54 protein-coding genes and 1 riboswitch (2 of these 55 cut by a window edge) are annotated in these 56,576 nt (G+C 72.7%); of the genes, 17 read left to right on the top strand and 37 right to left on the bottom strand.

The features are described from left to right. From ACFY3N_RS12310 to ACFY3N_RS12290, 5 genes are all read right to left on the bottom strand, one after another. Positions 1-945: the 5' portion of a Na+/H+ antiporter gene (locus ACFY3N_RS12310; protein ID WP_390816571.1), read on the bottom strand. Its footprint begins 642 nt before the window's first position; 945 of the gene's 1,587 nt are visible here — the first part of the coding sequence; it begins with the start codon at positions 943-945; its stop codon lies off the left edge, out of view. An 86-nt stretch (positions 946-1,031) separates the two neighbouring features. Further along, on the bottom strand, positions 1,032-1,499 hold the full coding sequence (locus tag ACFY3N_RS12305) for a GNAT family N-acetyltransferase (RefSeq protein WP_390816570.1): 468 nt from the start codon (positions 1,497-1,499) through the stop codon (positions 1,032-1,034). Beyond that, complete coding sequence (locus tag ACFY3N_RS12300; RefSeq protein WP_390816569.1) at positions 1,496-2,440, bottom strand: RluA family pseudouridine synthase; 945 nt, start codon at positions 2,438-2,440, stop codon at positions 1,496-1,498. Before ACFY3N_RS12300 ends, ACFY3N_RS12305 begins: the two co-directional genes overlap by 4 nt. A 43-nt stretch (positions 2,441-2,483) precedes the next feature. Continuing rightward, positions 2,484-3,080: a signal peptidase II gene (gene lspA / locus ACFY3N_RS12295; protein ID WP_390816568.1), complete on the bottom strand. Its 597-nt coding sequence runs from the start codon at positions 3,078-3,080 to the stop codon at positions 2,484-2,486. Between the two features lie 66 nt (positions 3,081-3,146). Continuing rightward, positions 3,147-3,692: a TraR/DksA family transcriptional regulator gene (locus ACFY3N_RS12290; RefSeq protein ID WP_390816567.1), complete on the bottom strand. Its 546-nt coding sequence runs from the start codon at positions 3,690-3,692 to the stop codon at positions 3,147-3,149. Positions 3,693-3,699: 7 nt separating this feature from the next. Here ACFY3N_RS12290 and ACFY3N_RS12285 point away from each other — a divergent pair, with 7 nt between their 5' ends. Together ACFY3N_RS12285 and ileS are read left to right on the top strand one after the other, a co-directional pair. Continuing rightward, positions 3,700-4,209: a hypothetical protein gene (locus tag ACFY3N_RS12285; protein ID WP_390816566.1), complete on the top strand. Its 510-nt coding sequence runs from the start codon at positions 3,700-3,702 to the stop codon at positions 4,207-4,209. Between the two features lie 639 nt (positions 4,210-4,848). Next, positions 4,849-7,995, top strand: a complete 3,147-nt coding sequence (gene ileS, locus ACFY3N_RS12280; protein WP_390816565.1) for an isoleucine--tRNA ligase — start codon at positions 4,849-4,851, stop codon at positions 7,993-7,995. Between the two features lie 296 nt (positions 7,996-8,291). On the opposite strand, the gene ACFY3N_RS12275 is transcribed toward ileS, so the two are convergent. The 16 genes from ACFY3N_RS12275 to rsmH all read right to left on the bottom strand — a co-directional run bounded on the left by ACFY3N_RS12275 (position 8,292) and on the right by rsmH (position 26,093). Next, positions 8,292-9,524, bottom strand: coding sequence for a DivIVA domain-containing protein (locus ACFY3N_RS12275; protein ID WP_390816564.1), 1,233 nt, complete (start codon positions 9,522-9,524; stop codon positions 8,292-8,294). Positions 9,525-9,576: 52 nt separating this feature from the next. Then, positions 9,577-9,867, bottom strand: a complete 291-nt coding sequence (locus ACFY3N_RS12270) for a YggT family protein (RefSeq protein WP_004932337.1) — start codon at positions 9,865-9,867, stop codon at positions 9,577-9,579. A gap of 49 nt (positions 9,868-9,916) precedes the next feature. Beyond that, positions 9,917-10,558: a cell division protein SepF gene (locus tag ACFY3N_RS12265; RefSeq protein ID WP_073936563.1), complete on the bottom strand. Its 642-nt coding sequence runs from the start codon at positions 10,556-10,558 to the stop codon at positions 9,917-9,919. A 129-nt stretch (positions 10,559-10,687) separates the two neighbouring features. Beyond that, positions 10,688-11,407, bottom strand: a complete 720-nt coding sequence (locus ACFY3N_RS12260; RefSeq protein ID WP_390816563.1) for a YggS family pyridoxal phosphate-dependent enzyme — start codon at positions 11,405-11,407, stop codon at positions 10,688-10,690. A gap of 6 nt (positions 11,408-11,413) precedes the next feature. Then, entirely contained in the window at positions 11,414-12,142 is a 729-nt protein-coding gene (pgeF, locus tag ACFY3N_RS12255; RefSeq protein ID WP_390816562.1) for a peptidoglycan editing factor PgeF, read from the bottom strand. After that, positions 12,139-13,332, bottom strand: a complete 1,194-nt coding sequence (gene ftsZ, locus ACFY3N_RS12250) for a cell division protein FtsZ (protein ID WP_390816561.1) — start codon at positions 13,330-13,332, stop codon at positions 12,139-12,141. Before ftsZ ends, pgeF begins: the two co-directional genes overlap by 4 nt. A gap of 288 nt (positions 13,333-13,620) precedes the next feature. Beyond that, positions 13,621-14,418, bottom strand: coding sequence for a cell division protein FtsQ/DivIB (locus tag ACFY3N_RS12245; protein WP_390816560.1), 798 nt, complete (start codon positions 14,416-14,418; stop codon positions 13,621-13,623). Positions 14,419-14,443: 25 nt separating this feature from the next. Further along, on the bottom strand, positions 14,444-15,538 hold the full coding sequence (gene murG, locus ACFY3N_RS12240; RefSeq protein ID WP_390816559.1) for an undecaprenyldiphospho-muramoylpentapeptide beta-N-acetylglucosaminyltransferase: 1,095 nt from the start codon (positions 15,536-15,538) through the stop codon (positions 14,444-14,446). A gap of 6 nt (positions 15,539-15,544) precedes the next feature. Beyond that, positions 15,545-16,897, bottom strand: coding sequence for a putative lipid II flippase FtsW (gene ftsW, locus ACFY3N_RS12235; protein WP_390816558.1), 1,353 nt, complete (start codon positions 16,895-16,897; stop codon positions 15,545-15,547). A gap of 73 nt (positions 16,898-16,970) precedes the next feature. Beyond that, positions 16,971-18,389 (bottom strand): UDP-N-acetylmuramoyl-L-alanine--D-glutamate ligase, encoded by a 1,419-nt coding sequence (gene murD, locus ACFY3N_RS12230; RefSeq protein WP_390816557.1) that lies wholly within the window; start codon positions 18,387-18,389, stop codon positions 16,971-16,973. After that, positions 18,371-19,444, bottom strand: coding sequence for a phospho-N-acetylmuramoyl-pentapeptide-transferase (gene mraY, locus ACFY3N_RS12225; RefSeq protein ID WP_390816556.1), 1,074 nt, complete (start codon positions 19,442-19,444; stop codon positions 18,371-18,373). Before mraY ends, murD begins: the two co-directional genes overlap by 19 nt. Next, positions 19,441-20,856 carry a UDP-N-acetylmuramoyl-tripeptide--D-alanyl-D-alanine ligase gene (gene murF / locus ACFY3N_RS12220; protein ID WP_390816555.1) on the bottom strand — a complete coding sequence of 472 codons (1,416 nt, stop codon included), beginning with the start codon at positions 20,854-20,856 and terminating at the stop codon, positions 19,441-19,443. The genes mraY and murF overlap by 4 nt, the downstream gene beginning before the upstream one ends. A gap of 4 nt (positions 20,857-20,860) precedes the next feature. Further along, positions 20,861-22,381 carry a UDP-N-acetylmuramoyl-L-alanyl-D-glutamate--2,6-diaminopimelate ligase gene (locus tag ACFY3N_RS12215; RefSeq protein ID WP_390816861.1) on the bottom strand — a complete coding sequence of 507 codons (1,521 nt, stop codon included), beginning with the start codon at positions 22,379-22,381 and terminating at the stop codon, positions 20,861-20,863. Between the two features lie 224 nt (positions 22,382-22,605). Then, positions 22,606-24,564 (bottom strand): peptidoglycan D,D-transpeptidase FtsI family protein, encoded by a 1,959-nt coding sequence (locus tag ACFY3N_RS12210; RefSeq protein ID WP_390816554.1) that lies wholly within the window; start codon positions 24,562-24,564, stop codon positions 22,606-22,608. Between the two features lie 5 nt (positions 24,565-24,569). Next, the gene (locus ACFY3N_RS12205; protein ID WP_390816553.1) at positions 24,570-25,061 is read right to left on the bottom strand and encodes a septum formation initiator family protein; all 492 of its coding nucleotides are present in this window, start codon (positions 25,059-25,061) and stop codon (positions 24,570-24,572) included. Positions 25,062-25,136: 75 nt separating this feature from the next. After that, positions 25,137-26,093 carry a 16S rRNA (cytosine(1402)-N(4))-methyltransferase RsmH gene (gene rsmH, locus ACFY3N_RS12200; protein WP_390816552.1) on the bottom strand — a complete coding sequence of 319 codons (957 nt, stop codon included), beginning with the start codon at positions 26,091-26,093 and terminating at the stop codon, positions 25,137-25,139. A 416-nt stretch (positions 26,094-26,509) separates the two neighbouring features. On the opposite strand from rsmH, the gene ACFY3N_RS12195 reads away from it, so the two are divergent. The 4 genes from ACFY3N_RS12195 to ACFY3N_RS12180 all read left to right on the top strand — a co-directional run bounded on the left by ACFY3N_RS12195 (position 26,510) and on the right by ACFY3N_RS12180 (position 32,114). Then, entirely contained in the window at positions 26,510-27,058 is a 549-nt protein-coding gene (locus ACFY3N_RS12195; protein WP_390816551.1) for a beta-class carbonic anhydrase, read from the top strand. A 261-nt stretch (positions 27,059-27,319) separates the two neighbouring features. Further along, a complete protein-coding gene (locus ACFY3N_RS12190) occupies positions 27,320-28,357 on the top strand; it encodes an AAA family ATPase (protein ID WP_390816550.1) in 1,038 nt (345 codons plus the stop codon). Next, positions 28,357-29,730: a DUF58 domain-containing protein gene (locus ACFY3N_RS12185; RefSeq protein ID WP_390816549.1), complete on the top strand. Its 1,374-nt coding sequence runs from the start codon at positions 28,357-28,359 to the stop codon at positions 29,728-29,730. Before ACFY3N_RS12190 ends, ACFY3N_RS12185 begins: the two co-directional genes overlap by 1 nt. 47 nt (positions 29,731-29,777) lie before the next feature. After that, on the top strand, positions 29,778-32,114 hold the full coding sequence (locus ACFY3N_RS12180; RefSeq protein ID WP_390816860.1) for a DUF3488 and DUF4129 domain-containing transglutaminase family protein: 2,337 nt from the start codon (positions 29,778-29,780) through the stop codon (positions 32,112-32,114). Between the two features lie 306 nt (positions 32,115-32,420). Here the strand turns inward: ACFY3N_RS12180 and ACFY3N_RS12175 are convergent, their stop codons facing one another. From ACFY3N_RS12175 to ACFY3N_RS12165, 3 genes are all read right to left on the bottom strand, one after another. Next, entirely contained in the window at positions 32,421-32,822 is a 402-nt protein-coding gene (locus tag ACFY3N_RS12175; RefSeq protein ID WP_390816548.1) for a DUF3040 domain-containing protein, read from the bottom strand. 287 nt (positions 32,823-33,109) lie between these two features. Next, on the bottom strand, positions 33,110-33,880 hold the full coding sequence (locus tag ACFY3N_RS12170) for a methyltransferase (RefSeq protein ID WP_390816547.1): 771 nt from the start codon (positions 33,878-33,880) through the stop codon (positions 33,110-33,112). Between the two features lie 271 nt (positions 33,881-34,151). Further along, positions 34,152-34,691, bottom strand: a complete 540-nt coding sequence (locus ACFY3N_RS12165) for an SAV_6107 family HEPN domain-containing protein (protein WP_390816546.1) — start codon at positions 34,689-34,691, stop codon at positions 34,152-34,154. A 160-nt stretch (positions 34,692-34,851) separates the two neighbouring features. Between ACFY3N_RS12165 and ACFY3N_RS12160 the strand changes: the two genes are divergently transcribed. From ACFY3N_RS12160 to ACFY3N_RS12150, 3 genes are all read left to right on the top strand, one after another. Continuing rightward, positions 34,852-35,025, top strand: coding sequence for a hypothetical protein (locus ACFY3N_RS12160; protein ID WP_390816873.1), 174 nt, complete (start codon positions 34,852-34,854; stop codon positions 35,023-35,025). 46 nt (positions 35,026-35,071) lie between these two features. Then, positions 35,072-35,701: a TetR/AcrR family transcriptional regulator gene (locus ACFY3N_RS12155; RefSeq protein WP_390816545.1), complete on the top strand. Its 630-nt coding sequence runs from the start codon at positions 35,072-35,074 to the stop codon at positions 35,699-35,701. A 403-nt stretch (positions 35,702-36,104) separates the two neighbouring features. Continuing rightward, the gene (locus tag ACFY3N_RS12150; RefSeq protein WP_390816544.1) at positions 36,105-37,601 is read left to right on the top strand and encodes a phytoene desaturase family protein; all 1,497 of its coding nucleotides are present in this window, start codon (positions 36,105-36,107) and stop codon (positions 37,599-37,601) included. 6 nt (positions 37,602-37,607) lie between these two features. Here the strand turns inward: ACFY3N_RS12150 and ACFY3N_RS12145 are convergent, their stop codons facing one another. The 6 genes from ACFY3N_RS12145 to ACFY3N_RS12120 all read right to left on the bottom strand — a co-directional run bounded on the left by ACFY3N_RS12145 (position 37,608) and on the right by ACFY3N_RS12120 (position 42,605). Beyond that, the gene (locus ACFY3N_RS12145; RefSeq protein WP_390816543.1) at positions 37,608-38,549 is read right to left on the bottom strand and encodes a hypothetical protein; all 942 of its coding nucleotides are present in this window, start codon (positions 38,547-38,549) and stop codon (positions 37,608-37,610) included. Between the two features lie 56 nt (positions 38,550-38,605). Next, positions 38,606-39,529, bottom strand: coding sequence for a methylenetetrahydrofolate reductase [NAD(P)H] (metF, locus tag ACFY3N_RS12140; RefSeq protein ID WP_390816542.1), 924 nt, complete (start codon positions 39,527-39,529; stop codon positions 38,606-38,608). A gap of 107 nt (positions 39,530-39,636) precedes the next feature. Continuing rightward, complete coding sequence (thiE, locus tag ACFY3N_RS12135; RefSeq protein WP_390816541.1) at positions 39,637-40,302, bottom strand: thiamine phosphate synthase; 666 nt, start codon at positions 40,300-40,302, stop codon at positions 39,637-39,639. 195 nt (positions 40,303-40,497) lie between these two features. Then, the gene (locus tag ACFY3N_RS12130) at positions 40,498-40,863 is read right to left on the bottom strand and encodes an Rv2175c family DNA-binding protein (RefSeq protein WP_390816540.1); all 366 of its coding nucleotides are present in this window, start codon (positions 40,861-40,863) and stop codon (positions 40,498-40,500) included. Positions 40,864-40,939: 76 nt separating this feature from the next. Further along, the gene (locus ACFY3N_RS12125) at positions 40,940-42,181 is read right to left on the bottom strand and encodes an NAD(P)/FAD-dependent oxidoreductase (RefSeq protein WP_390816539.1); all 1,242 of its coding nucleotides are present in this window, start codon (positions 42,179-42,181) and stop codon (positions 40,940-40,942) included. A gap of 28 nt (positions 42,182-42,209) precedes the next feature. Continuing rightward, a complete protein-coding gene (locus ACFY3N_RS12120) occupies positions 42,210-42,605 on the bottom strand; it encodes a hypothetical protein (protein WP_390816538.1) in 396 nt (131 codons plus the stop codon). Positions 42,606-42,656: 51 nt separating this feature from the next. Beyond that, a riboswitch (TPP riboswitch) is annotated at positions 42,657-42,768 on the top strand. Between ACFY3N_RS12120 and thiO the strand changes: the two genes are divergently transcribed. The 5 genes from thiO (at position 42,766) to ACFY3N_RS12095 (ending at position 48,087) form a co-directional block, all read left to right on the top strand. Next, positions 42,766-43,932 carry a glycine oxidase ThiO gene (gene thiO, locus ACFY3N_RS12115; RefSeq protein ID WP_390816537.1) on the top strand — a complete coding sequence of 389 codons (1,167 nt, stop codon included), beginning with the start codon at positions 42,766-42,768 and terminating at the stop codon, positions 43,930-43,932. Its footprint overlaps the riboswitch before it by 3 nt. Beyond that, positions 43,929-44,129, top strand: a complete 201-nt coding sequence (gene thiS / locus ACFY3N_RS12110; RefSeq protein ID WP_390816536.1) for a sulfur carrier protein ThiS — start codon at positions 43,929-43,931, stop codon at positions 44,127-44,129. The genes thiO and thiS overlap by 4 nt, the downstream gene beginning before the upstream one ends. A 2-nt stretch (positions 44,130-44,131) precedes the next feature. After that, entirely contained in the window at positions 44,132-44,926 is a 795-nt protein-coding gene (locus ACFY3N_RS12105; RefSeq protein WP_390816535.1) for a thiazole synthase, read from the top strand. A gap of 286 nt (positions 44,927-45,212) precedes the next feature. Beyond that, a complete protein-coding gene (pknB, locus tag ACFY3N_RS12100; RefSeq protein WP_390816534.1) occupies positions 45,213-47,174 on the top strand; it encodes a Stk1 family PASTA domain-containing Ser/Thr kinase in 1,962 nt (653 codons plus the stop codon). A 34-nt stretch (positions 47,175-47,208) separates the two neighbouring features. Next, on the top strand, positions 47,209-48,087 hold the full coding sequence (locus ACFY3N_RS12095; RefSeq protein ID WP_390816533.1) for a deoxyribonuclease IV: 879 nt from the start codon (positions 47,209-47,211) through the stop codon (positions 48,085-48,087). Positions 48,088-48,100: 13 nt separating this feature from the next. On the opposite strand, the gene ACFY3N_RS12090 is transcribed toward ACFY3N_RS12095, so the two are convergent. Continuing rightward, a complete protein-coding gene (locus ACFY3N_RS12090; protein ID WP_390816532.1) occupies positions 48,101-48,748 on the bottom strand; it encodes a sulfite oxidase-like oxidoreductase in 648 nt (215 codons plus the stop codon). 186 nt (positions 48,749-48,934) lie between these two features. Between ACFY3N_RS12090 and bfr the strand changes: the two genes are divergently transcribed. After that, positions 48,935-49,453 carry a bacterioferritin gene (gene bfr / locus ACFY3N_RS12085; RefSeq protein WP_390816531.1) on the top strand — a complete coding sequence of 173 codons (519 nt, stop codon included), beginning with the start codon at positions 48,935-48,937 and terminating at the stop codon, positions 49,451-49,453. Between the two features lie 6 nt (positions 49,454-49,459). Here bfr and ACFY3N_RS12080 read toward each other — a convergent pair whose 3' ends face one another. Together ACFY3N_RS12080 and ACFY3N_RS12075 are read right to left on the bottom strand one after the other, a co-directional pair. Continuing rightward, a complete protein-coding gene (locus tag ACFY3N_RS12080; RefSeq protein WP_390816530.1) occupies positions 49,460-49,696 on the bottom strand; it encodes a bacterioferritin-associated ferredoxin in 237 nt (78 codons plus the stop codon). Between the two features lie 142 nt (positions 49,697-49,838). Next, on the bottom strand, positions 49,839-51,191 hold the full coding sequence (locus ACFY3N_RS12075) for a class II 3-deoxy-7-phosphoheptulonate synthase (protein ID WP_390816529.1): 1,353 nt from the start codon (positions 51,189-51,191) through the stop codon (positions 49,839-49,841). A gap of 96 nt (positions 51,192-51,287) precedes the next feature. Here ACFY3N_RS12075 and ACFY3N_RS12070 point away from each other — a divergent pair, with 96 nt between their 5' ends. Together ACFY3N_RS12070 and ACFY3N_RS12065 are read left to right on the top strand one after the other, a co-directional pair. Continuing rightward, on the top strand, positions 51,288-51,344 hold the full coding sequence (locus ACFY3N_RS12070; protein ID WP_390816859.1) for a trp operon leader peptide: 57 nt from the start codon (positions 51,288-51,290) through the stop codon (positions 51,342-51,344). 105 nt (positions 51,345-51,449) lie between these two features. Beyond that, positions 51,450-53,330, top strand: a complete 1,881-nt coding sequence (locus ACFY3N_RS12065) for an anthranilate synthase family protein (protein WP_390816528.1) — start codon at positions 51,450-51,452, stop codon at positions 53,328-53,330. On the opposite strand, the gene ACFY3N_RS12060 is transcribed toward ACFY3N_RS12065, so the two are convergent. From ACFY3N_RS12060 to ACFY3N_RS12045, 4 genes are all read right to left on the bottom strand, one after another. Then, positions 53,282-54,277 (bottom strand): 2-hydroxyacid dehydrogenase, encoded by a 996-nt coding sequence (locus tag ACFY3N_RS12060; protein ID WP_390816527.1) that lies wholly within the window; start codon positions 54,275-54,277, stop codon positions 53,282-53,284. The genes ACFY3N_RS12065 and ACFY3N_RS12060 overlap by 49 nt on opposite strands. A 79-nt stretch (positions 54,278-54,356) precedes the next feature. After that, positions 54,357-55,007, bottom strand: coding sequence for a response regulator (locus ACFY3N_RS12055; RefSeq protein WP_390816526.1), 651 nt, complete (start codon positions 55,005-55,007; stop codon positions 54,357-54,359). 74 nt (positions 55,008-55,081) lie between these two features. Beyond that, positions 55,082-56,320, bottom strand: coding sequence for a MacS family sensor histidine kinase (gene macS, locus ACFY3N_RS12050; RefSeq protein WP_390816525.1), 1,239 nt, complete (start codon positions 56,318-56,320; stop codon positions 55,082-55,084). Positions 56,321-56,355: 35 nt separating this feature from the next. Beyond that, positions 56,356-56,576, bottom strand: the final stretch of a protein-coding gene (locus ACFY3N_RS12045; protein WP_390816858.1) for a lysophospholipid acyltransferase family protein. Its footprint extends 571 nt past the window's final position; 221 of the gene's 792 nt are visible here — the last part of the coding sequence; its start codon lies beyond the right edge, outside the window; the stop codon is at positions 56,356-56,358.

Genomic DNA, 56,576 nt, shown 5'->3' with positions numbered 1-56,576 from the left:
CAGCCGCACCAGGACGACCACGCCCACGATCACCGCCGCCCAGGTGAGCAGTTCGCCCCAGTGACCGGCCGCGGTCCGCACCGCGTTGTGCAGTTCCAGGCCGACCAGCCCGAACGCGACCCCGGTGACGAGGGTGTCGACGATGTCCCAGAAGGCGCGCCCGGCGAGCCGGGTCATGACGTCGTCGGCGTCGGTGGCGTACTCGACGAGGAACAGCGCGGTGGTGAGCACGGCGAGCACGCCCGAGCCGTGCAGCTCCTCGGCCAGGACGTAGGAGGCGTACGGCACGAGCAGGCTCAGCCCGATCTGCAGGGTCGCGTCCCCGAGCAGGTCCATCAGCCTGTTGGCGCCCCAGCCCAGCGCGAGCCCGACCGCCACCGCCACCACGGCCGACAGCACCAGGTCGAGCCCGGCCCTCCAGGCCGAGAAGCTGCCGCTCACGGCGGCGGCGATCGCCACGTTGTAGAGGACGATCGCCGTGACGTCGTTGAAGAGCCCCTCGCCCTCCAGGATCGACACCAGCCGGCGCGGCAGCCCCAGCTTCCCGGCGACGGCGGTCGCCGCGACCGGGTCGGGCGGCGCGACCAGCGCGCCGAGGGCCAGGGCGGCGGCGAGCGGCAGCCCCGGCACGATCGCGTGGGCGACGACGGCCACGCACAGCATGGTGACGAGGACCAGCGCCACCGCGAGCAGCAGGATCGGTCTGACGTTCGCCGCGAACTGCCGCCAGGAGGTCCGTCGCACGGCGGCGTAGAGCAGGGGCGGCAGCAGCAGCGGGAGGATCAGGTCGGGCGGGACGTCGACGTTCGGCACGAACTCCAGCAGGGCCAGTACCGCCCCGAGGACCGTCATCAGCACCGGCGCCGGCAGCCCCAGCCGCTCCCCGACCGGGACGCTCACCACGGCCCCGAGCAGCAGGGCGAACAGCAGGGTCAACTGGTCCACGGTCACGGCTCCGGACGGATCGACGATCGGCGGGCGGATCTCCACCCTGCCACGCCGACGCCCTCACCGGCCGTTCGCGGCCTCCGCTACAGGACGCGCCGCATGGACCGGTGCGGGATCCCCGCGTCCGGGAACTCGGGTCCGTAGGCCTCGTAGCCCAGCCGCTCGTAGAAACCGAGGGCGTGCGTCTGTGCGTGCAGGTCGACGGCGGTGAGGCCCCGCGCGCGGGCCGCCTCCTCGATGGCCCGCACCAGCGCCGCGCCGACCCCGAGGCCCCGTGCCCGGCGCGTCACCGCGAGCCGGCCGAGCGACCCGACCGCCGGGTCGCCGCCGTTCTTCGCCGCGGCGGCCTCGCCGTGCAGCAGCCGTCCGGTGCCGAGCGGTATGCCGTCCTCCCCCACCGCCAGCACATGGACGGCGCCGGCGTCGTAGGCGTCGTACTCGATGTCCTCGGGGACGCCCTGCTCGGCGACGAAGACCTCCTTGCGGACCGCGAAGCACGCCTCGCGGTCGGCGGCCCCCTCCGCCACGCGGACCACGTGGGCGGCGCTCATGCGTAGGTCTCCTCACGGACCTGGTCCAGCGCCCGCTGCAGGTCCTCGGGGTAGTCGCAGGAGAACTCCGCCCACTGCCCGTCGCCCGGGTGCTCGAAGCCGAGCCGCACGGCGTGCAGCCACTGGCGGGTCAGCCGGAGCCGCTTGGCGAGCGTGGGGTCGGCGCCGTAGGTCAGGTCGCCGACGCAGGGGTGCCGGTGGGCGGCCATGTGGACGCGGATCTGGTGGGTGCGGCCGGTCTCCAGCTTGACGTCGAGGAGGGAGGCGGCGCGGAAGGCCTCGATGAGGTCGTAGTGCGTGACGGACGGCTTGCCGTCGGCGGTGACCGCCCACTTGTAGTCGTGCTGCGGGTGGCGGCCGATGGGGGCGTCGATGGTGCCGCTGGTCGGGTCGGGGTGGCCCTGGACGAGCGTGTGGTAGCGCTTGTCGACCGTGCGCTCCTTGAACTGGCGCTTCAGCGACGTGTACGCGTACTCCGACTTGGCGACGACCATCAGGCCGGAGGTGCCGACGTCGAGGCGGTGCACGATGCCCTGGCGCTCGGCGGCGCCGGAGGTCGAGATGCGGTACCCGGCGGCGGCGAGACCGCCGATCACCGTCGGGCCGGTCCAGCCCGGCGAGGGGTGGGCGGCGACGCCGACGGGCTTGACGATCACGACCACGTCGTCGTCGTCGTGCACGATCTCCATGCCCTCGACCGGCTCGGCGACCACCCGCACCGGCGCGGGCGCCTGCGGCATCTCCACCTCGAGCCAGGCGCCGCCGCTGACCCGCTCGGACTTGCCGACCACCGATCCGTCGACCGTGACCTTCCCCGCGGCGGCGAGCTCGGCCGCCTTGGTGCGGGAGAAGCCGAACATGCGGGAGATGGCGGCGTCGACGCGCTCGCCCTCCAGGCCGTCGGGCACGGGCAGGGTACGGATCTCGGGAATCGTGCTCACCCGTCGAGTATGCCGGACGGGGCCGGCGACCCCGTACGCGCGTTCAGTCCTTGTGGACGGTGCCGTCCGGGTCGAGGCCGCGGAACGACAGCAGCACGATCAGGATGCCGCCGCACACGATCGCCGAGTCCGCCAGGTTGAACACGGCGAAGTGCTTGGGCGCGATGAAGTCGACCACCGCGCCCTCGAAGACGCCCGGCGAGCGGAAGATCCGGTCGGTGAGGTTGCCGAGGGCGCCGCCGAGCAGCAGGCCCAGCGCGATCGCCCACGGCAGGCTGTAGAGCTTGCGGGCGAGGCGGATGATCACCACGATCACGGCCGCGGCGATCACCGTGAAGATCACGGTGAAGGCCTCGCCGAAGCCGAAGGCCGCGCCCGCGTTGCGGATCGCCTCGAACCGCAGCCAGTCCCCGATGATCTCGATGGGCTCGTGGTGCTCCAGCTTGGCGACCACGATCATCTTGCTGATCAGATCGAGGGCGTAGGCGAACACGGCGACGGCGAACAGCACGGCGATCCGCCGCTTGCCGCGGGGCGCTCCGGCCTCCGCCGCCGTCCCCTCGGCGCCGGCCCCTTCCCGCTCCTCCCGGTCCGCGTCCGGGGTGTCCGGCGTACCGATGATGCGCTCCGCCTCTGCCACGTGAGTCCCTCAACCTAGGTACCTGACTGAAGGACGAGGGTACGGCACGCCCCGCACGCCCGCCGATCAGTACCGTCGTTCCTGCTTCTGCTTGCACTCGACGCACAGGGTGGCCCGGGGAAAGGCCTGCATGCGGGCCTTTCCGATGGGGTTGCCGCAGTTCTCGCAGAGGCCGTAGGTGCCGGCGTCGAGGCGCTGGAGGGCGCGTTCGAACTGGGTGAGCATCTCGCGCGCGTTCGCGGCGAGCGCGAGCTCGTGCTCGCGCGTGATGTTCTTGGTGCCGGTGTCGGCGTCGTCGTCGCCCGCGCCGTCGCCGGAGTCCCGCATCAGACCGGCCAGCGACTGCTCGGAGGAGGTGATCTCCTCGCGCAGCCGCAGCACCTCGGACGTCAGCTCGGCCCGCGCCTCCTCGGCCTCCTCCGGAGTCCAGGGCTCCTCGCCCTGACGCACCGCGAGGTCGCCCGGCTCCGCCGCGCCGACCCGGGCCTTGGGTACGGCGCTCTTCGCCGCCGTGGCCGTGCCAGGAGTCTTCTTCGCACCCACCGTCGTCACTCCCGTCTGCGCCGCGGCATCCACCGCGCCCGCGTCATCGGCCGTGCTGTGCCCGGCCACATCCTGAGTGGACCCACCGGTCCCGGCGGCACCGCCGCCCGGGAGGCCGGCCTCCCGGGACCCCGCGGAAACCGACCGCGGGGCGCCCCCCTCCACCGCCACCTTCTTCCCCGCCCCGCCCCCGTCAGGCCCGGCCGTCCCGCCGGCCGCCTTCCCGGCGGGAGCCTTCCGCGCGGGGGCCTTCCTCGCCGCGGACGTCTCCCCGGCGGGAGTCTTCCTCGCGGGGGCCTTCCTCGCCGCGGACGTCTCCCCGGCGGGAGCCTTCCTCGCGGGCGCCTTCCCGGCCGCGGCCCTCTTGGCCGACGCCTTCTTCGCGGGTGTCCCGGGAGGCGGCTCCGTCGCCGCCGTCCCGTCGCCGTGCGCCGCGCGCGCCGGCGGCTGCTCCTCGGCGTCCGCCGCCTTCTTCGCCGCCTTCCCGGCGGGCGTCCTGCCCGCCGCCCGCTTCCCGGTGTGCGGCTTCGCCGCCGTCGTCCGCGTCGCCGCGGCTCCGTCCGTTCCCCCGGCCCCGCCGTCATGAGCGGGCCCGGGCATGCCGGACGGCGCCGACTGCTGTACGGCGGTCTTCTTCGCCACCATGGCCGCGGCCCCTTCACATATTGTGATCTTGCGCGCGTATCGTGCTGGGACGATAAATCGACTCGAGTCCCGCGGCAACGGGGCACACCGCCCGATTCCCTCGCCCCGCGGACGCCGCGCGGCGGACCTGCATGCGTTGTGCCCAGCTCCCCGCCGGGTATGCCGCCGACGCGGACCTCCCGGGATCCGGACGGGCGCACCTCGCCATTCGGGGGAGGCCGGGTCGCACGGCGGACGGGAATCCGGTCGGCCGCCGTCCCCGCCGCGCCGTACACTGGGCGGAGCGAAAAGCGTGGATGGGGACGAGTAGCGGCGTACGCAGCCCAGAGCGACCCGGGGACGGTGTGAGCCCGGGGGCGAGCGCGACGTGAAGATCACCCCGGAGCCGCCGGAAGAAACCCCTGCACGGGGCGGTAGAACCGGCATCGCGACCCCAATGAGGGGGCTCACCGGAGCGTACGTCGCACCGGGGGGCCAAGGAGGGTGGTACCGCGGGAGCGCGCCGACGGCGGCGCAGGGATCGACACAGCTCTCGTCCCTCCGGACGGAAGGCAGCAAGTCCGCCGGAGGAAACCCGCTGATGACAACGCCGACGTACCGCCAGGTACCCGCCCAGGTCGACCTGCCCGCCCTCGAGCACGCGGTGCTCGACTTCTGGCGCGAGCAGAAGATCTTCGCCAAGAGCCTGGAGCAGTCCGAGGGCCGCCCCGAATGGGTGTTCTACGAGGGTCCGCCCACCGCCAACGGCATGCCCGGCGCCCACCACATCGAGGCCCGCGTCTTCAAGGACGTCTTCCCCCGCTTCCGCACCATGCGCGGCTACCACGTGGCCCGCAAGGCCGGCTGGGACTGCCACGGCCTCCCCGTGGAGCTGGCGGTCGAGAAGGAGCTCGGCTTCTCCGGCAAGCAGGACATCGAGGCGTACGGCATCGCCGAGTTCAACGCCAGGTGCCGCGAGTCGGTGACCCGGCACACCGACGCCTTCACCGAGCTGACGACCCGCATGGGCTACTGGGTCGACCTCGACGACGCCTACCGCACCATGGACCCGGAGTACGTCGAGTCCGTCTGGTGGTCGCTGAAGGAGATCTTCAACAAGGGCCTGCTGGTCCAGGACCACCGCGTCGCCCCCTGGTGCCCCCGCTGCGGCACCGGCCTGTCCGACCACGAGCTGGCGCAGGGTTACGAGACGGTCGTCGACCCGTCCGTCTACGTCCGTTTCCCGCTCACCTCGGGACCGCTGGCCGGCGAGGCCTCGCTGGTCGTCTGGACGACGACCCCGTGGACCCTGGTCTCCAACACCGCCGTCGCCGCCCACCCCGAGGTCACCTACGTCGTCGCGACGAAGGGCCCCGAGGGCACCGAGAAGCTGGTCGTCGCCGAGCCGCTGCTCACCAAGGCCCTCGGCGAGGGCTGGGAGGCCACCGGCCAGTCCTTCACCGGCGCCGAGATGGAGCGCTGGACGTACCGGCGCCCGTTCGAGCTGGTGGACTTCCCCGCCGAGGCCCACTACGTGGTGAACGCCGAGTACGTCACCACCGAGGACGGTACGGGTCTGGTCCACCAGTCCCCCGCCTTCGGTGAGGACGACCTCAAGGTCTGCCGCTCCTACGGCCTGCCCGTGGTGAACCCGGTCCGCCCCGACGGCACCTTCGAGGAGGACGTCCCCCTGGTCGGCGGCGTCTTCTTCAAGAAGGCCGACGAGAAGCTCACCGCCGACCTCGACGAGCGCGGCCTGCTCTTCAAGCACGTCCCCTACGAGCACAGCTACCCGCACTGCTGGCGCTGCCACACCGCGCTGCTCTACTACGCGCAGCCGTCCTGGTACATCCGCACCACCGCCATCAAGGACCGCCTGCTCCAGGAGAACGAGAACACCAACTGGTTCCCGGACACGGTCAAGAACGGTCGCTACGGCGACTGGCTGAACAACAACATCGACTGGGCGCTGTCCCGCAACCGCTACTGGGGCACCCCGCTGCCGATCTGGCGCTGCGAGGACGACCACCTCACGGTCGTCGGCTCCCGCGCGGAGCTGACCGGGCTGACCGGAACCGACCAGTCGGACCTCGACCCGCACCGCCCGTACATCGACGACGTCACCTTCCCGTGCCCCGAGTGCCGGAAGACGGCCACGCGCGTGCCGGAGGTCATCGACGCCTGGTACGACTCGGGCTCCATGCCGTTCGCGCAGTGGGGCTACCCGTACAAGAACAAGGAGCTGTTCGAGGCCCGCTACCCGGCGCAGTTCATCAGCGAGGCCATCGACCAGACCCGCGGCTGGTTCTACACGCTGATGGCGATCGGCACCCTGGTCTTCGACAAGTCGTCCTACGAGAACGTCGTCTGCCTCGGTCACATCCTCGCCGAGGACGGCCGCAAGATGTCCAAGCACCTGGGCAACATCCTCCAGCCGATCCCGTTGATGGACCAGCACGGCGCCGACGCGGTCCGCTGGTTCATGGCGGCCGGCGGTTCCCCGTGGGCGGCCCGCCGGGTGGGCCACGGCACCATCCAGGAGGTCGTCCGCAAGACGCTGCTGACGTACTGGAACACGGTCGCCTTCCAGGCCCTCTACGCCCGTACGTCGAACTGGGCGCCGTCGGCGGCCGACCCGGCCCCGGCCGACCGCCCGGTCCTCGACCGCTGGCTGCTCTCCGAACTGCACGCGCTCACCGACCAGGTGACCCAGGCGCTGGAGGGGTACGACACCCAGCGCGCCGGCAAGCTGCTGTCCGCGTTCGTCGACGACCTGTCGAACTGGTACGTCCGCCGCTCCCGGCGCCGCTTCTGGCAGGGCGACAGGGCCGCGCTGCGCACGCTGCACGAGGTCGTGGAGACGGTCACCAGGCTGATGGCCCCGCTGACCCCCTTCATCACCGAGCGGGTCTGGCAGGACCTGGTCGTTCCGGTCACCCCGGGCGCCCCGGAGTCGGTGCACCTGTCCTCGTGGCCGGAGGCGGACCTGTCCGCGATCGACCCGGAGCTGTCGAAGCAGATGGTGCTGGTGCGCCGGCTCGTGGAGCTGGGCCGTGCCACGCGCGCGGAGTCGGGCGTGAAGACCCGTCAGCCGCTGAAGCGCGCGCTGATCGCGGCGGGCGGCTTCGCCGGCCTCGACCCCGAGCTGCACGCGCAGATCACGGAGGAGCTGAACGTCGAGTCGCTGGCGTCCCTGTCCGAGGTGGGCGGCTCGCTGGTGGACACCACGGCGAAGGCCAACTTCCGCGCGCTGGGCAAGCGGTTCGGCAAGCGGGTCCAGGACGTGGCCAAGGCGGTGGCGAACGCGGACGCCGCGGCGCTGTCCCTGGCGCTGCGCGAGGGCACGGCCTCGGTGGAGGTCGACGGCGAGACGATCACCCTGGCCCCGGACGAGGTGATCATCACGGAGACCCCGCGCGAGGGCTGGTCGGTGGCGTCCGACGCCGGTGCCACGGTCGCCCTCGACCTGGAGATCACCGAGGAGCTGCGCCGCGCGGGCCTCGCCCGTGACGCGATCCGGCTGATCCAGGAGGCCCGCAAGAACAGCGGCCTCGACGTGGCCGACCGCATCGCCCTGCGCTGGACGGCCACGGAGCCCGCGACGGTAGCGGCCCTGACCGGCCACTCCGCCCTGATCGCGGACGAGGTCCTCGCCACGGACTTCGCCCAGGGGGAGGCGGACGACACGTACGGAGACGTCTTCACGGACGAAGGCCTGTCGCTGGCCTTCCGCCTCCGCAAGGCGTAACACCCCGGATGAGCCCCGCGCCCCCGGGGGCGCGGGGCCGTGCCGGCCCACTGCTCCGGACGGCCGGTCCCGCCGGACGGGAAGGCACAGCACACACCGAAGGCCCGGGACGGCCAGGAAGAACCTGGCCGTCCCGGGCCTTCGGCATTGCGTGCGCAGGACACCGCACGCAAGCCCGAACAAACACCGCAAACCCCGTGAACGCGCGTAGCACGAGGGCGGGGCCCGGGTTCATGAACCCGGGCCCCGCCCTGAACGCTGCCGACCGCTACGCCGTACTCATGGCCGAAGGACCGTCAGTTGTCGTCCTCGTCGATCAGGAAACCGCGCATCGGCGAGGGGGCCTGACCCATCGGCGACGGGCCCTGCGGACGCACCGGCGCCATCGGCTGGGTCATCGCCGGCTGCATCTGCTGCTGACCGCCGCCGTAGGACGGGCCACCGGGGCCGCCGCCCATCGTCTGGTTGCCGCCGTAGGACGGCGCACCGGCACCGGCCGGAGCCATCGAGGGCGCCGGGGACGGCGGCAGCGACGGAGCGGCGCTCGCGGGCTGGCGCGGCGGGGCGAGCGAGTCGTCCGCCTGGGTCTCCAACTGGCGCAGCTGCGACTCCAGGTAGGACTTCAGCCGCGTGCGGTACTCGCGCTCGAAGCCGCGCAGGTCCTCGACCTTGCGCTCCAGCGTGGCGCGGGCGGACTCCAGGGAGCCCATCGCGACGCGGTGCTTCTCCTGCGCGTCCCGCTCCAGGGCGTCGGCCTTGGCACGGGCGTCGCGCTCGAGACCCTCGGCACGCGAACGCGCCTCGCCCACGATCTTGTTGGCCTCGGAACGGGCCTCCGCGATCGCCTGGTCGGCGGTCTGCTGGGCCAGCGACAGGACGCGCGCGGCGCTGTCGCCACCGGGACCACCCTGGCCGGGCATGCCGGGACCACCCTGACCGGGCATGCCGGGGGCGCCCATGGGGCCGCCCATCGGGCCGCCGGGGCCCATCTGCCCCTGCATCGGGCCGCCCTGGCCCATCGGCCCGGGACCCTGACCCATGGGACCGGGACCCTGGCCCATCGGGCCCGGACCCTGCGGGCCGCCCTGTCCGCCGGGGCCGGCGGGCAGCTGGGGAGCACCGCTCGGCAGCTGGGGCGGACCACCCATGGGGCCACCCATCTGCTGCTGCGGCGGGCCCGATATGCCGGCGGGCACCGGGGCGCCGGGACCTCGCATGCCCTGCTGGGGCATCCCCTGCGGAGGCATCCCCTGCTGGGGCATTCCCTGCTGGGGCATGCCCTGGGGCGGCCCCTGCTGTTGCTGCTGGTCCTGCGGCTCGGGAGGCTTGCGCATGTTCTGCTGGTTCTGGGCGGCGGCACGCGTGGCCGCGGCCAGCTTGGCGCGCAGGTCCTCGTTCTCGCGGAGCAGGCGCGTCAGTTCGGCTTCGACCTCGTCGAGGAAGGCATCGACCTCGTCCTCGTCATAGCCTTCTCGGAGGCGGACGGTCGTGAACTGCTTGTTCCGCACGTCCTCGGGGGTCAACGGCATCTCTTCACCTCAACGTAGTCATCGGCAGTCGGCAAGACCGTATCGTCCACAGTCACCTCGCGAGATTGCCCACGATCGAGATCAGGATGTAGACGATGATCATCAGTACGAAGAAGGACAGGTCTAGCGCCACGCCCCCGAGACGCAGCGGCGGGATGAACCGCCGCAGAAGCTTCAGCGGTGGATCGGTGACAGTGTAGGTGGCCTCCAGGACGACCACCATCGCCTTGCCGGGTTGCCACGAGCGGGCGAACTGGAACACGTAATCCATGACCAAACGGAAGATCAGCACGATGAGGAACACCATCAGCGCGATGTAGATCACCTGCGCGAACACGCTCATGGCCTGTTTTTCCCTCTCCCCTGTACCGCTCTTGATCCGGTCCTGCGTCTCAGCTCTGGTTGAAGAACCCGCCCTCTGCGATGCGGGCCTTGTCCTCCGCCGTGACATCGACGTTAGCAGGAGACAGCAGGAACACCTTCTGCGTCACCCGCTCGATACTGCCGTGAAGACCGAACACCAAACCGGCCGCGAAGTCGACAAGTCGCTTCGCGTCCGTGTCGTCCATCTCGGTCAGATTCATGATCACCGGCGTGCCTTCGCGGAAGTGTTCCCCGATGGTACGGGCCTCGTTGTAGGTGCGGGGGTGAAGCGTGGTGATCCGGTAAGGCTCTCGTTCCGACACGACCTTGGGCATGATCACCGGTGCGTTCTTCTCCAGGCTTGCGCGTTCTTGTGTGATGGACGCCACGGGCGCGATCCGCGCCGGGCGCGGCGATTCCGCGGGGAGCGAAGCGGATCGGGCGATCGGTTCGCGCGGCGCGGGAGGATGTACGACCCGTACCTCTTCGTCCCTTTGGGGCTGATGTGACACATGCGGCTGGTGGGACGGCTCGTGCCGCCGGTGGTCCCGCTCGGGCTCCGGGTCGAGTTCGGGTTCAAAGTCGTCGTCTGGGTCGAATCCGCGGCCGTCGTACCCATCGTCCTCCACGAGGCCGAGGTAGACCGCCATCTTGCGCATCGCGCCGGCCATGCTCCGAGTCCTCCGCTCTGTGGTGGATCCGCTGACGACCGCCAAGTGCCCGCGATCCACTAGGTCTTTATGTCCGCTGTTCGGCGGAACTGACCATATTTTCTGCTGTGGTCCGACTTCTTGGCGACGTTACCCGAGCCCGGGGCGGACTCCGAGCACCGCACTGCCGACGCGCACATGTGTCGCTCCGGCGGCCACGGCCTGTTCGAGGTCCGCACTCATCCCCGCCGAGACCATGTTCGCAGTCGGATGGGTCCGGCGCAGGTCGGTCGACAATTCCATCAACCGCTCGAAGGCCGCCTGTTCGCGCCCCGCGTACTCCCCGGTGAGCGGGGCGACGGTCATCAGCCCGTCGAGCCGCAGCCCCTCGGACCGCGCGACCAGGTCGGCCAACTCCGCGACGCCGCCGGGCGCCACGCCTCCGCGCTCCCCCCGGCCGCCCTCACCGGCGTCGAACGCCACCTGGAGAAGGCAGCCGACCTCGCGCCCGGCCCGCACCGCCTCCTTGGAGAGGGTCGCCACCAGTCGGGAACGGTCGACGGACTGCACGAAATCGGCATAACCCACCACAGAACGCACCTTGTTGGTCTGAAGTTGACCGACGAAATGCCAGGTAAGGGGCAGATCGGCACATTCGGCTGCTTTGGGGGCGGCATCCTGGTCCCGGTTCTCGGCCACGTGGCGCACCCCGAGTCCGGACAGGATCCGCACGTCGCTCGCGGGGTAGGTCTTGGTGACCACGATCAGGGTCACCTCGTCGCGCCCGCGTCCGGCGGCCGCGCACGCGGCGGCGATCCGCCTCTCCACTCTCGCCAGATTCGCGGCGAGTTCGTCCTTACGGTCCGTCATACCCCATCAGTCCAGCCACACGTAGCCCGCGAGCCGCCCGGTGGTGCGGTCGCGGCGGTACGAGAAGTGATCGGCCGACTCCAGCGTGCACACCGGCGACTGCTCCCGGTCGCGCACCCCGAGCCGTTCCAGCTGTGCGTGCACGCCCGCGCCCACGTCCACCGCCGGTGTGCCCCGGCTCGTCGTGGCGTGCGCCGCCGGCTCGACGGCGGCCACCTCGTCGCGCATCGCCTCCGGCACCTCGTAGCACCGGCCACAGACGGCGGGACCGGTGCGGGCGACGATCCGCGCGGGGTCGGCGCCGAGTCCGGTCATGGCCCGTACGGCGGCGGGGACGATCCCGGAGACCATGCCGGGCCGGCCCGCGTGGGCCGCGGCGACGACTCCGGCGACGGGGTCGGCGAGCAGCACCGGCACGCAGTCGGCGGTGAGCACGGCGAGGGCGAGCCCGCGCCGCGCGGTGACGACCGCGTCGACCCCGGGGGCCGGGCTCCCGCCCCAGGGCTCGTCGACCACGACCGCGTCGGCCCCGTGCACCTGGTTCATCCAGACCACCCGGGCCGGGTCCACGCCGAGGGACTCGGCGGCCAGTCCGCGGTTGGCGCGTACGGCGCCGGGGTCGTCGCCGACGGCTCCGCCGAGGTTCAGCTCCTCATACGGAGCGGCGCTCACCCCGCCCCACCGGTCGGTGAAGGCGAAGTGCGCGCCGCCCACGCTCTCGCGCTGTCCTATCACTTCAGGAAGTCCGGTACGTCCAGTTCCTCGGCCGCGCTGTCGTAGGTCCGCGACGGCGGGACCGGGGGCTGGACGGCCGGGATGTCGTGCACCGGCTCCGGCGCCGGCGGCTCCGGGTCCTCCTTCGGCGTGACGCTGCCGAGCGAACCGAAGGAGGGGCGGCTCTCCGGCTGCCGCGCCGGGGCGGGCTCCTCGCGCTTGACCGAGGAGGAACCGAGGACGTTGTCCCGCTTGGCCGGGGGCTGGCCGCCGTCGAAGCCGGCCGCGATCACGGTGACCCGGACCTCGTCGCCGAGGGCGTCGTCGATCACCGCGCCGAAGATGATGTTGGCCTCGGGGTGGGCGGCCTCGCTGACCAGCTGGGCGGCCTCGTTGATCTCGAACAGACCGAGGTCGGAGCCGCCGGAGATGGAGAGCAGCACGCCGCGGGCGCCGTCGATGGAGGCCTCGAGGAGCGGCGAGGAGATGGCCATCTCGGCGGCGGCCACCGCGCGGTCGTCGCCGCGGGCCGAGCCGATGCCCATGAGGGCCGAGCCGGCCTCGGACATGACCGACTTGACGTCCGCGAAGTCCAGGTTGATCAGACCGGGCGTGGTGATGAGGTCGGTGATGCCCTGCACACCGGAGAGCAGCACCTGGTCCGCCGACTTGAAGGCGTCGAGAACCGACACCTGGCGGTCCGAGATGGACAGCAGCCGGTCGTTCGGGATCACGATGAGGGTGTCGACCTCTTCGCGGAGCTCGGCGATGCCGTCCTCGGCCTGGTTCGCGCGACGCCGCCCCTCGAAGGTGAACGGCCGCGTGACCACACCGATGGTGAGGGCGCCGAGCGAGCGGGCGATGTTGGCCACGACGGGCGCGCCGCCGGTGCCGGTGCCGCCGCCCTCGCCGGCCGTCACGAAGACCATGTCGGCCCCCTTGAGGACCTCCTCGATCTCCTCGCGGTGGTCCTCCGCGGCCTTCCGGCCGACGGCCGGGTTGGCTCCGGCGCCGAGTCCGCGGGTGAGTTCACGGCCGACGTCGAGCTTGACGTCGGCGTCGCTCATCAACAGGGCTTGCGCGTCGGTGTTGATGGCGATGAACTCGACGCCCTTGAGACCGACCTCGATCATCCGGTTGATGGCATTGACACCACCGCCGCCGACACCGATGACTTTGATGACTGCGAGGTAGTTCTGCGGTGCTGCCACGTCGAAGGCCTCTCGCCTCGAGTTACGTGTCGCCCGACCGCTGAAGCACTGATGCCCCCGCGACCCGACGACTGATGCCGAATGGGACGGTCCGTAGCGCCGACCCGAACCCTAACGTTGAAGTTTAGGGTTACCAGTGTGTCCGTTCCCTGGAGTCTTCTGAACAGGACACTAAGTCGACAAGCGGCGCCCGTTCAACGAACACGCCGAACCTCCCGTTTTTCTTTTCACCCTATGTGATCAGCCATAGCGCTGCCCAACCAGGGTGCTGGCCTGCGCTGATGTGCGTCAACTCCCCGCTGACGCCGGGGCCGTGGGCACGCTGACGTCGAAGTGCCGCGCCCCGGGCTCCGCTTTCATCAGTGCGGTGAGGGTACGGCTCTTCTCGGTACCCTTCTCACTGCTTCCCCAGTCGACCGTACGGCCGTCCGCCAGTTCCAGCGAGATGTCGTCGTAGGAACGCACCTTGACGCTGCGGGTGGCGTGCGCCACGGAGGCCGGAAGCGCGCCGGCCACCCGCACCGCCTCCCGGGTCAGCCGGTCCTCGCCGAAGCGGCGCAGGCTCGCCGCCGCGGAACCGGTCCCGGAGACGGACAGTTTCAGCGCGGGCACGCCCTTGGGCGCCTTGGAAACCGTGGCGAACCGGACACCCTCCTCATCCACTTCGATGAACTTCCCGCCTTTGTGGACGAGAAGAACAGCGGTGCGTTCCGTTACTTTCAGGGTGATTTCGTGCGGCCAGGAGCGAATCACGTCAACTGTGTCAATTCGGGGCAATTCCGAGGAAAGTCGCGCCTCGATCGCCTCCGTGTCGACGGAGATCAACTGTTCCCCGAGGGGGACGTCGGCCGCCTCGCGCACCCGCTCGGGCGTCAGGACACGGGTGCCCGACACCGATACGCGCTCCACGCGCACCAGGTCCGACCCGTACAGCAGCCAGAACGTCCCGCTGCCCAGGAAGACCAGGACGACAGCCGATGCGATGATCCGACGAACCTGCCGCCGCCCGAACCGCCGGACGAGCGGCGGCGGGCCGGACGACTCCCGTTTGCGTTCACCACGCTCGGCGGTGGTCGATCCGGCCATGGTGCCTGCCTCCCGTCATACGCCTCTAGCGGTGCGCACGGGCGGCGATCGCCTCGTACACCATGCCGACGAGCAGGTCGTCGGCGTCCCGGCGGCCGAACTCGGCGGCGGCGCGGGACATCTCGTACAGCCGGTGCGGGTCGGCGAGCACGGGCAGGACGTTCTGCTGCACCCACTCGGGGGTCAGCTCCGCGTCGTCGACCAGCAGTCCGCCGCCGGCCTTGACCACCGGCTGGGCGTTGAGCCGCTGTTCGCCGTTGCCGATGGGCAGCGGGACGTAGGCGGCCGGGAGCCCGACGGCGGAGAGTTCGGCGACGGTCATCGCGCCCGCGCGGCAGAGCATCATGTCGGCCGCGGCGTACGCGAGGTCCATCCGGTCCAGGTAACTTACCGGGATGTAGGGGGGCATCCCCGGCATCTGGTGCACCCGCGGCAGTTCGTTCTTCGGGCCGACCGCGTGCAGGATCTGGATCCCGGCCTGCTGGAGCCACGGAGCGACCTGCTGGACGACCTCGTTGAGCCGGCGGGCGCCCTGCGAGCCGCCGGAGACCAGCAGCGTAGGCAGATTGGGGTCGAGGCCGAACGCGGCGCGGGCCTCGGGGCGCACGGCGGCCCGGTCGAGGGTGGAGATGGAGCGGCGCAGCGGGATGCCGATGTAGCGGGCGCCCCGCAGCTTGCTGTCGGGCGTGGAGACGGCGACCTGGGCGGCGTACCGGGAGCCGATCTTGTTGGCCAGTCCGGGCCGGGCGTTGGCCTCGTGGATCACGATCGGCACGCCGAGCCGCTTGGCCGCGAGGTAGCCGGGCAGGGCGACGTAGCCGCCGAAGCCGACCACGGCGTCCGCCTTGGTGCGTTCCAGGACCTGCTCGGCCGCCTTGATGGTGCCGCGCAGCCGGCCCGGAACGGTGATCAGCTCGGGGGTGGGCTTGCGCGGCAGCGGTACGGCGGGGATCAGCGCCAGCTCGTACCCGCGCTCGGGTACGAGACGGGTCTCCAGGCCGCGCTCCGTGCCCAGGGCCGTGATGCCCACGGTCGGATCCTGCCTGCGCAGGGCGTCCGCGAGGGCGAGCGCGGGCTCGATGTGGCCCGCGGTTCCTCCGCCGGCGAGTACGACATGCACCGAAATTCACCGCTCTCCGGACGAACGCGCCACCGGGGCGCGCCGTCGCATCGTGTTCCATCTCCGGGGCCGCTGTGAACCCCCGTTCCGCTTTCTACCAAAGCGGGGTTGCCGCATGGCGAGCGCCATCCGTGCAGCGGGGTCCTCACGCGCGAACGCGATCAGCAGCCCGATGGCGAACATGGTCGGCAGCAGGGCGGATCCCCCGTAGGAGAACAGCGGGAGCGGGACTCCGGCGATCGGCAGCAGACCGAGCACCGCACCCATGTTGATCACGGCCTGGGCCGTGATCCAGGTGGTCACGCCTCCCGCGGCATACCTGACGAAGGGGTCCTCCGTGCGTCCGGCCACGCGGATACCCGCATAGCCTAGAGCCGCGAACAGGGCGAGGACCGACAGCGTCCCCGCCAGGCCCAGTTCCTCACCGGTGACGGCGAAGATGAAGTCCGTGTGCGCTTCGGGGAGTTGACCCCATTTCTCCACACTCGCACCGAGTCCGGAACCGAAGATCCCGCCGGAGGCGAGGGCGTAGATCCCGTGCACGGCCTGCCAGCAGTCGACCGGTCCCGTCTGGGGCTCGGTGGCGCCGAGGCAGGTGAGCCGGGCCATGCGGTTGGGGCTGGTGCGGATGAGGATCGCACCGAGCAGCGCGGCGATCGACAGCACGCCGACGAACAGCCGGGTCGGCGCCCCCGCCAGCCACAGCAGGCCGAAGAGGATCGCCGTCAGGATGATCGCCGTGCCCATGTCGCCGCCGAGCATGATCAGCCCGAGCAGCATGAAGGCGGCCGGGACGAGCGGCACCAGCATGTGCTTCCACTGGGACAGCAGCCGCCTCTCCTGCTTGCGGGCGAGCAGATCGGCGCCCCACAGCACCAGTGCGAGCTTGCCGAACTCGCTGGGCTGGATCTGGAAGGAACCGCCGAGGGCGATCCAGTTCTGGTTGCCGTTGACCGCGACCCCCACCCCCGGCACCTGCACCAGGGCCATGAGGACGACGGCGCCCGCGAGGATCGGGTAGGCCAGGGCCCGGTGCAGCCTCACCGGCATCCTGGAGGCCACCACCAGCAGCACGCCGCCGATCGCGGCGGCCAGCAGCTGCTTGCGGAAGAAGTAGGAGCCCGGCAGCGACATCTGCAGCGCCGTGATCTGGGAGGCCGAGTAGACCATCACCAGGCCCAGCACGGTGATCAGCAGACTGCCGCCGAGGATCAGGTAGTACGCGGTCAGCGGCCGGTCCCAGGCCCTGCGCGCCCGGGTGATCAGGGTGCGCAGGGGGTTCTCGCGCCGGGGACCGCGCACGACGGGTCCCCGCACGGCCCGCCGCACGGGCGGGCGGCCGGTACGACTACTGGGCATCCGGGCCTCCGCTGTACACCGCCGACGGTCCCACGCGTCCCTTCCGAGGTCGCCCGGCACCGGGCGGCCGGGGTCAGGCGCCGAGCTCGCGCACCGCCTGTGCGAACGCGTCACCGCGCTTGTTGTAGTTGACGAACATGTCCATCGAGGCGCAGGCCGGGGCCAGCAGCACCGTGTCGCCGGGCCGTGCGAGCCGCTGGGCCTCCTGGACGGCCCGGAGCATCGCCCCAGTGTCGGTCCGGTCGAGGTCGACGACGGGTACTTCCGGGGCGTGTCGCGCGAGGGCTTCGCGGATCAGGGCGCGGTCCCGGCCGATCAGCACGGCGCCGCGCAGCCGCTTCGCCGAGGCGGCGACCAGCTCGTCGAAGGTGGCTCCCTTGGCGAGTCCGCCCGCGATCCACACGATCGACTCGTAGGCCGCCAACGAGGCCTGTGCCGCGTGCGTGTTGGTGGCCTTGGAGTCGTCGACGTACGCGACCCCGTCCACGTCGGCGACGTGCGCGATGCGGTGGGCGTCCGGGGTGAAGGCCCGCAGGCCGTCCCGTACGGCGCTCGCCGGCACCCCGTAGGCCCGCGCGAGGGCCGCCGCGGCAAGGGCGTTGGCGATGTTGTGCGGGGCGGGCGGGTCGACGTCGGAGACCTCGGCGAGCTCCTGGGCGTTCTTCTGCCGGTTCTCGACGAAGGCCCGGTCGACCAGGATGCCGTCCACGACGCCGAGTTGGGAGGGGCCCGGTGTGCCGAGGGTGAAGCCGACGGCGCGGCAGCCCTCCTCGACGTCGGCCTCGCGGACCAGGTCCTCGGTCGCCCCGTCGGCCACGTTGTAGACGCAGGCGACGCGGTTGCCCTCGTAGATCCGGCCCTTGTCCCTGGCGTACGCCTCCATGGAGCCGTGCCAGTCGAGGTGGTCCGGGGCGAGGTTCAGCACGGCCGCCGAGTGGGCGCGCAGGGACGGCGCCCAGTGGAGCTGGTAGCTGGACAGCTCCACGGCGAGCACGTCGTACTCCTCGTCGCCGAGCACGGCGTCCAGCAGGGAGACGCCGATGTTGCCGACGGCAGCGGTGCGCAGGCCCGCCGCCGTCAGGATGGAGGCGAGCATCTGGACGGTCGTGGTCTTGCCGTTGGTGCCGGTGACCGCGAGCCAGGGGGCCGCGCCGGGCCTCCTGAGCCGCCAGGCGAGTTCGACGTCGCCCCACACCGGCACCCCGGCCTCGTCCGCCGCCGTGAACAGCGGCTTGTCCGGCTTCCAGCCGGGGGCCGTGACGATCAGCCCGGTGCCTTCGGGCAGGGTGGCGCCGTCGCCCAGGCGCACGGTGACGCCGAGCGCCTCCAGTTCGGCGGCCTGCGCCCGCGCGCGCTCGTCGTCCCCGTCGTTGACGACGGTGACCTTCGCGCCGAGCCCGTGCAGCACCTTGGCCGCCGGGACGCCGGAGACGCCGAGTCCGGCGACGGTGACGTTCTTCCCCTGCCAGTCGGTCACTTGTCCGCTGCCCATCCCGCGTAGAAGAGGCCCAGTCCGACGATCACACAGATGCCCTGGATGATCCAGAAACGGACCACCACGAGGACTTCGGACCAGCCCTTGAGTTCGAAGTGATGCTGGAGTGGCGCCATCCGGAAGACCCGCTTCCCGGTGAGCCGGAACGAACCGACCTGGATGACCACCGACATGGTGATGAGGACGAACAGACCGCCCAGGATGGCCAGCAGCAGCTCGGTGCGGGAGCAGATCGCGAGACCCGCGAGCACGCCGCCGAGCGCCAGTGAACCGGTGTCGCCCATGAAGATCTTGGCCGGGGAGGTGTTCCACCACAGGAAGCCGAGGCAGGAACCCATCAGCGCGGAGGCGACGACCGCGAGGTCCAGCGGATCGCGCACCTCGTAGCAGGCGCCCGGGTTGGTCAGCGTCTCGCCGTTGGCGCAGGACTCCTGGAACTGCCAGACACCGATGAAGGTGTAGGCGCCGAAGACGAGCACCGATGCTCCGGTGGCGAGACCGTCCAGACCGTCGGTCAGGTTCACGCCGTTCGACATCGCGAGGATCATGAACAGCGCCCAGACGACGAACAGCACCGGGCCGATGGTCCAGCCGAAGTCCGTGATGAACGACAGCTTCGTGGAGGCCGGGGTCTGTCCGCGGGAGTCCGCGAACTGCAGCGAGAGCACCGCGAAGGCGATGCCGACGATCAGCTGGCCGGCCATCTTCGCCTTGGCCCGCAGACCCAGCGAGCGCCGCTTGACGATCTTGATGTAGTCGTCCAGGAAGCCGACCAGGCCCATGCCCACCATGAGGCCCAGCACCAGCACGCCCGAGTACCTCGGCGGCTCGCCGCTGATCACCTTGCTGAGGAAGTACGCGGCGACCGTCGCCAGGATGAAGGCGATACCGCCCATGGTCGGCGTACCGCGCTTGCTGGCGTGCTCGCGCGGGCCGTCGTCACGGATGTACTGCCCGTATCCCTTGCGCGCGAGCAGTTTGATCAGCAGCGGGGTGCCGATCAGCGTCAGGAACAGGCCAATGACTCCTGCGAACAGGACCTGATTCATCATCGGGCTGCGACCTCACCCTCGGCACCGGTCTCGAGCAGCGCCTGCGCCACGCTCTCGAGCCCGACCGAACGGGACGCCTTCACGAGAACGACGTCTCCCGGGCGCAACTCGCTGCGCAACAGGTCGACCGCCGCCTGTGCGTCGGACACGTGCACCGACTCCTCACCCCACGAACCCTCGTTATATGCGCCCAGTTGCAGCCAGGCGGCTTCCCTGCCCCCGACCGCGACGAGCTTGCTGACGTTGAGCCGGACGGCAAGCCGTCCGACCGCGTCGTGCTCGGCGAGCGCCTCGTCCCCGAGCTCGGCCATCTTGCCGAGCACCGCCCACGTCCGGCGTCCCTTGCCCATGGCCGCCAGCGCGCGCAGCGCTGCCTTCATGGACTCGGGGTTCGCGTTGTAGGCGTCGTTGACGACCGTCACGCCGTCCGGGCGCTCGGTGACCTCCATCCGCCAGCGGGAGAGGGAGCCCGCCTCGGAGAGCGCGGTGGCGATCTCGTCTGCGGACATGCCCAACTCGTGGGCGACGGCGGCCGCGGCGAGCGCGTTCGACACGTGATGCTCACCGTACAGGCGCATGGTCACATCGGATGCACCGGAGGGTGTGTGAAGCCTGAAGGAAGGCTGTCCGCTGTCCGTGAGTCGTACGTTCTCGGCCCGAACGTCCGCTTCGTCGGACTCTCCGAAAAGGATCACCTTCGCCTTCGTACGGGACGCCATGGCCCGCACGAAGGGGTCGTCCGCGTTGAGGATCGCGGCGCCGCCCTCCCCGGCCGGGGGCAGGGACTCCACCAGCTCGCCCTTGGCCTGGGCGATCTGCTCCCGGCCGCCGAACTCGCCGATGTGGGCGGAGCCGACGTTCAGGACCAGGCCGACCTTCGGCGGCGTCAGACCGGTGAGGTACCGGATGTGGCCGATTCCGCGCGCTCCCATCTCCAGCACGAGGAACTTCGTCTCCTCGGTGGCGGTGAGCGCGGTGAGCGGCAGCCCGATCTCGTTGTTGAGCGAGCCGGGGGTGAAGACCGTCGGCGCCTTGCGCTGGAGCACCTGGGCGATGAGGTCCTTGGTGCTGGTCTTGCCGGCCGAGCCGGTGAGCGCGACGAGGGTGGCGCCGAGCCGGCCGACGACGTGCCGGGCGAGGGCCCCGAGGGCCGCCTGGACGTCCGCCACGACGATCGCGGGGACCCCGACGGGCCGGGAGGCGAGCACGGCGACCGCGCCCGCGTCCACGACCCGGGCCGCGAAGTCGTGGCCGTCCACGCGCTCGCCGGCGAAGGCGACGAACAGGCTGCCCGGACCCGCCTCCCGCGAGTCCCGGACGACCGGTCCGGTGACCTGGACGGACGGGTCCGGTATGTCGTGCGTCTGCCCGCCGACGACTTCTGCGATCTCGGCGAGGGAGAGGGCGATCACAAGTTCATCCCTGGGTTTTCTTGATGGCTTCCCGAAGCACCTGGCGGTCGTCGAAGGGACGCACCACCCCGGCGATGTCCTGCCCCTGCTCGTGGCCCTTGCCGGCGACCAGCACCGTGTCGCCGGGCCGCGCCAGGGCGACGGCGGCGGCGATCGCGGCGGCCCGGTCCTCGAAGACCTGCACCTCGCCGCGCTCGTGGACGGGCACGGAGGCGGCGCCGTGGAGCATGGTGGCGAGGATCGCCAGGGGGTCCTCGGAGCGGGGGTTGTCGGAGGTCAGCACGGCCGTGTCGGCGAGCCGCGCGGCGGCGGCGCCCATGGGCACCCGCTTGGTCTTGTCGCGGTCCCCGCCGCAGCCGAGCACGACGTGCACCCGGCCCTCGGTGACCTTGCGCAGGGCGCGCAGTACCGATTCCACGGCGTCGGTCTTGTGGGCGTAGTCCACCACCGCGAGATACGGCTGTCCGGCGTCCACGCGCTCCAGCCGGCCCGGCACGCCCGGCACGGCGGCGACGCCGTCGGCGGCGGCCTGCGGGTCGAGTCCGGCGGCGGCGAGGGCGACGATCGCGGCGAGGGTGTTGGCCACGTTGAAGGGCCCCGGCAGCGGCGACCTGGCGCCGATCCGCTCGCCCCCGGGACCGATCACGGTGAACGTCGAGTCCATCGGGCCGACCTCGACGTCCTCGGCGCGCCAGTCGGCGTCGGGGTGGCCCTCGGCGGAGTAGGTGACGACCGGGACGCCGGCCTCCTTGGCGAGCCGGCGGCCGTACTCGTCGTCCGCGTTGACCACGCCGAGCCTGCTGCGCTCCGGCGTGAACAGCTGTGCCTTGGCCCGGAAGTAGTCCTCCATGTCGGAGTGGAACTCCATGTGTTCCGGGCTGAGGTTGGTGAAGACGGCGATGTCGAAGACGCAGCCGTCGACCCGGCCGAGGACCAGGGCGTGACTGGAGACCTCCATGGCGACCGCGTCGGTGCCGCGCTCGCGCATGACGGCGAACAGCGCCTGGAGGTCGGTGGCCTCGGGCGTGGTGCGCTCGGACTTGATGCGCTCGTCGCCGATGCGCATCTCGACCGTGCCGATGAGTCCCGTGCGGTGGACCGTCCTCAGCCCGCCCTCGACGAGGTAGGCGGTGGTGGTCTTGCCCGAGGTGCCGGTGATGCCGATCTGGAGCAGGTCACGGCCCGGGTGGCCGTAGATGGTGGCCGCCAGCTCACCCATCCGCGCGCGCGGGTCGTCGACCACCAGCGCCGGCAGTCCGGCCGCGGCGACGCGCTCGGCGCCGGACGGGTCGGTCAGCACGGCGACCGCGCCAAGGCCGGCGGCCTGGGTGACGAAGTCGGCGCCGTGGGCGCGGGCGCCCGGGAGGGCGGCGTACAGGTCGCCGGGGCGGACGGCGCGCGAGTCATGGGTGATGCCCGTGACCTCGGCGGCCCGTTCCGGCACGGGGGCACCCAGCTGACCGGCGAGTTCCGCGAGTGGCGCGGCGGAGACCCGGGCCGGACGGGGCGGTCCCGGATATGACACGGGGTGGCCCTTCTGGGTGGTTTGGGACTGATCGGCGTGTGGCACGGCGGTGAGCGTACCGGGCGTACCGGCCGGGGGGGAAAAGAGGGGCCCGCGCGCAGCGCGGTCCGGCAAGGGCGGTGGCGGGTGACGGGTGGGCGAGGGGCGGGGGGTGTTCTGGTTCCCGGGGTCGGGGGTGATCGTCGTCACGGGGTGGTTCCTGGTGGCTCGGTGCTCGGCGGGGGTCAGGGCTTGAAGGTGACCGGGAGGTCGGCGGGGGCGGCGCCGGTCGGCGGCACCTGAAGGGTCTTCAGGGCGAACTCCATGACCTGCTTGTACACGGGTCCGCAGATCTGGCCGCCGAAGTAGCTGCCCTCGGTGGCGTTCTGGATGGCGCAGTAGACGGTGATCCTGGGCTTGTCGGCGGGGGCGAAGCCGGCGAAGGACGAGGTGTAGCCGTGGTATTTGCCGGTGGCCGGATCCACCCGGTTCGCCGTGCCCGTCTTCCCCGCGACCCGGTAGCCCGGGATGCGCGCCTTGGTTCCGGTGCCCTCCTCGTCGTCGACGACCGACTCCAGCATCCGGGCGAGCGTCTTCGCCGTCTTCTCGCTGACCACCCTGGTCCTCTCGGGCTCCGGGGCGGGGGTGAAGCGTCCGTCGGGGCCCTTGGAGCCGCGCACCAGGGTGGGTTCGACGCGGACGCCGCCGTTGGCGATGGTCGAATAGACGGAGGCGGCCTGCATGGCGTTCACGGAGACGCCCTGGCCGAAAGGGATCGTGTACTGCTGCGAGGTGGACCACTCGTCCGGCGGGGCCAGGATGCCCTTGGTCTCGCCGGGGAAGCCGAGCCCGGTGTCGCTGCCGAGGCCGAACTTGCGCAGGTACTCGTAGAGGACCTTGTTGGCCTGGGCCTGGGTCCTGCCGAGCTGGCCGGTGGCGAGGATGGTGCCGATGTTGCTGGACTTGGCGAGCACCCCGTTGAGCGTCAGGTACCAGGTCGGGTGGTCGATGTCGTCCTTGAAGAGCCGGTCGCCGCGGTGCAGCCGGTTGGGCACGACGACGTGCGTTCCGGGGGTGGCCGCGTTCTCCTCGAGGACCGCCGCCATGGAGAGCACCTTGGCGGTGGAGCCCGGTTCGAAGGCGTCCTGGACGGCCGCGTTGCCGAGCGCCTCCGGATCGGCCTCGGAGAGGTCGCCCGGATCGAACCCGGGCGCGTTGGCCATCGCGAGGACCTCGCCGGTGCGGGTGTCCTGGACGATGACGTAGCCGCGGTCGGCCGCGGACTTCTCCACCTGCTCGCTGATGGCGTTCTGCGCGGCCCACTGGATGTCGCGGTCGATGGTGAGCTCGACGTCGCTGCCGGGCACGGCCGGGGTCTCGGTGGAGCCCGCGGTCGGGACGAGACGGCCGCCGGACTGGGCGTAGCGGATCTTGCCGTCCTGGCCGGCGAGCCGCTTGTCGAGCTGGAGCTCGATGCCGCCGCCGGCCTTGCCCTCGGCGTTGACCCAGCCCAGTATCCCGGCGGCGAGCTCGTTGTTGGGGTACACCCGCTTGCTGGTGGGCACGGAGAAGACGCCGGCCAGGACGTTGGCGGTGGAGTCGTCGGTCCCGGCCTTCTTGGCGAGCGCGGCCTTCAGGTCCTTGATCTGCCTCCAGGTCTGCGGGGTCTGGCGGCCGGCCAGTTTGACGTAGCGCAGGGCCTTGTTCTCCGGGCGCAGCTTCTCGACCAGTTCGTCCTGGTCCTGGCCGAGGATCGGGGCGAGGAGGGCGGCGGCCTGCTCGGGGCCGTCGGCGATCTCCAGCTCGTCCGGGGCGAACATCGTGGGGTCGGCCGTGATGTCGTAGGCGTCCTCCGTGGTGGCCAGGGCCACGCCGTGGCGGTCGGTGATCCCGCCGCGCTCGGCCTCCAGCACCTGGCCGACGTAGCGGTTCCGGTCGGCCTTGGCGGCGTAGGTGCTCGCGTCGACGGCCTGCACCTGGAACAGGCGGACGACGAAGGCGAGCAGGACCAGGGTCAGGGCCACGCCGATCAGACGCAGCCGGGGGCGCGGGCTGCCCAGCCGGATGACCTTCGGGGGCGCGGGGCGGGGCCCCGAAGGTCTGCGGGCCGGGCGGGCGCCGGGACCGGGGCGCCGTCCGGCGGCCGGGCGGACGGGCCGGGCGGGGCCGGGCACCCGGCGGCGGGGCGGTTCCCTGTCGGACACTTCCGTCACCTGCCGGGGGTCGGGTTCGAGGCGGAGGAGGGCGTGGGCGTGGCGGGCGGCGGGACCGTCCCGGTGGTCAGTGCCTCGGGCGCGAGGACCAGGGGGGCGCGGGCGGCGGAGGCGGCGCCGGGCACGCCCTTGACCTTGCCGTCGGGGCCGAGGAAGGCGGGGTCGCCGCCGGGCACCATGCCGAGCTCGCGGGCGCGGCGCTGGAGGGCGTCGGGGGCGGAGTAGGCGTCGATGTCCCGTTGCAGGGCCTGTTCCTCGTCGGTGAGGTTCTTGGTCTCCCGCTGGAGGTCGTCGAGCTGGAACGCGCCCTCGCTGAGCGCGGAGTTCAGCACCAGGAGGCCGATCAGACCACCGCCGAGGAGGACGACGACGAGGAGGACGAAGGGGGTGCGCGCCGCCTGGGCGCGCCCGGTGGGCAGGAGCCGGGCGAGCCGGGCCGCCCTCCCCTTCAGCTCGGGCCGCCCCTTCAGTTCGGGTTTCCTACTCACTCACGCTCCCCTGAGTTCGCTCTTCCCGCCCGTACGTCCGGCCGCCCGTCACCCGCCTCGTGCGCCGTCCGTGCCTCAACCGACGTCCTCCCGGATCCGCTCGGCGCCGCGCAGCCGCGCGGGGGCCGCGCGGCGGTTCTCGGCGATCTCCTCCTCGGTGGGAAGTTCGGCACCGCGCGTGAGCAGCTTGAGCCGGGGCTGGTACTGCTCGGGGACGACCGGGAGTCCGGGCGGGGCGGTGGTGGCGGCGCCGGCCGCGAACACCTGCTTGACGAGCCGGTCCTCCAGGGAGTGGTACGACAGCACGGCGATCCGTCCGCCGACCTCGAGGGCCTTCACGGCCGCCGGGATCGCCCGCTCCAGCACCGACAGCTCGCCGTTGACCTCGATCCGCAGGGCCTGGAAGGTGCGCTTGGCCGGGTTGCCGCCCGTGCGCTTGGCGGCCTGCGGCAGCGCGTCGCGGATCAGCTCGACCAGGCGCGCGCTGTTCGTGAACGGCTCCTTCTCGCGCTCGCGCACGACGGCGGCCACGATGCGCTTGGCCTGCTTCTCCTCGCCGTAGGCGCGCAGAATCCGGACGAGCTCGCCGGGCGGGTAGGTGTTGAGGACCTCGGCGGCGCTGACGCCGGTCGTCTGGTCCATGCGCATGTCGAGGGGGGCGTCCTGGGCGTAGGCGAAGCCGCGGCCGGCCTCGTCGAGCTGCATGGAGGACACCCCGAGGTCGAACAGGACACCCCGCACGCGCGGGACGCCGAGCCGGGCGAGGACGTCGGGGAGCTCGTCGTAGACGGCGTGCACCAGGGTGGCCCGTTCGCCGTAGGGCGCGAGCCGCTCGCCGGACAGGCGCAGGGCCTCCTTGTCACGGTCCAGGGCGACGAGCCGGGCCTCGGGGAACCGCCGGAGCAGGGCCTCGCTGTGGCCGCCGAGCCCGAGCGTGCAGTCGACCACCACGGCTCCCGGCCGCTCCAGGGCGGGCGCCAGCAGGTCCAGGCACCGCTGGAGCATCACCGGGACGTGTCGACTCTGGCTCAAGTGGCCCTCTCAAATCCGGCGTGGCGCTCACGCACCGCCGGGTTCCCGCCCTCCCCCGGTGAGGGGCGGCCGGCGCCGTCGGGCGTCGGCCGGGCGGCGGCGGGGGGAGGCCGAGCCGTACGTGCGCGCCGCGCACGCGGGGGATCTCCCGGTCGTCGCCGGGGATCCGGGGGAAATCAGTGCAGCGGGCGCTCTCGCCTCCCGCTGCGCGCCACTTTAGTCCACGGCCCCGCCCGGTCAATCAACCGGCCTGCGCGTCGCGGGCCGCGCGGCGGGTCAAGGGGCGGACCGGACGCATCACCCGTGGGAAGGGGTTCACACCACCCCTGTGGGTTACCTCACACCAAGGCTCGCTGACGTTCTTTGTCGCCTTTCACAACGGGCCTGATGCCCTTGTGACCAGTACCGTCATGGGTATGACGACTTCCGCATCGGTTCCCACCGGCTCCCAGAACGCCCTCACCGGCCACGGTACGGTCACCGACCGCCTGGTCGACGCCAACCAGCGGTACGCGGCCGCCTTCACCGACCCCGGGATGGACGCCCGCCCGGTGCTCCACGTCGCCGTGGTGGCCTGCATGGACGCCCGCCTCGACCTGCACGACGCGCTGGGCCTGTCGCTCGGCGACTGCCACACCATCCGCAACGCGGGCGGCGTCGTCACCGACGACGTGATCCGCTCGCTGACCATCAGCCAGCGGGCGCTGGGCACCCGCAGCGTGGTCCTCATCCACCACACCGGCTGCGGTCTGGAGTCCCTCACCGAGGAGTTCCGGCACGACCTGGAGATGGAGGTGGGCCAGCGTCCCAGCTGGGCCGTGGAGGCCTTCCGGGACGTGGACCAGGACGTACGGCAGTCGATGCAGCGCGTGCGCACCTCGCCGTTCCTGCTGCACACCGACGACGTGCGGGGCTTCGTCTTCGACGTGAGGACGGGCCTGCTGCGCGAGATCGACCCCGCCTGACCCGGCCGCCCACCCCGGAGAAAGCTGGACTCCGGACCCCGTGCGACGTCGTAAGACCTGACATATCGCTGTCAGTTGTCCACAGGCGAGTGACACGAATCGGTAACGGCGGCAAGAATGCGGGAGTGGTGCCACGCGGAACTTTTCCCGCGTGGTGTCCGTGATTCGGGGTGGGCCGGTCCGCACAGCACGGCGTCGGCCCCGGGACATTTGGGGTCCCCCGCTCCTTGTGGAGCGCGGGGAAGGGCCGAGGAGGGCCGGGTGACGACCTATGACGATCGAGCGAGCCTCACTGATCTGACCGCCGTGGTGGAACGCGTGCGGAGTTCGGTGGAAGGCGTGATCGAGGGAAAGCCCGAGGTCGTACGGCTCTCGCTGACCGTACTGCTCGCCGAGGGACATCTGCTCATCGAGGATGTCCCGGGAGTCGGCAAGACCATGCTGGCCAAGGCGCTGGCGCGGTCCATCGACTGCTCGGTGCGGCGGATCCAGTTCACACCGGACCTGCTGCCCTCGGACATCACCGGTGTGTCCATCTGGGACCAGCAGCGCCGTGACTTCGAGTTCAAGCCGGGCGCCATCTTCGCGCAGGTGGTGATCGGCGACGAGATCAACCGCGCGTCGCCGAAGACGCAGTCCGCGCTGCTGGAGTCGATGGAGGAGCGCCAGGTCACCATCGACGGCAAGACCTACGAACTGCCCAGCCCGTTCATGGTCGTGGCGACGCAGAACCCGGTCGAGATGGAGGGCACCTACCCGCTGCCGGAGGCCCAGCGCGACCGTTTCATGGCCCGTGTCTCGGTCGGCTACCCGAGCCCGGAGGCCGAGCTGCAGATGCTGGACGTGCACGGCGGCGTCTCCCCGCTGGAGGACCTCCAGCCGGTGGCGCACGCGCACGAGATCCTCAAGCTCATCGAGGCGGTGCGCGGCGTGCACGTGGCCGAGCCCGTACGGCGGTACGCGGTCGACCTGGTCTCCGCCACCCGCACGCACCCCGACCTCAGACTCGGCGCCTCCCCGCGCGCGACGCTCCACCTGCTGCGCGCGGCGAAGGCGTCCGCCGCCCTCGGCGGCCGGGAGTACGCGCTGCCCGACGACGTGCGGGCGCTCGCCACGGCCGTGCTCGCCCACCGGCTGCTGCCCACCGCCCAGGCCCAGCTCAACCGCCGTACCTCGGAGCAGGTGGTGCAGGAGATCCTGCAGCACACCCCGGTGCCCGCGACGGCCCCGCAGCAGACCGGCTTCGGCCTGGGCCGCGGCGGCCCGGGCTACGGCCAGCAGCCGCCCCGGAGGCTGTGATGACGACCCCGGGCGCCTCCGCGGGCACCGTCCACGCGGAGGGCGGCGGGGGCGGCCGGAGCGGCGTCAGGACGGCCCTGGCGGGTCTCACCACCCGCGGGCGCTCCTTCCTGGCCGCCGGCGTGGCCGCCGCGATCTGCGCGTATGTGCTGGGGCAGAGCGATCTGCTGCGGGTCGGGCTGCTGCTGGCGGTGCTGCCGCTGGTGTGCGCGGCCGTGCTCTACCGCACCCGCTACCGGGTCGCCGGCAGCCGCCGGCTCTCCCCCGGGCGGGTGCCCGCCGGCTCCGAGGCGCGGGTGCACCTGCGGATGGAGAACGTCTCACGGCTGCCCACGGGTCTGCTGATGCTCCAGGACCGGGTGCCCTACGTGCTCGGCCCGCGCCCGCGGTTCGTCCTGGACCGGGTGGAGGCGGGCGGGCGCCGCGAGGTGTCCTACCGGGTCCGCTCCGATCTGCGCGGCCGCTATCCGCTGGGCCCGCTGCAGCTGCGCCTGTCCGACCCGTTCGGGATGTGCGAGCTGACCCGGTCCTTCTCCACGTACGACACGCTGACGGTGATCCCGCGCGTGGAGCCGCTGCCGCCGGTGCGGCTGAGCGGCGAGGCGAAGGGGCACGGCGACGGGCGGCAGCGCGCGCTGGCGCTGGCCGGCGAGGACGACGTGATCCCGCGCGGCTACCGCCACGGCGACGATCTGCGCCGGGTGCACTGGCGCTCCACCGCCCGCTACGGCGAGCTGATGGTGCGCCGCGAGGAACAGCCGCAGCGCGCCCGGTGCACGGTGCTGCTGGACACCCGGGCCGTCGCCTACGCGGGCGCCGGACCGGACGCGGCGTTCGAGTGGGCGGTGTCCGGTGCGGCCTCCGTGCTGGTGCACATGCTGGAGCGCGGTTTCTCGGTGCGGCTGCTGACCGACACCGGCACCTCGGTGCCGGGCGAGGGTTCCGACGGGTTCGCGGGGGTGAACCAGGAGTCGGCGGACGCGGCCGGGCTGATGATGGACGCCCTCGCCGTGGTGGACCACTCCGACGAGGAGGGCCTGTCCCGCGCCTACGACGTGCTGCGCGGCGGGAACGAGGGGCTGCTGGTCGCCTTCCTCGGCGACCTGGACGAGGAGCAGGCCGCGGTGCTCGCCCGGATGCGCCAGCGCAGCGGGGGCGCACTCGCCTTCCTGCTGGACAGCGGGACCTGGCTGCGGGAACCGGCCGACGCGCCCGGTGCGTCGGACAGGCGCGGGCAGTGGCTGCGGATGCTGCGCGAGGCGGGCTGGACGGCACTGGGCGTGCCGCGGGGCGCCTCGCTGGACGAGCTGTGGCGGCAGGCGGACCGGGAGCGTTCGGGCCTGGCCGCGGCGAGCGGTGGGGAGGGACCGTGATCAGCGGGCGGGCGAGGCTGGCGCTGCGCGCGTGGGCGGCCACACTGATGGCGGCGTGCGCCCTGCTGCCGCTGGTCGACCCGGCGTCCTGGATCCTCCAGGCGGCGTTCCTGCTGGCGGTGCAGTCGGGCGTGGGCGCGGCGGCCCGGCGGGTGCCGCTGGCGCGTCCGCTGACGGTGGCGGCGCAGGTCCTGGTGACGCTGGTGCTGCTGACCCTGGTGTTCGCGCGTGAGCACGCCGCGGCCGGGCTGATACCCGGGCCGGACGCCTTCCGCTTCTTCGCCGGACTGCTGGAGCAGGGCGGGGACGACGTCGGCCGGTACGCAATCCCGGCGCCGCTGACCGACGGCATCCGGCTGATGCTGGTCGGCGGCGTGCTGGTGATCGGACTGCTGGTGGACACCCTCGCGGTGACCTTCCGCAGCGCGGCCCCGGCCGGGCTGCCGCTGCTCGCCCTGTACTCGGTGGCCGCGGGACTGGCCGACAACGGCGTCGACTGGCTGTGGTTCCTGCTGGCGGCGGCCGGCTACCTGATGCTGCTGCTCGCCGAGGGCCGGGACCGGCTCTCCCAGTGGGGGCGCGTGTTCGGCGGGGCGCCCGGCCCGGGCGGGGACTCGCCCGGCGCCGTGGCACCGGTGCGCACCGGGCGGCGGATCGGTGCGGTCGCGCTGGGCATCGCCCTGGTGGTGCCGCTCGGCCTGCCCGCGATGAACGGCGGCCTGCTGGACCCCACCGGTACGGGGGTCGGCCCGGGCTCCGGCGGGGGCGGCACCATCTCGGCGGTGAACCCGCTGGTGTCGCTGCGCGACTCGCTGAACAGGGACGAGGACCGCCAGGTGATGTCGGTGCGCTCCGAGCTGACGGACGTGTCGGACCTGTATCTGCGGATCGTCTCCCTGGACGACTTCGACGGCACCACGTGGAAGCCGTCGAAGCGGTCCATCAGCACCGTCCCCGACGGCACGTTCCCGACGCCGCCGGGCCTCGGCACCGACATCGAGCGCACGGAGATCGGCACGACGATCTCGACCGCCGACTGGTACGCCCAGGACTGGCTGCCGATGCCGTACCCGCCGAGCGGGGTGAGCATCCGGGGCAACTGGCGCTACGAACCCGTCGGCATGACGCTGGTCGGCGACCACGGGCAGAACACGCGCGGTCTGACGTACGAGGTGCGCAGCCTCCACGTGCAGCCCACGGCGGAGCAGCTGGCCGACGCGCCGGAGCCGACGCCCGCGCTGCGGCGCGAGTACACCGAGCTGCCGGACTCGCTGCCGCTCGTGGTGTCCCGCACCGCCCGCGAGGTCACCGAGGGCGCGGCCAACGCCTACGACCAGGCGGTCAAGCTCCAGGAGTACTTCACGCTGACCGGCGGCTTCGAGTACGACACCGAGGTCGACGTCGGCAGCGACTCGCAGGCGATCGCCCGTTTCCTGCGGGACCGGCAGGGCTTCTGCGTGCACTTCTCGTTCGCGATGGCGTCGATGGCCCGTTCGCTGGGCATACCGGCGCGGGTCGCGGTGGGCTTCGCGCCCGGCACCCCGCAGGCGGACGGCACGGTCGCGGTCGGACTGCGGGACGCGCACGCCTGGCCGGAGCTGTACTTCGAGGGGGTGGGCTGGACCCGGTTCGAGCCGACCCCGACCCGTGGTTCGACGCCGTCGTACACCGTGCAGAACACCCCGGAGAACACGGTGCCCGACCCGGCCCGGCCCTCACGGACCGCGTCCGCGGAGCCGTCGGCGGAGCCCTCGCAGAGCGAGAGCTGCACGGCGGAGCGGAGGAGGCTCGGGGCGTGCGAGAGCGAGTCGCCGCAGGCGGCCCTGGACACGGGCGACGACGGGCCGACGTGGTACGCGCTGCTGGGGTGGGTGCTGGCCGGTCTCGCCGTGCTGGTGCTGCCGCTGTCGCCGATGCTGTGGCGGGCGAGGACCCGGGCGGTGCGGCTGGGCGGGCACGGCCGTTCGGAGGCGGAGGCGGTGCCGTACGTGCTGGCCGTCTGGGACGAGCTGACCGACACGGCGTGGGACCACGGCATCGCGCCGGACGAGTCGCTGACCCCGCGCGGGGCGGCGGACCGGATCGTGCGGCTGGGCCGGCTCGGCCCGGGTGCGGCGGCGTCGGTGCACCGGGTGGCCGATGCGGTGGAGCAGGTCCTGTACGCGCCGCGGCCGCGGCCGGCGGCGGGTCTGGCGGACGAGGTGCGGGGCGTCGCCGCGGGTCTGCGGGGTGCGGTCGGCCGGTGGGCGCGGGTGCGGGCGGTGTTCGCTCCGCGGTCGAGCGTGCGGGTGGTGTGGGCGGTGTCGGCGTGGTGGGCCGGGGTCCGGGCGCGGCTTCTGGCGCTGCGGCCTGCCTGGCGCCGGCCGTCACGGCAGCAGGGCTGAACGAACCCGGTGCCGCGCCGACCGCGGGCAGTCGCGCCTCCCCAGTGCCTTGAAGGCCTGGGGAGGCATCTCTAGGAGCGGCTGAGGCCCTCCCGCTCGTGGTGGGGGTCCCTCCCGCTCGAGCGAAGCCGGGAGGGGGGAAGGGTGGGCCGGAGGTCCCCCTTCCGGGGGAGGCGTCCACGAGCTCCGGACCGCGCGACCCGCCAGCCCGGTCGGCCCGCACCCTCCGGGACATGCGTCAGGGGGTGACCACCGTGTCGGTGGTCACCCCCTGAGCCATGTCTCCTCGGAGGTGCGCCGGAGGCGCTAGTGGCCGCCCTGTTCGTCGCGGCGGCGCTGCCAGCGTTCCTCGATGCGGTCCATCACGGAGCGGCGCTGTCTCACCTGGCGTCCCGTCTGCGGCGCACCCGTCGCACCGGCGGCCTGCTCCCCCGGCTTGGGCGCCTTGCGCCAGCCGGTCACCGCGAGGACCGCGCAGCCCAGCATCACGAGGAACCCGACGACACTGAGCCAGACCTGCTGGGCGACCATACCGGCCATGAGGAGCGCAATACCCACGAGGAAGCCCGCGACCGCCTGGTAGACCCGTCGCCGGGTGTACGTACGCAGCCCGCTTCCCTCGAGCGCCGTCGCGAACTTGGGATCTTCGGCGTACAGCGCTCGCTCCATTTGCTCGAGCATGCGCTGCTCGTGCTCCGAGAGCGGCACGGAGTCCTCCTCATCGTGCAGTCGCCGGGGCGACCCGGGGGTCCCTTCAGGATAGGCGGGGAATCGCCCCCGTGAAACCCGCCCCTCTGCGCCAATTGGCCAACCGGTACCAGCCATCACGTCCCGGCCCGCTGAGGCTTCTCATTCCCCGGCGGCCGGCCCGTCATGCCGGGCGGTCTCCCTCGATCATACGGCGCCAAGCCGCCATTCGGGGGGCCTGTGGCGCACTCCATGCGCGGCCGGGCCGCCGGACGCGGCCCTGATCAGCGCCGCGTCCCGGCAGCCGCTCAGGCCCCCGCGGTCCCCTGCGTCTCACCGAGCACGTGAAGTTGTGTGGCCACGGAGTGGAAGGCGGCGAGCCCGGCCGCCGCGGCCTCCAGCTTCAGCAGCGCGTCCAGGGCTCCGGGCTCGGTGTCGACGAGCACGCCGGGGACGAGGTCGGCGAAGACCCGCACGCCGTGCACGGCGCCGACCCTCAGGCCCGCGCCCTCCACGAGCGCGGTGAGCCGGTCGGCGGTGAAGCGGCGCGGCACGGGGTCGCCGGCGCCCCATCGGCCGTCCGGGTCCTCGAGCGCCTGCTTGGCCTCCGTGAAGTGACCGGCGAGGGCGCGGGCGAGCACCGCGCCGCCGAGTCCCGCGGCGAGCAGGCTGAGGACGCCGTCGGGGCGCAGGGCCGCCACCGCGTTGCTGACGCCTTCGGCGGGGTCGTCGACATACTCCAGGACGCCGTGGCACAGCACGACGTCGTAGCCGCCGCGCTCGGCCACGTCGAAGAGGCCCCGGGCGTCGCCCTGGACGCCCCGGACCCGGTCGGCGACGCCGGCCTCGGCGGCGCGGCGCTCCAGGGCGAACAGCGCGTCGGGGCTGGGGTCGACGACGGTCACCCGGTGACCGAGCCGGGCGAGGGGCACCGCGAAGTTTCCGCTGCCGCCGCCGGTGTCGAGGACGTCCAGCGCCTGTCGTCCGGTCGCCTCGACCCGGCGTTCCAGGGCCTCCTGGAGGACCTCCCAGACCACGGCGGTACGGAGGGCGGCACGGGGCCGCATCGGGTCCGACACGGTAGTTGACTCCTCGGCGCGGCACCGCCTGGGCTTCGGCGGAGCTATCGGGTTTCAGGCGGTGTCCACCCTATGGCCTGCACCGTGGTGACCGACCACCCGGCCGGGGACCCGCGGGGCCGCGCGAGGTGTTCCGCCCCCGCAGCCCCTTCCCTCCCCCGCTCCCGGCTTCCCCCGAGCGGGAGGGACCCCCATGAGCGGGGCCCCGTCGTCCCCCGGGGGCTCCGTCCCGGACCCCCTTCGCGTCCACGCGGCGGAGCCGCGCGTCCGCTCAGCCCCGCACCCCTGGGGCGTCGCCCCTGTCGCCCTGCGGCCGGGGCAGGACCGGCTGGAGGACCAGCATGCGTTCGACCAGGCGGAGGAAGACGGCCACGTCGCGTATCAGGTCGTCGGCGTCCCGGTCGCTCGCCGCGCCCCGGATGCCGGCCTCGGCCCGGGCGCGGCGCCCGGCCCCGGAGGCGAAGAGCGCGCTCCACTCGGTGAGCTCGGGCGCGATCTCGGGGAGCACTTCCCAGGCGCTCCGTATGCGGGCCCGGGCGCGGGGCGAGGCCTCGGGCCGGCCCCGGGCGGCGAGCACGGCGGCGGCGGTGCGCAGGGCGGCGAGGTGGGCCGTCGCATAGCGCTCGTTGGACGTCTCGAGGACGGCGGCCTCGTCGAGTCCGGCCCGGGCCTGGGCGAGCAGGCCGAGGGCGGCGGGCGGGGCCGTGGCGCGGCGCAGCACCGGGTGGATGTCGCTCGCCGGGCCGTTCAGTGAGGGGGCAGGGCCGGTTGCGCGGCGCCGGCGGGCGGCGGCTGCGGACGAGTGGGCCATGACGAACCTCCTGTCGTCTTGGTGACGGCTCCCCCGCTGAGAGGTGCCGTATGTGCACATCGTGCGGTATGGCACTGACAATCCGTTCCGACCTGGGGTTTTGCTTCGCTCGGCGGTTCGCGTCAGTTTTGAACCGACCAGTCGGTTCAAAACGGGGGACTTGCTGGACGGTCCGCTCGGACTCGCCGTCACGGGCGGTGGCCCCGGACCGGTGGGGCAGGCGTGCGCCGTGCTCGCGGCCCTCACCGCGGGCGCCCTCGCGCTCACCGCGCCGCCGGCCCGCCGCCGCCAGGTGCGGACGCCGGACCGGCCGCACCCCGGGCCGAGCCTGTAGCCGACCCGTGAACGGACGGACCGCCGTTCCTGTGACAATCGGGGCCATGGAACGCAGCAGCACCACGCCGGGCGGCAGTGCCCGCCGCGAGGCCACCCGGCAGAAGCTCTACGAGGCGGCCGTCACCCTCATCGCCGAACAAGGCTTCTCCGCCACCACCGTGGACGAGATCGCCGAGCGGGCGGGGGTCGCGAAGGGCACGGTCTACTACAACTTCGCGAGCAAGTCGGTCCTCTTCGAGGAGTTGCTGCGGCACGGGGTCGGTCTGCTGACCGCCTCGCTGCGGGAGGCGGCCGAGCGGACGGCCGGGGAGGGCGGCGGCAGGGTCGACGCGCTGGACGCGATGATCCGCGCGGGGCTCCTCTTCATCGACCGCTACCCGGCCTTCACCCAGTTGTACGTGGCCGAGCTGTGGCGCACCAACCGGGCCTGGCAGTCCACGCTGACGGTGGTGCGGCAGCAGGCCGTGGCGGTGGTCGAGGGCGTGCTGCGCGAGGGCGTGGCGAACGGCGAGTTCAGCGACGAGATCGACGTCCCGCTGACGGCGGCGGCGCTGGTCGGCATGGTGCTGGTGGCCGCGCTGGACTGGAAGTCCTTCCAGCCGGAGCGTTCCCTGGACGACGTGCACTCCGCCCTGTCCCGGCTGCTGCAGGGGCGGGTCAGCGGCCGCCGCTGAATCCGGGACGGACGAAGGCGCCGGTCCGGCGGCGACCGCGTCCCCCGCGGGCCGCCGTCGGACCGGCGCCTTCCTCGCTCCCCCGTACGTCCCCCCGTGGAACCCCCGGACGGTCGTCCCCCCGGTTCCCCCCGTCCCTCGCTCCCGTCGGCGGTGCCGGCGGAAGGAGCGGATCGTGGGCCCGTACCGTTCCGGCGCCCCGTGTCGCCGGTTCCGGGGGCGGGCCCCTCTCCGTGGTCCCCACTCTCTCGTCCCCGCGGGCCGGCACCCATCCGCGTGCGTACTCAACTCGGCGGCTAGGTACGGGTACTCAGGACCGCGCACGCGCGCCCACGGCCCGGTGCCGCCGAGGGCGGGGGTACTCGGGGAAGGGCTCCCGGTGGCGGCGGATAAAGTCCCTGGCATGGCACGGATTGCGGTGATCGGCGCCGGGATGGGCGCGATGGCGGCCGCCGCCCGGCTGGCCGTCGCGGGCCACCGGGTGGCGGTGTACGAGCGGACGGAGACGTACGGCGGTGCGCTGCGCCGTCTGGAGCGGGACGGGTTCGCCTTCGACACCGGGCCCGGGCTGCTCCCGCTGCCGGCGGTCTACCGGGACCTGTTCGTGAAGACCGGCAGGGAGCCGCTGGAGGCGTGTGTCGAGCTGGTCCAGGTCGACCCGTCGTCGCACCACGTGTTCGCGGACGGTACGCGCGTGTCGCTGGCGGGCGCCTCCCGCGCGGGCGTCGTCTCGGCGCTGGAGGAGAGCCTCGGGACGGACGCGGCCCGGCGCTGGGGGGACTTCCTGGTGCGGGCCCGGGAGGCCTGGGACCGGTCGCGCCGACCGCTGCTGGAGGAGCCGCTGTGGCCCAACTGGCAGGTCCTGGCCGGGCGTGAGCCGTATCCGGCGGTCCCCCACAGGAAGTTCCTGCGCACGCGCAGGGCGGGCACGCTCGCGGAGGTCGGGGCGTGGGAACTGCGCGATCCCCGGCTGATCGCGCTGCTGGAGAGCCATGCGCTGGCGTACGGCCTCGATCCCCGCGACACCCCGGCGAGCGCGGCGGTGCTGCCGTACATGGAGCACGCCTTCGGCCTGTGGTACGTGCGCGGCGGCATGCGGGAGCTGGCGCGTGCGGTGTACGAGCGGTGCCTGGCCCGCCGGGTGGAGTTCCACTTCGGTGCGGAGGTCGCCGGGGTGCTGGAGAAGGACGGCCGGGCGGCGGGGCTGGAGCTCGCCGGCGGCGCGGTGGCGGAGGCGGACTTCGTGGTCGCCGGGGTGGCTCCCGGGGTGCTGGACCGGCTGAGCCGGGGGACGCGGGTGCGCGGGGACGGCGAGGTCCCGGGCCGGCGGGGGACGGCGAGCCGGGTGACGGTGGCGCTGGCGCTGCGGGGCGGGCGTCCGGAGGGGACCCCGCACCGCACGGTCGTGCACACCGAGGACCGGGAGGCCGAACTGGAGTCGCTGTCCGGTGCGCCCGGGGGCCCGCCCCCGCGGCCCACGGTCACGGTGCTGCGGCCGGACGACCCGGCGCCGGTCCCGGACGCCGGCCACGAGGCGGTCACGGTGACGTCGGTGGTGCCCGCCGGGGCGGAGGGTGACTGGGACGCGTACGCCGAGGAGCTGATCGCCGTCGCCGGGCGTGCGGTGCCCGGTCTGCGCGACCGTCTGCTGTGGCACGAGGTGCGCACCCCGGCCGACATCGCCGGGGAGACCGGCGCCGAGGGCGGCGCGGTGCCGGCACCGGCGCTGGCCGCGGCGGGCGGGCGGCTGCTGCACCCGGCCAACGGCACCCGGCTGACGGGGCTGTTCACGGCCGGGGGCTGGTCCCACCCCGGCGGCGGGCTCCCGCACGCCGGTATGTCGGGGGCGCTGGTGGCCGGGCTGATCGTGGAGGGGCCGGAGTTCCGCGGGTCGCGGTGAGCGCGCTCAGTAGCGGTACTGCTCGTCGTACCCGCTGCCGTGCGTCTGTCCGTCGCCCTGGTACGGGTACTGCTGCTGCTCGGGCGGGAGTTCACCGCCGTACGCGTCGTCGGCGGTGCGCTGCTGCGGGACCCACAGGCCGCCGGCCGGGGTCTCGGCGCCGTAGCCCTGCTGGGCGTACGGGTCCTGGCCGTGGCCCTGCTGGGGGTACTGCTGCGGGTCGGCGTAGCCGGTGTCGTACGAGGCGTTCCCGTAGGCCGAGTTGCCGATGTACGGGTCGGAGTAGGCCGCGTACTGCTGCTGGCCCGTGGTGTCGTAGCCCTGCTGCTGGCCGTAGCCGGAGTAGTCGTAGGCGTGGTTCGGGTCGGTGCCCTGGGCGGCCGCCGCGTACTGCTCCTGGGACGGGGCCGCGTACCCGGTGTCGCCGTAGACGCCGTAGGAGCCGGTGTCGTCGGGCATGGGCTGCGGCTCGTAGACGGCGGTGGTCCCGTCGGCCGTCGGCCGGTCGGGACGGGCGGCGGGGGTGAACACGTCGTCGCGGTCGTAGTCGTCGTCCGCGCGGTGGCCGGTGCCGTCGCGGTGCACGTCGCCCTCGTCGCCGTGACCGGCGCCGGACGCCTCCAGGTCGGAGACCTCCAGGGTCGGCTCCTGGCGTCCGCGGTCGCCGCGGCGGCCCTTGGCGGCGGCCAGCGCCGGCGCGTTGACCGCCCAGCCGGCCGCGAAGCCGCGGCGGAACGACAGCGTCACGTAGGTCTGGCCGACCGCGAAGGCCGCGGCGCCCAGCCCGATGACGACGACGGACGGGATCAGCACACCGAGCACGACGCCGAGGAAGCCGGCGAAGGCGAGCAGCCGCCAGCGCAGGCGTGCCTTGTACTGCAGCAGCACCTCACCGAGCAACCACAGCGCGACGATGCCGAACGCGATGTAGAGGACCGCCCAGCCCATGTACGCCCCTCTCCCAGTGGCCGCTACTCAGTGTGTCGTATATCAGTGCGACCGGTCTAGGCCCGCGGTGGGTGGTGCAGGCCCAGGTTCTCGTAGATTTCCAGGGTCGCCGTGGAGTTGTTGAGTGTGATGAAGTGCAGTCCGGGCACTCCCTCGGCCAGCAGCCGGGCACAGAACTCCGTGGCGAACTCGATACCGATGGAGCGTACCGCCGCCGGATCGTCCTTCGCTGCGAGGATCCGCTCTTTGAGGGCCTCCGGGAACGACGCGTTACTGAGCTTCGGCAACCTCTCCAGCATCTTCACGCTGGTCACCGGCATGACTTCGGGAATCACGGGAGTCTCGCAGCCCGCCGCGTGTACTCGGTCACGCAGGCGCAGATAGGACTCGGGCCGGAAGAACATCTGCGTGATCGCGTAGTCGGCGCCGGCCCGGCACTTGTCGACGAAGCGGGCGACGTCGGTGTCCCAGTCGGCCGAGCGCGGGTGCATCTCCGGGAAGGCGGCGACGCCGACGCAGAAGTCGCCCGACTCCTTGATGAGCCGGACGAGTTCGGCGGCGTAGGTCAGGCCCTGCGGATGCGGCACCCAGTCGCCCATGGGGTCGCCGGGCGGGTCGCCGCGCACGGCGAGCATGTTGCGGATCCCGGCGTCGGCGTACTGGCCGATGATGTTGCGCAGTTCGGCGATGGAGTGGTCGACCGCGGTGAGGTGGGCGACCGGGGTGAGGGTGGTGTCGGCGACGATCTGCTGGGTCTCCTTGACCGTGCCCGCGCGCGTGGAGCCGCCCGCGCCGTAGGTCACGGAGACGAAGTCCGGCCCGACCGCCTCGACCCTGCGCAGCGCGCTCCACAGGTTCCGCTCGCCCTTGGGGGTCTTCGGCGCCGAGAACTCGAACGAGAACGTCGTCTTGCCGGTGGCGAGCATGTCGCGCACGGTGCGGGCGCGGTCAGTCCTGGTGGATGCGGTTCCGAGGGCCATACCGGCAGGTTAGCCAGGGGGCCGTGGTCCCCCAACCGGATGGGTGACATTTGTCTGAAATGCCGACTTGTTGTCCACCCCTTGGACAGACCCGGGACGCGCGGGGGTCATCCGGCGTCCGAGGGCGCCGCCTGCCGCAGCCGCTTCGCGAACTCGGCCGCCGCCGCGCCCGGGTCGTCCGCCTCGGTGAGGGCCCGTACGACGACGACCCGGCGGGCGCCGGCGTCCAGCACCTCGTCGAGGTTGCCGAGGTCGATGCCGCCGATGGCGAACCAGGGGCGGTCGGTGCCGAGGGCCGCGGTGCTGCGGACCAGGCCGAGGCCGGGGGCGGGCCGGCCGGGCTTGGTGGGGGTGGGCCAGCAGGGGCCGGTGCAGAAGTAGTCCACGCCGGGCTGGACGGCCGCCGCGGCGGCCTCCGGCTCGGTGTGGGTGGAGCGGCCGATCAGGACTCCGTCGCCCAGGACGGCGCGGGCGGCGGGGACGGGGAGGTCGCCCTGGCCGAGGTGGAGGACGTCGGCGCCGGCGGCGTGGGCGACGTCCGCGCGGTCGTTGACCGCGAGCAGTCTGCCGTGCCGGGCGCAGGCGTCGGCGAGGACCGCCAGGTGCTCCAGCTCCTCGCCGGCCTCCATGCCCTTGTCCCGTAGCTGCACGATGTCGACCCCGCCGGCCAGGACCGCGTCCAGGAACTCCGCGAGATCGCCCTGCCGCCTGCGGGCGTCGGTGCACAGGTAGAGCCGGGCGTCGGCGAGCCGGGCGCGAGCGGTGGCGGTCATACGGGGTCCCCTCCGGGAGGTCGGCGGCGCACGGACCCGGTGGGCCCGGCGTGTCGTGGCGGGCGCCCCGGCCGTCACGGGCCGGCGGAGCTCGCACCGCAACGGACCCTATGCCGCCGCGCCGGCACGGTTCCCCGCGGCCGGGGCTCGCGCCCCGGCCGGTGGTGTCCTGGTGGAGGGACGGCCGGGTCCGGGTCAGACCGCGAGTGCCTGGGCCCGGCGCTTCACCTCCGTGCCGCGGTTCTCGCCGAGCGCCTGCGCGGGCGTGCCCGGCAGGGTGGGGTCGGGGGTGAAAAGCCATTCCAGCATCTCTTCGACCGTGAAGCCGTCGTCCCGCAGGAGCGTCAGGGTCCCGGTCAGGCCCTTGACGACCTTGTCCCCGTCGATGAAGGCGGCGGGCACGTGCAGCGCGCGGTTCTCACCCCGGCGCACGGCGATGAGCTGGCCCTCCTTGACCAGCTGCCGGACGCGCGTCACCTCGACGCCGAGCATCTCGGCGATGTCGGGGAGGGTGAGCCAGGCGGGGACGAGAGCATCGATCTTTGCGTCAATCTCGGTCACGGGACAAGCCTGCCATCTGCCACCGACAGTCGGAAGTCAGCCCCGCCCACCTGGGCGGACGCGCCGGGCCGGGGCCTCACGCCGTCGCCGACTTCAGGGGCCGCGCCGGGTCCGCCAGCAGCTCCGCGTCCATCATCGTGCCCGCCTCGATCAGCCTGCGCCCCTGCGCCATGTCCCGGGGCCGCCCCACCGCGAGCAGCGCGACCGGGCGGGACCCCCGCAGCCAGCAGACGCTCCACGCCGCCTCGGCGGGGTCCCCGCGCCACACCGTCCGGTCGGCGTCCGCGTGGTGCCCCGCGTACTGCACGAAGCGCCCGAACTGCTCGGACCAGAAGTACGGCACCGGGTCGTAGACCGCCGGCTCCCGGCCGGTGGCCGCGCCGAGGATGTTCACGGCGACCGTGCGCGGCCCCTGGAGGGCGTTGTCCCAGTGGTGGACCAGCAGGCGCTCGCCGTAGCGCCCGGAGGGGAAGGACGCGCAGTCGCCGACCGCGTACACGTCCGGCAGGGAGGTCGCCAGATGACGGTCGGCGAGGACCTCCCCGTGCGCCCCGAGCCCGATGCCGGAGCCCGCCAGCCAGGCGGTGGCGGGCCGGGCCCCGATGCCGACGACCACGGCGCCCGCGGGCAGCCGCGTGCCGTCGTCCAGGACCACCGCGCCGGGCTCGACGCGCTCCACGCGCGCGCGGGTGCGCAGCGTGACGCCGGCCTCCGCGTACCAGGCGGCCATCGGGGCGGCCACCTCGGCGGGCAGCGCCCCGACGAGCGGCCGCTCCTCGGCCTCCACGACGGTGACCGCGCAGCCCGCCTCGCGGGCCGCCGTGGCGAACTCCGCGCCGATCCAGCCGGCGCCGACCACCACGACGTCGTGCTGCCGCGCGAGCACCGGCCGCAGCCGCGCGGCGTCGTCCAGGGTGCGCAGCAGATGCACGCCGGGCACGCCCTCCGTGCCCGGCAGCCGGACCGGTTCCGCGCCGGTGGCGACCACCAGGACGTCGTACGGGACGGGCCCGGCCTCCGTGTCCAGCTCGTGGTCGGCGGGGCGCAGGCCGAGCACTTCGCAGCCGAGCCGCAGTTCGACGCCGGCGTCCTCGAAGTCGACGTCGAAGGCGGAGTCCTCGGCTTTGCCGAGCAGCACCGCCTTGGACAACGGCGGCCTGTCGTACGGCTGGTGGGGTTCCGCGCCGATCAGGATCACGGTGCCGTCGAAGCCCTGCTCCCGCAGGGCGAGGGCGGTCTGCACGCCGGCCATGCCCGCGCCCGCCACCACCACCCGCCGCGGCTCGGACCGTACCGGTTGCTGCGTCTGCTCGCTCACCCGATCACCTTAGACACCTGACGCGGCCTCACCGGTCGAGCTGCTCCACCACGCTCGTCCCGCTGCCCGGCTGCGACTCCCACTCCCAGCTCTCCTCCAGCCGCACCCGTCCGTCGGGCAGTTCCACGACCGTCGACACACAGTGCCCCGAGGAGGTGGTGCCGTCCCGCTTCAGCTGCACGTACCGGAAGTCCAGCCGGTCCCCCGCGCGGGTGCCCACCAGGTGCCCGCGGACGACGTCGCCGCCCGCGTACTCGGCCCAGACCTCGCCGTCCCGCTCGTGGTAGACGAAGCGGGTGCGGGTGCCGACCTGGCCGGGAGCCTGGTCGGCCACGGGGGCGAGGACGAGTCCGTCGAGCGATCTACGGGGCGGGGCGGAGTCCCCCGGTTGAGGGTGGTGGCGGGTGACGGGCGGGCGGGCCACGGTGAGGCTCCCTTACGAGTGCGATGTGCCTGGGGCTAGGGTGGCCAACGTACAAGCACTCGCGGGAGCCCGGACGCACCGGGCTGAGAGGGAGGCTGGCGGCCTCCGACCGTACGAACCTGATCCGGGTCATGCCGGCGAAGGGAGGGGCCGAACGCCCATGTCGCCCACGCTCACCTCGGACGTCCTCGTCGTCGGGGGCGGAATCATCGGTCTGGTCACGGCCTGGCGGGCCGCGCAGCGCGGTCTGGTCACGGCCGTGGTGGACCCCGAGCCGGGCGGCGGCGCCGCCCGGGTGGCCGCCGGGATGCTGGCCGCCGTCACGGAACTGCACTACGGCGAGGAGACCCTGCTCGGTCTGAACCTCGCCTCCGCGCGGCGCTATCCGGGCTTCGCGGCCGAGCTGACCGAGCTGACCGGCCACGACCTCGGCTACCGCGCGTGCGGCACGCTCGCCGTGGCGCTGGACGCCGACGACCGCGCCCACCTGCGGGAACTGCACGCGCTGCAGCAGCGATCGGGGCTGGACTCGCAGTGGCTGTCCGGGCGGGAGTGCCGGCGCCTGGAGCCGATGCTCGCGCCGGGGGTGCGCGGTGGTCTGCGGGTGGACGGCGACCACCAGATCGACCCCCGGCGGCTGGCGGCCGCGCTGCTCACCGCCTGTGAGCGCGCGGGTGTGACCGTCCACCGCGCGTGGGCCGAGCGGCTCACGGTCGCCGGGGACCGGGCGACGGGCGTCGTCACGGCCGACGGCACCGGGCTGGGCGCCGGACAGGTGGTGCTCGCCGCGGGCAGCCTCAGCGGGCGGCTCGCGGGCGTCCCGGAGGACGTGCTGCCGCCCGTGCGCCCCGTGAAGGGGCAGGTGATGCGGCTGGCGATGCCCGCGCGGCACGGTCCCTTCCTGAGCCGGACCGTGCGGGCCGTGGTGCGCGGCGGCCACGTCTACCTGGTGCCGCGCGAGAACGGCGAGCTGGTGATCGGGGCGACCAGCGAGGAGCTGGGCTGGGACACCACCGTGACCGCGGGCGGCGTGTACGAGCTGCTGCGCGACGCCCACGAGCTGGTCCCCGGCATCACCGAGCTGCCGCTGACCGAGACCCGGGCCGGACTGCGCCCCGGCTCCCCCGACAACGCGCCGCTGCTCGGCCCGACCGGTCTCGAGGGGCTGCTGCTCGCCACCGGCCACTACCGCAACGGCGTCCTGCTGACGCCGGTCACCGGCGACGCCATGGCGGAGGCCCTCACCACCGGCGCCCTGCCGGAGGTGGCCCGTCCGTTCACCCCGCGGCGCTTCGGCGCCGCCGTCCGCACGGAGCAGCCCGCATGAACGTCTCGGTCAACGGGGAGCGCCGGGAGTTCGCGCCCGGCACGGCTCTCGACCTCGTCGTGAGGTCGCTCACCACGGCGCCCTCGGGGGTGGCCGCAGCCCTCAACGAAACCGTCGTCCCGCGCGCGCAGTGGCCCGCCACACCCCTGCGTGAGGGTGACCGCGTGGAAGTCCTGACCGCCGTCCAGGGAGGCTGAGCATGGCCGACGATCCGTTTCTCCTCGGCGGTACGTCCTTCACGTCCCGCCTGATCATGGGCACCGGCGGGGCGCCGAGCCTCGACGTGCTGGAGCGGGCGCTGGTGGCGTCCGGGACGGAGCTGACGACCGTCGCGATGCGGCGGGTGGACCCCTCGGTGCGCGGGTCCGTGCTGTCGGTGCTGGAGAAGCTGGGCATCCGGGTGCTGCCGAACACCGCGGGGTGCTTCACCGCCGGGGAGGCCGTGCTCACCGCGCGTCTCGCGCGGGAGGCGCTCGGCACGGATCTGGTCAAGCTGGAGGTCATCGCCGACGAGCGGACCCTGCTGCCGGACCCGGTCGAGCTGCTGGACGCGGCGGAGACGCTGGTCGACGACGGGTTCACGGTGCTGCCGTACACGAACGACGATCCGGTGCTGGCGCGGAAGCTGGAGGAGGCCGGGTGTGCGGCGATCATGCCGCTGGGGTCGCCGATCGGGTCGGGGCTGGGGATCCGGAATCCGCACAACTTCGAGTTGATCGTGGAGCGGGCCGGTGTGCCGGTGATCCTGGACGCCGGTGCGGGGACCGCGTCCGACGCTGCGCTGGCGATGGAGCTGGGGTGCGCGGGGGTGATGCTGGCGTCGGCGGTCACCCGGGCGCAGGAACCGGTGCTGATGGCTTCCGCGATGCGGTGCGCGGTGGAGGCGGGGCGGCTGGCGCGGCGGGCCGGGCGGATTCCCCGGCGGTGGTTCGCCGAGGCGTCGTCTCCCGCGGAGGGCATGGCCGTGCTGGATCCGGAGCGGCCTGCTTTCTAGGCGCTGCTTGCCGGGGCTGAGCGGGGGCGGGTTCCGCTCGCCGGCGCTCACAGGGTGCCTCCCCGCTCCCGGCTGCTCCCCCGCTCCCGGCTTCGCTCGAGCGGGGGGACCCCATGAGCGGGAGGTACCCCCACCGCCCACCCGTGCCGCCCTGGGGGTACCTCCCAGGCCCTTGAGGCACTGGGGGGCACGATTGCCCGCGGTGACGCGATCCGCACGTCACAGGTCCGCTGCAACGGGGGACGAACGGGGCGGGCGTGTCGGTGGGGGCTCGTAGACTCGGTGCGTGGACACGACCCTTCAGGACCCTCTGGTCGGGCAGCTGCTCGACGGCCGGTATCGCGTCGAGGCGCGGATAGCGGTCGGCGGGATGGCCACGGTCTACCGGGCCGTGGACACCCGTCTGGACCGCATCCTCGCGCTCAAGGTGATGCACCCCTCCCTCGCGGCCGACGGCTCGTTCGTCGAGCGGTTCATACGCGAGGCGAAGTCGGTCGCCCGGCTGGCCCACCCGAACGTGGTGCAGGTCTTCGACCAGGGCACCGACGGGGGGTACGTCTATCTGGCGATGGAGTACATCGCCGGCTGCACCCTGCGCGACGTGCTGCGCGAGCGCGGGGCGCTCCAGCCGCGCGCCGCGCTGGACATCCTGGAGCCGGTGCTGGCCGCGCTCGGCGCCGCGCACCGGGCCGGGTTCGTGCACCGCGACATGAAGCCCGAGAACGTGCTGATAGGGGACGACGGCCGGGTCAAGGTCGCCGACTTCGGGCTGGTCCGCGCCGTGGACTCGGTGACGAACACCACGGGCACCGTGCTGGGCACGGTCTCGTACCTGGCCCCGGAGCAGATCGAGAGCGGCAGCGCCGACCCCCGCGTGGACGTCTACGCCTGCGGCATCCTGCTGTACGAGATGCTGACCGGCGGGAAGCCGCACGACGGCGACTCCCCCGCGATCGTGCTCTACAAGCACCTGCACGACGACGTGCCGGCCCCGTCGGCCGCCGTGCCCGGCATGGCGTACGAGCTGGACGAGCTGGTCGCCTCGGCGACCGCGCGCGACCCCGGGATCCGTCCGCACGACGCGGTGGCGCTGCTCGCCCAGGTCCGCGCGGGGCGCGGCCGGCTCACCGCCGAGCAGCTCGACGCCGTGCCGCCGCGGGCGCTGGCGCCGGAGCACGACAACGCCGAGGACCGTACGAGCGTCATCCCGCGCTCGCCGACGTCCCCCACGCTCGACCTGGCCCGCGCGGGGGGACCCCCGTCCCGCCCGCTGCCCGTCGACGGGGACGGGGCCGCGGACCCCGTGCACCGCACCAGCCGGTTCCGGTCCCCGCCGCCGCTGCCGCCCCGGCGCCGGACGGCGCTGCGGCGCGGGCCGACGGCGATCGTGGTGGCCGTGCTCCTGGTCCTCGGAGCCGGCACGGGCATCTGGTACATCAACTCCGGCCAGTTCACCAAGGTCCCGCCGCTGCTGGGGAAGACCGAGCAGGAGGCCCGGGCCCGGCTGACGGACGCCGGGCTGGACACCGGCCAGGTGAAGGAGGCGTACAGCGACACCGTGGAGCGGGGCACGGTGATCAGCACCGACCCGAAGGCGGGAGCCCGCATCCGCGGCAACGACCCGGTGTCACTGACTCTCTCCAAGGGCCCGCAGACCGTGCGGGTGCCCGACCTCGACGGCTACCCGCTGGACAAGGCGCGGGACCTGCTGAAGGACGACGGCCTGGAGCCGGGCATGGTCACCCGGGAGTTCAGCGGGACCGTGGGCCGGGGCGCGGTGATCTCCACGGAGCCGGGCAAGGGCACCGAGGTCCGCGCGGGCTCGGCGGTGGCGCTGACCGTGAGCAAGGGCAGCCCGGTGGACGTGCCGGACGTGACCGGCGACGACGCCGAGGACGCCCGCGCGGCACTGGAGGAGGCCGGTCTCAAGGTGAGGATCGCCGCCGGGCGGGTCAACTCCGAGCACGACGCCGGCCAGGTGGCCCGGCAGACCCCGGGCGCGGGGCGGCAGGCCGTCGAGGGCGACACCGTGACGCTGACGCTGTCCAAGGGCCCGGAGATGATCGAGGTGCCGGACGTGATCGGGGACGGCGTGGACGAGGCCAGGAAGAGGCTGAAGGACGCCGGGTTCGAGGTGGACGAGGACCGCGGGCTGCTCGGACTGTTCGGCGACACCGTCAAGGGCCAGTCCGTGGACGGCGGGGACACCGCGCCCAAGGGCTCGACGATAACCATCGAGATCCGCTGACGGACGGGGCCGGTGCGCGTGGCACCCTTGACGGGTGAAGAGTCACCTGTCCGGCCCCGCCCGCAACCCGGTCGGCGGCCATGTGCCCGTGGCCGGCGGCCTGCACTCCGTCGGCCTGTCCTACGCCCGTGAGCTGAACGCCGAGGCGGTGCAGGTCTTCGTCGCCAATCCGCGCGGCTGGGCCACCCCGGCCGGCAACCCCGGACAGGACGAGGCGTTCCGCGCGGCCTGCGCGGACGGATCGATCCCGGCGTACGTGCACGCCCCGTACCTGATCAACTTCGGGTCCCACACCGAGGCGACCGTCGACCGCTCCGTGGAGTCGCTGCGGCACTCGCTGCGGCGCGGCCGGGAGATCGGCGCGCTGGGCGTGGTGGTGCACACGGGCAGCGCGACCGGCGGGCGGGAGCGACCGGTGGCGCTGCGGCAGGTACGGGAGCGCATGCTGCCGCTGCTCGACGAGCTCACCCATGACGACGACCCGTTCCTGCTGCTGGAGTCGACGGCGGGACAGGGCGCCTCGCTGTGCTCACGGACCTGGGACTTCGGGCCGTACTTCGAGGCGCTGGACGCCCATCCGAAGCTGGGCGTCTGCCTGGACACCTGCCACATCTTCGCGGCCGGCCACGACCTGACCGGGCCGGACGGGATGCACCGGACGCTGGACCTGCTGGTGGACACCGTCGGCGAGGGCCGGCTGAAGCTGATCCACGCCAACGACTCCCTGGACGTGGTCGGCGCGCACAAGGACCGGCACGCGAACATCGGCGCCGGGCACATCGGCGAGGACCCGTTCCGGACGCTGATGACGCACCCGGCGACCGAGGGCGTGCCGCTGGTCATCGAGACGCCCGGCGGCAAGGAGGGGCACGCCGCGGACGTGGAGCGGCTGAAGAAGCTGCGGGACTCCTGAGACCGTACGGCGGTCAGAGCTCGGGGCCGTCCCCGGGCTCCTCCTGGTAGGAGTAGCGCTGCTCCTTCCAGGGGTCGCCGACGTTGTGGTAGCCGCGCTCCTCCCAGAAGCCCCGGCGGTCGGCGGTCATGTACTCCACGCCGCGCACCCATTTGGGGCCCTTCCATGCGTACAGGTGGGGGACGATCAGCCGCAGCGGGAAGCCGTGCTCGGCGGTGAGCAGCTCGCCGTCCTTGTGGGTGGCGAAGAGGGTGCGCCCGGAGGTGAAGTCGGCCAGCCGGAGGTTGGAGCTGAATCCGTACTCCGCCCAGACCATCACATGGGTGACGTCCGGCGCGGGCGGGGCGATGTCCACGATGGTGCGCGCCGGGATCCCGCCCCACTCGGCGCCGACCATGCTGAACTTGGTGACGCAGTGCAGATCGGCCTCGACGGTGGTGTACGGCAGGGCCGTGAACTCCTCGTGGCTCCAGCAGTGCTTCTCACCGTCGGCGGTGGCGCCGAAGACCCGGAACTCCCAGCGCTCGGGCCGGAACTTGGGGACCGGCCCGTAGTGCGTGACCGGCCAGCCCTTCTGCAGTCGCTGCCCCGGCGGGAGCCCGAACCGCGCCGCTCCTCCTGATGCGCGCTCCCCCGATTCGCGTTCCGCCGGCTGACCCATGTCTCCATCCTGACAGACCGGTGGCGATGCCCCTGAACCGGGCTCGACAGATTCGGTCAAACAGGTACACAACTTACCGAACATGGACTTACTTACTAAGTCCATACTTACTGGACGATCTTCTCTGCCGGTGCAATCATGCGCTCCAACCCGCCAGTTCCCCCCCGCGCGGAAGGAGCCCATGCGATGCAGGGCGACCCCGAGGTCATCGAATTCCTGAACGAGCAGCTGACCGCCGAGCTCACGGCGATCAACCAGTACTTCCTGCACTCGAAGCTGCAGGACCACAAGGGCTGGGCGAAACTCGCCGAGTACACGCGTGCGGAGTCCTTCGACGAGATGCGTCACGCCGAGGTGCTCACCGACCGCATCCTGCTGCTCGACGGCCTGCCGAACTACCAGCGGCTGTTCCACGTCCGGGTCGGGCAGACCGTGACCGAGATGTTCCAGGCGGACCGGGAGGTCGAGCTCGAGGCGATCGACCGGCTGCGCCGCGGAGTGGAGGTCATGCGCACCAAGGGCGACATCACGTCGGCCAACATCTTCGAGGCGATCCTGGCCGACGAGGAGCACCACATCGACTACCTGGACACCCAGCTGGACCTGATCGAGAAACTGGGCGAGTCGCTGTACCTGTCGACGGTCGTCGAACAGTCCCAGCCCGACGCCTCGGGTCCGGGAACGAGCGGCTTCTCCACGCGGTAGCCGGGCTCAGGCCGCTTCCGGAACCGTCGCCGTGAGCGGCGGTTCGCCCTGGTCCATCAGCTGCCGGCGCGGGCAGGAGCCGCGGCCGAGCAGTGCCTGGATGCGCCGTACACAGCCGCCGCAGTCGGTGCCGGCCTTGCAGGCGGAGGCGATCTGCCGGGGCGTGCAGGCTCCGGCGTCCGCGTGACTCCTCACCTGTTCCTCGGTCACCCCGAAGCAACTGCAGACGAACACGCGGTTCACCTCCCGAAAGACACTGGGCCGAGCCGTCCCGACCCCTGATCGGTGAGGCTAACCTAACCTTACCTGTCGCCCGAAATGCACAGAAGAGGGGTGGGGCGCGATCCGATGTGATACGCGCCCCACCCCTCGGCCGGGTCACCGGCTACTGGTCGCGGTACATCTCCGCGACGAGGAACGCCAGGTCCAGCGACTGACTGCGGTTGAGCCGCGGGTCGCAGGCCGTCTCGTAGCGCTGGTGCAGATCGTCGACGAAGATCTCGTCGCCGCCGCCCACGCACTCGGTGACGTCGTCGCCGGTGAGCTCCACGTGGATGCCGCCCGGGTGGGTGCCGAGCTCCTTGTGGACCTCGAAGAAGCCCTTGACCTCGTCGAGCACGTCGTCGAAGCGGCGGGTCTTGTGGCCGGAGGCCGCCTCGAAGGTGTTGCCGTGCATCGGGTCGGTCACCCAGGCCACGGTGGCGCCGGACGCGGTGACCTTCTCGACCAGCTCGGGGAGCTTGTCGCGGATCTTGTCCGCGCCCATCCGGACGATGAAGGTCAGCCGGCCGGGCTCGCGCTCGGGGTCGAGGCGCTCGATGTACTGCAGCGCCTCCTCGGCCGTGGTGGCCGGGCCGAGCTTGATGCCGATCGGGTTGCGGATCCTCGAGGCGAACTCGATGTGCGCGTGGTCCAGCTGCCGGGTGCGCTCACCGATCCACACCATGTGCCCGGAGACGTCGTACAGCTGCCCGGTGCGCGAGTCGACACGGGTGAGCGCCGACTCGTAGTCGAGCAGCAGCGCCTCGTGCGAGGAGAAGAACTCGACGGTCTTGAACTCCTCCGGGTCGGTGCCGCAGGCCCGCATGAAGTTCAGCGCGTTGTCGATCTCCCGGGCGAGCTGCTCGTAGCGCTGGCCGGAGGGGGACGACTTCACGAAGTCCTGGTTCCAGGCGTGCACCTGGCGCAGGTCGGCGTAGCCGCCGGTGGTGAAGGCGCGCACCAGGTTCAGCGTGGACGCCGAGGCGTGGTACATGCGCTTCAGCCGCTCGGGGTCCGGGATCCGGGCCTCTTCGGTGAAGTCGAACCCGTTGACGGAGTCGCCCCGGTAGGTCGGCAGCGTCACCCCGTCGCGGGTCTCGGTCGGCTTGGAGCGCGGCTTGGAGTACTGGCCGGCGATCCGGCCGACCTTCACGACCGGCACCGAGGCGGCGTACGTCAGCACGGCGCCCATCTGGAGCAGCGTCTTCAGCTTGTTGCGGATGTGGTCGGCGGACACGGCGTCGAAGGCCTCGGCGCAGTCGCCGCCCTGGAGGAGGAACGCCTCTCCCTTGGCGACGGACGCCATCCGGGCGCGCAGCTGGTCGCACTCGCCCGCGAAGACGAGCGGCGGATACGACTCGAGGTCCGCGATCACATCGCGCAGAGCCTCGGCATCGGGGTACTCGGGCTGCTGCGCCGCGGGAAGGTCTCGCCAGGTGTTGCCAGCGCTCGCGCTGGACTTAGCGTTCACGGTCACGCCCTCAACACTACGGGGTGCTCCCGCGGCCTCCGGGCCGTGCCCAGAAAGTGAGACACGTAATACGTTCCGTGGACATGGGGTAGGGTGCGTCGCATGTTCGCGCACTCGATCCAGACTTGGTGGTGGCCCGCTTCTCCGGCGGCCCACTGACTGCGCGTACGCACAGACTTCGCGAAGGCCGCCCGAGGGGCGGCCTTCGGCGTTTCCCGGGGTCGTCCCTCACGCTCACGACAGCGACGAAACGAGGGACACCCCATGGACCTGGCACGGCTCCCGCACGACGCACGCCCCTTCGCCCTGCTGCACCGCCGCACGCCGGGCCGCGATCACGACGTGGTCGAGCTGCTGATCGGCCCGGTCGGCACCCGTGACCGCCTGGCCGACCTGCCCGACGAGGGCCTGGCGGTCGTCCCCTTCCGGCAGATCCGCGAGCGGGGCTTCGACGTCCGCGACGACGGCACCCCGCTGCTGGTGCTGACGCCCGAGGAGCGGTACGAGATCCCGCTCGCCGAGGCCCTCGACCGGCTCCCCGCGCACGAGGTCCGGGTGGAGGGCGGCGGCTTCGACGTCGGCGACGAGGAGTACGCGCGGATCGTCGGGCGGGTCCTCGACGAGGAGATCGGGCGGGGCGAGGGCGCCAACTTCGTGATCCGGCGGACGTACGAGGGCGGGATCCCCGGGTTCGGGCGGGCCGACGCCCTGAGTCTCTTCCGGCGCCTCCTCGAGGGCGAGCGGGGGGCGTACTGGACGTTCGTCGTCCACACCGGGGACCGGACGCTGGTCGGGGCGAGCCCCGAGGTGCACGTGCGGGCGTCGGGCGGGACGGTCGTGATGAACCCGATCAGCGGCACCTACCGCTATCCGGCCGGGGGGCCGACCCCCGAGCACCTGCTGGAGTTCCTCGCCGACGGCAAGGAGATCGAGGAGCTGTCGATGGTCGTCGACGAGGAGCTCAAGATGATGTGCACCGTCGGCGACATGGGCGGGGTCGTGGTCGGGCCCCGGCTGAAGGAGATGGCGCACCTCGCGCACACCGAGTACGAGCTGCGCGGCCGCTCCTCGCTGGACGTGCGCGAGGTGCTGAGGGAGACCATGTTCGCGGCGACCGTCACCGGGTCGCCGGTGCAGAACGCCTGCCGGGTGATCGAGCGGCACGAGGCCGGTGGGCGCGGTTACTACGCGGGCGCGCTGGCGCTCGTCGGCCGCGACGAGGGCGGGGCCCAGACGCTGGACTCCCCCATCCTGATCCGTACCGCCGACATCGACGCGGCCGGGCGGCTGCGGGTGCCGGTCGGGGCCACCCTGGTGCGCGGCTCGGACCCGGCGGGCGAGGTCGCGGAGACCCACGCCAAGGCGGCCGGGGTGCTGGCCGCGCTGGGTGTGCGTCCCGGGCGGCCGCGCGAGGAGTCCGTACGGCCGAAGCTCGCCGACGACCCCCGGGTGCGGGCGGCGCTGGACGGGCGCCGGGCCTCGCTGGCGCCGTTCTGGCTGCGGATGCAGGAGCGGCCGGCCGCGCCGGCCGGTCACGCCCTGGTCGTCGACGGGGAGGACACCTTCACCGCGATGCTCGCCCATGTGCTGCGCGCCGCCGGACTGGACGTGACCGTGCGGCGGTACGACGAGCCGGGGCTGCGGGAGGCGGTGCTCGGGCACGACGGACCGCTGGTGCTGGGTCCCGGACCGGGTGACCCGTCCGACACGGCCGACCCGAAGATGCGGTTCCTGCGCCCGCTGGCCGCCGAGGTCATCGGGGAGAACCGGCACGGCGTCCTCGGGATCTGCCTCGGCCATGAGCTGATCGCCGCCGAACTGGGCCTGGAGACCGTGCGGAAGGAGGTGCCGTACCAGGGGGCGCAGACGGAGATCGACCTGTTCGGGCGGCCGGAGACGGTCGGCTTCTACAACAGCTTCGCGGCGCACTGCGACGACGACACCGCGCGGGAGCTGGCCGCGCACGGCATCGAGGTGAGCCGTGCCGCGAACGGCGAGGTGCACGCGCTCAGGGGGCCGGGCTTCGCCGGGGTGCAGTTCCACCCCGAGTCGGTGCTGACCCTGAACGGCGCGGCGATCGTCCGCGAGCTGGTGGATCAGCTGCGGGGCACCAGGACGTTCCCGGAGCGGCGGCCGGCGATGTAGTCGAGGACGTTGTTCACCGTGGTCTCGACGATCTGCCCGACGGCGTCCACGGTGTAGTACGCCTGGTGCGAGGTGACCAGGACGTTCGGGAACGTGACGAGGCGGGCCAGGGTGTCGTCGTCGACGGCCTCCAGGGACTTGTCGAGGAAGAACAGTCCCGCCTCCGCCTCGTACACGTCCAGGCCGACGCCGGTGAAGCGGCCCTCGCGCAGTTCGGCGACGAGGGCCGCGGTGTCGATGAGGCCGCCCCGGCTGGAGTTCACCAGGATCGCGTCGTCCCGCATCGTCTTCAGGGCGTCGGCGTCGATCAGGTGCTGGGTCGCGGGGAGCAGCGGAACGTGCAGGCTGACCAGGTCGGACTCGGCGAGCAGCTGCTCCTTGGGGACGTAGGTCATGCCGAGCTCGCGGCAGGCGGGGTTCTCGTCGACGTCCCAGCCGAGCAGCCGCATGCCGAAGCCGTGGGCGATCCGGGCGAACGCCTCGCCGATCTTGCCGGTGCCGAGGACGCCGGCGGTGCGGCCGTGCATGTCGCGGCCCATCAGCCCGTCGAGCCGGAAGTCGAAGTCGCGGGTGCGGGTGGAGGCGCGGACGACCCGGCGGTTGACGGCCATGGCGAGGGTCCAGGCGAACTCGGCGACCGAGTACGGCGAGTAGTACGACACCCGGGCGACCGTCAGGCCGAGCCGTTCGGCGACCTCCAGGTCGATGTTGTTGAAGCCGGTGGAGCGCTGGGCGACCATCCAGGTGCCGCCGGCCGCGAGGTCCGACAGCACCTCGGCGCCGAGGTCGCAGTTGACGCTGGTGGAGATGATCTCGTGTCCCGCGGCGATGGGGGCGGTGTCCGCGTTGAGGAAGACGTCGAGGCCGCGCACCTCGTGATGGCCCGCGAAGGCCCGCTCGACCAGGGGCTTCTCGTCGGCCTGCACACCGAACGCCAGGATCTCCACGGTTTCCTCCGGGGTTGTGTCGCCGTACGGGCGAATATACGGGTGCCCCTGGGCCCTTCGGAGCAGGCGCGGGGAGGGTCTACCCGTCGTCGAGGCCGCGCTCTATGGCGTAGCGGACGAGCTCGACGCGGTTGTGCAACTGGAGCTTGCCGAGGGTGTTCTGCACGTGGTTCTGCACCGTGCGGTGGGAGATGACGAGCCGTTCGGCGATCTGCTTGTAGCTGAGGCCCTTGGCGACCAGGCGCAGCACCTCGGTCTCGCGTTCGGTCAGCCGGGGCGCCCCCGGCTCGCCGTCGGCGGGGGCGGGTCCCGCCGGTTCGGAGGCGAGGCGGCGGTACTCGCCGAGGACCAGTCCGGCCAGGCCGGGGGTGAACACCGGGTCGCCGGCGGCCGTGCGGCGCACCGCGTCCTGCAGCTCCTCGGTGGAGGCGGACTTCAGCAGGTAGCCGGTGGCGCCGGACTTGACGGCCTCCAGGACGTCGGCGTGCTCGCCGCTCGCCGAGAGCACGAGCACCCGGACGGCGGGGTCCGCGGCGACGACCTCCTTGCAGACCTGGACGCCGGGCCTGCCGGGCAGGTTGAGGTCGAGGACGAGGACGTCGGGTGCGGCGGCCTTGGCACGGCGCACCGCCTGGTCGCCGTCGCCGGCGGTGGCGACGACCTCGAAGCCGGACTCGGACAGGTCACGGGCGACGGCGTCGCGCCACATGGGGTGGTCGTCGACCACCATGACCCTGACCGGGCCCTTGCGATCCCCGTGGCCCCCGTGGCCCCCGTGGTCCCTGTGATCCCCGGTGGTGTCCCTCATCGCTGTTCCGCCTTCCCCCGCGGGTCGTCCGCTTCCTTCGTGTCCTTGGGCACCCTGAGTTCGACCTCCGTGCCCTGTCCCGGCACCGAGATCACTTCCGCGCTGCCGCCGAGGTCGCGCAGTCGGCCCCGGATGGACAGGGCCACGCCGAGCCGGCCCTCCCCCTCGGCCTGGGCGAGCCGTCCCTCGGGGATGCCGGGTCCGTCGTCGCGGACGGTGACGATCACCTCGTCCGGTTCGTCCTCGACGAGGATCCAGGCGCGCGCCTGCTCCCCGGCGTGCCTGCGGACGTTGTCCAGGGCGGCCCCGACGGCGGCGGCCACCTCCCGCGCGGCGGCCGGCGCCAGCCGCACCGGCGCCCCGGGCTCGGCGAGGCTGACCAGGGGTCCGGCGCACGGGGCGAGCAGGGTGCGCAGGTCGACCGGCCCGTCGTCCCCGGTGCCGTCCTCGTCCACGGCCCGTACGACGGCGCCCCGGGCGGGGTCCTCCGAGGCCCGGGGGGCCGGTACCAGCCCGCCGGAGACCAGGGTGCGCAGGGCGATCTCCTGCTCCCCGGCCAGCCGGCCCAGTTCGGCGGCCTCGCCGCCGATCACCGCGCCCCGGCGCTGCACCATGGCCAGCACCTGGAGCACGCTGTCGTGGATGTCCCGCGCGAGGCGCTCCCGTTCCCTGGTCGCGGCCTCGATCTCCAGGGCGCGGGCGAGGGTGCGCTCGGAGGCGCGGGCGACCTCGACGACGTAGCCGATGGCGATGGAGGCGACCCACACCAGGATCACGTTGTGCACGGTGTCGCGGGCGGGGCTGCCGCGCTCGACCAGGTTGGCGGCGGCGACGAGGGTGGAGGCGAGGGCCGCCCAGCGCCAGCCGCCCTTGACGGCGAACGCGAGCACCGATCCGGCGGTCCAGATCGACGGCAGCGTCGGGCCGCCCCCCTGGACGCGCTCGGGCGCGTCGGCGAGGGGCGTGAGCAGGATGCCGACGATCGCGACGGTCAGGTCGGCGGTGAGGAAGCGCTTGGTGCAGGCGGCCTCGTTCGCGGTCCTGGGCAGGGTGGCCAGGGTCCACACCGCGAGGACGGCGAAGTAGCCGACGGCGAGCCAGGGACGGGGGAACTCCGCGTGGGCGGTGGCGAACAGGCCGATCGCGTACACCAGGGCGAGGATCCGGTAACCGGTGAGGGCGCGCCACAGCGGCTGCTCCACCGACATGCGCATGACGTGCTCGCGCCTGGCCATGTCCCCCACTCCCCCCGAGCCCCCGTCCGGGGCCGTCACCCGTTCCGCTGCTCCCGGTCGGCCTGCTCCATCGCGGCCTTCAGCTTCTCGGCCTGTTCCCTCTCCGCGCGGGCGAGCGCGGCCTTCGCCGCCCGCTCCGCCTCCTTCTCGGCCTTGGCCGCCTCCGCGAGCTGCCGCTTCATGGCGGTGGCGTACATGTCGACGTACTCCTGGCCGGACAGCTTCATGATCTCGTACATGACCTCGTCGGTCACCG

Source organism: Streptomyces sp. NPDC000348 (genome assembly GCF_042898795.1).
In the GTDB taxonomy this organism is placed as follows: domain Bacteria; phylum Actinomycetota; class Actinomycetes; order Streptomycetales; family Streptomycetaceae; genus Streptomyces.
The sequence above is the reverse complement of the archived record's forward strand: the minus strand, read 5'-3'. Positions and strand labels throughout refer to the sequence as shown.

What these genes read in the sequence shown, in the direction of transcription:
- ACFY3N_RS12270 (WP_004932337.1), bottom strand. Translation starts at nt 9,867, where the DNA reads ATGAGCGTGTTCGCGCAGGTGATCTACATCGCGCTGATGGTGTTCCTC.
- ACFY3N_RS12265 (WP_073936563.1), bottom strand. Translation starts at nt 10,558, where the DNA reads ATGGCCGGCGCGATGCGCAAGATGGCGGTCTACCTCGGCCTCGTGGAG.
- ACFY3N_RS12260 (WP_390816563.1), bottom strand. Translation starts at nt 11,407, where the DNA reads ATGACGGACCGTAAGGACGAACTCGCCGCGAATCTGGCGAGAGTGGAG.
- ACFY3N_RS12150 (WP_390816544.1), top strand. Translation starts at nt 36,105, where the DNA reads ATGGCACGGATTGCGGTGATCGGCGCCGGGATGGGCGCGATGGCGGCC.
- thiO (WP_390816537.1), top strand. Translation starts at nt 42,766, where the DNA reads ATGTCGCCCACGCTCACCTCGGACGTCCTCGTCGTCGGGGGCGGAATC.
- ACFY3N_RS12245 (WP_390816560.1), bottom strand. Translation starts at nt 14,418, where the DNA reads ATGGCCGGATCGACCACCGCCGAGCGTGGTGAACGCAAACGGGAGTCG.
- ACFY3N_RS12165 (WP_390816546.1), bottom strand. Translation starts at nt 34,691, where the DNA reads ATGGCCCACTCGTCCGCAGCCGCCGCCCGCCGGCGCCGCGCAACCGGC.
- ACFY3N_RS12275 (WP_390816564.1), bottom strand. Translation starts at nt 9,524, where the DNA reads ATGCCGTTGACCCCCGAGGACGTGCGGAACAAGCAGTTCACGACCGTC.
- murD (WP_390816557.1), bottom strand. Translation starts at nt 18,389, where the DNA reads ATGGGCAGCGGACAAGTGACCGACTGGCAGGGGAAGAACGTCACCGTC.
- ACFY3N_RS12305 (WP_390816570.1), bottom strand. Translation starts at nt 1,499, where the DNA reads ATGAGCGCCGCCCACGTGGTCCGCGTGGCGGAGGGGGCCGCCGACCGC.
- ACFY3N_RS12185 (WP_390816549.1), top strand. Translation starts at nt 28,357, where the DNA reads ATGACGACCCCGGGCGCCTCCGCGGGCACCGTCCACGCGGAGGGCGGC.
- ileS (WP_390816565.1), top strand. Translation starts at nt 4,849, where the DNA reads ATGACAACGCCGACGTACCGCCAGGTACCCGCCCAGGTCGACCTGCCC.
- thiE (WP_390816541.1), bottom strand. Translation starts at nt 40,302, where the DNA reads ATGACCGCCACCGCTCGCGCCCGGCTCGCCGACGCCCGGCTCTACCTG.
- mraY (WP_390816556.1), bottom strand. Translation starts at nt 19,444, where the DNA reads ATGATGAATCAGGTCCTGTTCGCAGGAGTCATTGGCCTGTTCCTGACG.
- ACFY3N_RS12195 (WP_390816551.1), top strand. Translation starts at nt 26,510, where the DNA reads ATGACGACTTCCGCATCGGTTCCCACCGGCTCCCAGAACGCCCTCACC.
- ftsW (WP_390816558.1), bottom strand. Translation starts at nt 16,897, where the DNA reads ATGCCCAGTAGTCGTACCGGCCGCCCGCCCGTGCGGCGGGCCGTGCGG.
- ACFY3N_RS12180 (WP_390816860.1), top strand. Translation starts at nt 29,778, where the DNA reads ATGGCGGCGTGCGCCCTGCTGCCGCTGGTCGACCCGGCGTCCTGGATC.
- ACFY3N_RS12105 (WP_390816535.1), top strand. Translation starts at nt 44,132, where the DNA reads ATGGCCGACGATCCGTTTCTCCTCGGCGGTACGTCCTTCACGTCCCGC.
- macS (WP_390816525.1), bottom strand. Translation starts at nt 56,320, where the DNA reads ATGGCCAGGCGCGAGCACGTCATGCGCATGTCGGTGGAGCAGCCGCTG.
- ACFY3N_RS12090 (WP_390816532.1), bottom strand. Translation starts at nt 48,748, where the DNA reads ATGGGTCAGCCGGCGGAACGCGAATCGGGGGAGCGCGCATCAGGAGGA.
- ACFY3N_RS12055 (WP_390816526.1), bottom strand. Translation starts at nt 55,007, where the DNA reads ATGGTGGTCGACGACCACCCCATGTGGCGCGACGCCGTCGCCCGTGAC.
- ACFY3N_RS12145 (WP_390816543.1), bottom strand. Translation starts at nt 38,549, where the DNA reads ATGGGCTGGGCGGTCCTCTACATCGCGTTCGGCATCGTCGCGCTGTGG.
- metF (WP_390816542.1), bottom strand. Translation starts at nt 39,529, where the DNA reads ATGGCCCTCGGAACCGCATCCACCAGGACTGACCGCGCCCGCACCGTG.
- bfr (WP_390816531.1), top strand. Translation starts at nt 48,935, where the DNA reads ATGCAGGGCGACCCCGAGGTCATCGAATTCCTGAACGAGCAGCTGACC.
- ACFY3N_RS12065 (WP_390816528.1), top strand. Translation starts at nt 51,450, where the DNA reads ATGGACCTGGCACGGCTCCCGCACGACGCACGCCCCTTCGCCCTGCTG.
- ACFY3N_RS12155 (WP_390816545.1), top strand. Translation starts at nt 35,072, where the DNA reads ATGGAACGCAGCAGCACCACGCCGGGCGGCAGTGCCCGCCGCGAGGCC.
- thiS (WP_390816536.1), top strand. Translation starts at nt 43,929, where the DNA reads ATGAACGTCTCGGTCAACGGGGAGCGCCGGGAGTTCGCGCCCGGCACG.